General features: G+C 66.4%; 54 protein-coding genes (1 of these 54 running past the window's edge). 33 read left to right on the top strand and 21 right to left on the bottom strand.

What is annotated here, in order from left to right; translation table 11 throughout:
- The 6 genes in view from AC13GI_RS05825 to AC13GI_RS05800 are tightly spaced (at most 25 nt apart) and all read left to right on the top strand, a layout consistent with a single transcriptional unit that may run on beyond the window.
- A protein-coding gene (locus tag AC13GI_RS05825; RefSeq protein WP_482995772.1) for a glucoamylase family protein crosses the window boundary here: on the top strand, positions 1-717 show its 3' portion. 888 nt of this gene lie to the left of the window's left edge; 717 of the gene's 1605 nt are visible here — the last part of the coding sequence; its start codon lies beyond the left edge, outside the window; the stop codon is at positions 715-717.
- Positions 718-742: 25 nt separating this feature from the next.
- Complete coding sequence (locus tag AC13GI_RS05820) at positions 743-2062, top strand: sugar ABC transporter substrate-binding protein (RefSeq protein WP_482995810.1); 1320 nt, start codon at positions 743-745, stop codon at positions 2060-2062.
- A complete protein-coding gene (locus tag AC13GI_RS05815; RefSeq protein ID WP_099821168.1) occupies positions 2059-2940 on the top strand; it encodes a carbohydrate ABC transporter permease in 882 nt (293 codons plus the stop codon). The genes AC13GI_RS05820 and AC13GI_RS05815 overlap by 4 nt, the downstream gene beginning before the upstream one ends.
- On the top strand, positions 2937-3773 hold the full coding sequence (locus AC13GI_RS05810) for a carbohydrate ABC transporter permease (protein ID WP_099821167.1): 837 nt from the start codon (positions 2937-2939) through the stop codon (positions 3771-3773). The genes AC13GI_RS05815 and AC13GI_RS05810 overlap by 4 nt, the downstream gene beginning before the upstream one ends.
- Positions 3770-6937 (top strand): discoidin domain-containing protein, encoded by a 3168-nt coding sequence (locus AC13GI_RS05805; protein ID WP_482995771.1) that lies wholly within the window; start codon positions 3770-3772, stop codon positions 6935-6937. Before AC13GI_RS05810 ends, AC13GI_RS05805 begins: the two co-directional genes overlap by 4 nt.
- 2 nt (positions 6938-6939) lie before the next feature.
- On the top strand, positions 6940-7824 hold the full coding sequence (locus tag AC13GI_RS05800) for an endonuclease/exonuclease/phosphatase family protein (RefSeq protein ID WP_380656323.1): 885 nt from the start codon (positions 6940-6942) through the stop codon (positions 7822-7824).
- Positions 7825-8013: 189 nt separating this feature from the next.
- On the opposite strand, the gene AC13GI_RS05795 is transcribed toward AC13GI_RS05800, so the two are convergent.
- Entirely contained in the window at positions 8014-11262 is a 3249-nt protein-coding gene (locus tag AC13GI_RS05795; protein ID WP_482995770.1) for an Rne/Rng family ribonuclease, read from the bottom strand.
- Between the two features lie 406 nt (positions 11263-11668).
- Between AC13GI_RS05795 and AC13GI_RS05790 the strand changes: the two genes are divergently transcribed.
- On the top strand, positions 11669-12643 hold the full coding sequence (locus AC13GI_RS05790) for an RluA family pseudouridine synthase (protein WP_482995769.1): 975 nt from the start codon (positions 11669-11671) through the stop codon (positions 12641-12643).
- A gap of 494 nt (positions 12644-13137) precedes the next feature.
- Here AC13GI_RS05790 and zupT read toward each other — a convergent pair whose 3' ends face one another.
- From zupT to AC13GI_RS05775, 3 genes are all read right to left on the bottom strand, one after another.
- Positions 13138-13947 carry a zinc transporter ZupT gene (gene zupT, locus AC13GI_RS05785; RefSeq protein ID WP_099821162.1) on the bottom strand — a complete coding sequence of 270 codons (810 nt, stop codon included), beginning with the start codon at positions 13945-13947 and terminating at the stop codon, positions 13138-13140.
- 97 nt (positions 13948-14044) lie between these two features.
- Positions 14045-14461, bottom strand: coding sequence for an energy transducer TonB (locus AC13GI_RS05780; RefSeq protein WP_312787851.1), 417 nt, complete (start codon positions 14459-14461; stop codon positions 14045-14047).
- Entirely contained in the window at positions 14458-14808 is a 351-nt protein-coding gene (locus tag AC13GI_RS05775) for a 4a-hydroxytetrahydrobiopterin dehydratase (protein WP_025876725.1), read from the bottom strand. The genes AC13GI_RS05780 and AC13GI_RS05775 overlap by 4 nt, the downstream gene beginning before the upstream one ends.
- Positions 14809-14898: 90 nt before the next feature.
- Here AC13GI_RS05775 and AC13GI_RS05770 point away from each other — a divergent pair, with 90 nt between their 5' ends.
- Positions 14899-15498 carry an NfuA family Fe-S biogenesis protein gene (locus tag AC13GI_RS05770; protein ID WP_049466593.1) on the top strand — a complete coding sequence of 200 codons (600 nt, stop codon included), beginning with the start codon at positions 14899-14901 and terminating at the stop codon, positions 15496-15498.
- 10 nt (positions 15499-15508) lie between these two features.
- Positions 15509-17263: a hypothetical protein gene (locus tag AC13GI_RS05765; protein ID WP_482995768.1), complete on the top strand. Its 1755-nt coding sequence runs from the start codon at positions 15509-15511 to the stop codon at positions 17261-17263.
- Positions 17264-17382: 119 nt separating this feature from the next.
- Here the strand turns inward: AC13GI_RS05765 and AC13GI_RS05760 are convergent, their stop codons facing one another.
- Positions 17383-17796 (bottom strand): barstar family protein, encoded by a 414-nt coding sequence (locus AC13GI_RS05760; protein WP_099821159.1) that lies wholly within the window; start codon positions 17794-17796, stop codon positions 17383-17385.
- Positions 17793-18251, bottom strand: a complete 459-nt coding sequence (locus AC13GI_RS05755; RefSeq protein WP_482995767.1) for a guanyl-specific ribonuclease — start codon at positions 18249-18251, stop codon at positions 17793-17795. The genes AC13GI_RS05760 and AC13GI_RS05755 overlap by 4 nt, the downstream gene beginning before the upstream one ends.
- Positions 18252-18475: 224 nt before the next feature.
- On the opposite strand from AC13GI_RS05755, the gene AC13GI_RS05750 reads away from it, so the two are divergent.
- Positions 18476-19087, top strand: a complete 612-nt coding sequence (locus tag AC13GI_RS05750) for a superoxide dismutase (RefSeq protein WP_089236174.1) — start codon at positions 18476-18478, stop codon at positions 19085-19087.
- A 142-nt stretch (positions 19088-19229) separates the two neighbouring features.
- On the opposite strand, the gene AC13GI_RS05745 is transcribed toward AC13GI_RS05750, so the two are convergent.
- Positions 19230-20066 (bottom strand): endonuclease/exonuclease/phosphatase family protein, encoded by an 837-nt coding sequence (locus tag AC13GI_RS05745; protein WP_482995766.1) that lies wholly within the window; start codon positions 20064-20066, stop codon positions 19230-19232.
- A gap of 162 nt (positions 20067-20228) precedes the next feature.
- On the opposite strand from AC13GI_RS05745, the gene AC13GI_RS05740 reads away from it, so the two are divergent.
- Positions 20229-21794, top strand: coding sequence for a POT-type proton-dependent oligopeptide transporter (locus tag AC13GI_RS05740; protein WP_099821157.1), 1566 nt, complete (start codon positions 20229-20231; stop codon positions 21792-21794).
- A gap of 7 nt (positions 21795-21801) precedes the next feature.
- The gene (locus AC13GI_RS05735) at positions 21802-22428 is read left to right on the top strand and encodes a rhomboid family intramembrane serine protease (RefSeq protein ID WP_025876742.1); all 627 of its coding nucleotides are present in this window, start codon (positions 21802-21804) and stop codon (positions 22426-22428) included.
- 58 nt (positions 22429-22486) lie between these two features.
- Here the strand turns inward: AC13GI_RS05735 and AC13GI_RS05730 are convergent, their stop codons facing one another.
- Positions 22487-22648: a hypothetical protein gene (locus tag AC13GI_RS05730; RefSeq protein WP_165780990.1), complete on the bottom strand. Its 162-nt coding sequence runs from the start codon at positions 22646-22648 to the stop codon at positions 22487-22489.
- A gap of 208 nt (positions 22649-22856) precedes the next feature.
- Between AC13GI_RS05730 and AC13GI_RS05725 the strand changes: the two genes are divergently transcribed.
- The 3 genes from AC13GI_RS05725 to cfa are packed head-to-tail and all read left to right on the top strand — an operon-like array spanning position 22857 to position 25215.
- Complete coding sequence (locus AC13GI_RS05725) at positions 22857-23159, top strand: GNAT family N-acetyltransferase (protein WP_089236171.1); 303 nt, start codon at positions 22857-22859, stop codon at positions 23157-23159.
- Between the two features lie 36 nt (positions 23160-23195).
- A complete protein-coding gene (locus AC13GI_RS05720; protein ID WP_099821230.1) occupies positions 23196-24077 on the top strand; it encodes a DUF3298 and DUF4163 domain-containing protein in 882 nt (293 codons plus the stop codon).
- A 19-nt stretch (positions 24078-24096) separates the two neighbouring features.
- Entirely contained in the window at positions 24097-25215 is a 1119-nt protein-coding gene (gene cfa / locus AC13GI_RS05715; protein ID WP_482995765.1) for a cyclopropane fatty acyl phospholipid synthase, read from the top strand.
- Between the two features lie 138 nt (positions 25216-25353).
- Here cfa and AC13GI_RS05710 read toward each other — a convergent pair whose 3' ends face one another.
- The gene (locus AC13GI_RS05710; protein WP_099821155.1) at positions 25354-27519 is read right to left on the bottom strand and encodes a M3 family metallopeptidase; all 2166 of its coding nucleotides are present in this window, start codon (positions 27517-27519) and stop codon (positions 25354-25356) included.
- 162 nt (positions 27520-27681) lie between these two features.
- On the opposite strand from AC13GI_RS05710, the gene AC13GI_RS05705 reads away from it, so the two are divergent.
- Positions 27682-28161, top strand: a complete 480-nt coding sequence (locus AC13GI_RS05705) for a glutathione peroxidase (protein WP_099821154.1) — start codon at positions 27682-27684, stop codon at positions 28159-28161.
- A 111-nt stretch (positions 28162-28272) separates the two neighbouring features.
- Here the strand turns inward: AC13GI_RS05705 and AC13GI_RS05700 are convergent, their stop codons facing one another.
- The 4 genes from AC13GI_RS05700 to AC13GI_RS05685 form a co-directional block, all read right to left on the bottom strand.
- Complete coding sequence (locus AC13GI_RS05700; RefSeq protein ID WP_049466610.1) at positions 28273-29052, bottom strand: ferredoxin--NADP reductase; 780 nt, start codon at positions 29050-29052, stop codon at positions 28273-28275.
- Between the two features lie 79 nt (positions 29053-29131).
- Positions 29132-31003 (bottom strand): ABC transporter ATP-binding protein, encoded by a 1872-nt coding sequence (locus AC13GI_RS05695; protein WP_482995764.1) that lies wholly within the window; start codon positions 31001-31003, stop codon positions 29132-29134.
- 244 nt (positions 31004-31247) lie between these two features.
- Positions 31248-31697, bottom strand: coding sequence for a carboxymuconolactone decarboxylase family protein (locus tag AC13GI_RS05690; RefSeq protein WP_099821229.1), 450 nt, complete (start codon positions 31695-31697; stop codon positions 31248-31250).
- A 36-nt stretch (positions 31698-31733) separates the two neighbouring features.
- On the bottom strand, positions 31734-32630 hold the full coding sequence (locus tag AC13GI_RS05685; RefSeq protein WP_482995763.1) for an RNA polymerase sigma-70 factor: 897 nt from the start codon (positions 32628-32630) through the stop codon (positions 31734-31736).
- A 148-nt stretch (positions 32631-32778) separates the two neighbouring features.
- Between AC13GI_RS05685 and AC13GI_RS05680 the strand changes: the two genes are divergently transcribed.
- The 4 genes from AC13GI_RS05680 to AC13GI_RS05665 all read left to right on the top strand — a co-directional run bounded on the left by AC13GI_RS05680 (position 32779) and on the right by AC13GI_RS05665 (position 35870).
- Positions 32779-34296, top strand: a complete 1518-nt coding sequence (locus tag AC13GI_RS05680; protein ID WP_099821151.1) for a fumarate hydratase — start codon at positions 32779-32781, stop codon at positions 34294-34296.
- 109 nt (positions 34297-34405) lie between these two features.
- Positions 34406-34822 carry a hypothetical protein gene (locus tag AC13GI_RS05675; RefSeq protein ID WP_482995762.1) on the top strand — a complete coding sequence of 139 codons (417 nt, stop codon included), beginning with the start codon at positions 34406-34408 and terminating at the stop codon, positions 34820-34822.
- Positions 34823-34836: 14 nt separating this feature from the next.
- Complete coding sequence (locus tag AC13GI_RS05670; protein WP_482995761.1) at positions 34837-35181, top strand: hypothetical protein; 345 nt, start codon at positions 34837-34839, stop codon at positions 35179-35181.
- A gap of 53 nt (positions 35182-35234) precedes the next feature.
- Complete coding sequence (locus tag AC13GI_RS05665) at positions 35235-35870, top strand: glutathione S-transferase family protein (RefSeq protein ID WP_099821148.1); 636 nt, start codon at positions 35235-35237, stop codon at positions 35868-35870.
- A 49-nt stretch (positions 35871-35919) separates the two neighbouring features.
- Here AC13GI_RS05665 and arsC read toward each other — a convergent pair whose 3' ends face one another.
- The 3 genes from arsC to AC13GI_RS05650 form a co-directional block, all read right to left on the bottom strand.
- Positions 35920-36261 (bottom strand): arsenate reductase (glutaredoxin), encoded by a 342-nt coding sequence (arsC, locus tag AC13GI_RS05660; protein WP_482995760.1) that lies wholly within the window; start codon positions 36259-36261, stop codon positions 35920-35922.
- Positions 36261-37415 (bottom strand): phospholipase A, encoded by a 1155-nt coding sequence (locus AC13GI_RS05655; protein WP_482995759.1) that lies wholly within the window; start codon positions 37413-37415, stop codon positions 36261-36263. Before AC13GI_RS05655 ends, arsC begins: the two co-directional genes overlap by 1 nt.
- Before the next feature lie 122 nt (positions 37416-37537).
- Complete coding sequence (locus AC13GI_RS05650; RefSeq protein WP_482995758.1) at positions 37538-38023, bottom strand: DUF456 domain-containing protein; 486 nt, start codon at positions 38021-38023, stop codon at positions 37538-37540.
- A gap of 237 nt (positions 38024-38260) precedes the next feature.
- Between AC13GI_RS05650 and AC13GI_RS05645 the strand changes: the two genes are divergently transcribed.
- Entirely contained in the window at positions 38261-38470 is a 210-nt protein-coding gene (locus tag AC13GI_RS05645) for a cold-shock protein (RefSeq protein WP_025876765.1), read from the top strand.
- 88 nt (positions 38471-38558) lie between these two features.
- Here AC13GI_RS05645 and AC13GI_RS05640 read toward each other — a convergent pair whose 3' ends face one another.
- Positions 38559-39056, bottom strand: a complete 498-nt coding sequence (locus tag AC13GI_RS05640; RefSeq protein ID WP_099821144.1) for a glycine zipper 2TM domain-containing protein — start codon at positions 39054-39056, stop codon at positions 38559-38561.
- 130 nt (positions 39057-39186) lie between these two features.
- Entirely contained in the window at positions 39187-39621 is a 435-nt protein-coding gene (locus AC13GI_RS05635; RefSeq protein WP_099821143.1) for a cytochrome c, read from the bottom strand.
- 79 nt (positions 39622-39700) lie between these two features.
- On the opposite strand from AC13GI_RS05635, the gene AC13GI_RS05630 reads away from it, so the two are divergent.
- On the top strand, positions 39701-40528 hold the full coding sequence (locus tag AC13GI_RS05630; protein WP_089236156.1) for a tRNA threonylcarbamoyladenosine dehydratase: 828 nt from the start codon (positions 39701-39703) through the stop codon (positions 40526-40528).
- A gap of 79 nt (positions 40529-40607) precedes the next feature.
- On the opposite strand, the gene AC13GI_RS05625 is transcribed toward AC13GI_RS05630, so the two are convergent.
- Entirely contained in the window at positions 40608-41381 is a 774-nt protein-coding gene (locus AC13GI_RS05625; protein ID WP_482995757.1) for a TatD family hydrolase, read from the bottom strand.
- A complete protein-coding gene (locus tag AC13GI_RS05620; protein WP_380654734.1) occupies positions 41378-41593 on the bottom strand; it encodes a DUF6116 family protein in 216 nt (71 codons plus the stop codon). The genes AC13GI_RS05625 and AC13GI_RS05620 overlap by 4 nt, the downstream gene beginning before the upstream one ends.
- A 163-nt stretch (positions 41594-41756) precedes the next feature.
- Here AC13GI_RS05620 and AC13GI_RS05615 point away from each other — a divergent pair, with 163 nt between their 5' ends.
- From AC13GI_RS05615 to AC13GI_RS05565, 11 genes are all read left to right on the top strand, one after another.
- Positions 41757-42596, top strand: a complete 840-nt coding sequence (locus AC13GI_RS05615) for a glycine zipper 2TM domain-containing protein (RefSeq protein ID WP_099821140.1) — start codon at positions 41757-41759, stop codon at positions 42594-42596.
- 102 nt (positions 42597-42698) lie between these two features.
- Positions 42699-43247, top strand: coding sequence for a GNAT family N-acetyltransferase (locus AC13GI_RS05610; RefSeq protein WP_482995756.1), 549 nt, complete (start codon positions 42699-42701; stop codon positions 43245-43247).
- A gap of 164 nt (positions 43248-43411) precedes the next feature.
- Positions 43412-44071, top strand: a complete 660-nt coding sequence (locus AC13GI_RS05605) for a glutathione S-transferase family protein (protein ID WP_180166437.1) — start codon at positions 43412-43414, stop codon at positions 44069-44071.
- Positions 44072-44161: 90 nt separating this feature from the next.
- Complete coding sequence (locus AC13GI_RS05600) at positions 44162-46441, top strand: thiamine pyrophosphate-dependent enzyme (protein WP_482995755.1); 2280 nt, start codon at positions 44162-44164, stop codon at positions 46439-46441.
- A gap of 3 nt (positions 46442-46444) precedes the next feature.
- A complete protein-coding gene (gene asnB / locus AC13GI_RS05595; RefSeq protein WP_482995754.1) occupies positions 46445-48388 on the top strand; it encodes an asparagine synthase (glutamine-hydrolyzing) in 1944 nt (647 codons plus the stop codon).
- Positions 48389-48454: 66 nt separating this feature from the next.
- Positions 48455-49015, top strand: coding sequence for an NADPH-dependent FMN reductase (locus AC13GI_RS05590; RefSeq protein ID WP_380654724.1), 561 nt, complete (start codon positions 48455-48457; stop codon positions 49013-49015).
- A 334-nt stretch (positions 49016-49349) separates the two neighbouring features.
- A complete protein-coding gene (locus AC13GI_RS05585) occupies positions 49350-50780 on the top strand; it encodes a replicative DNA helicase (protein ID WP_099821134.1) in 1431 nt (476 codons plus the stop codon).
- Positions 50781-50981: 201 nt separating this feature from the next.
- Entirely contained in the window at positions 50982-53225 is a 2244-nt protein-coding gene (locus AC13GI_RS05580) for a TonB-dependent receptor (RefSeq protein WP_482995753.1), read from the top strand.
- Positions 53225-54985 (top strand): alkaline phosphatase D family protein, encoded by a 1761-nt coding sequence (locus AC13GI_RS05575; protein ID WP_482995752.1) that lies wholly within the window; start codon positions 53225-53227, stop codon positions 54983-54985. Before AC13GI_RS05580 ends, AC13GI_RS05575 begins: the two co-directional genes overlap by 1 nt.
- A gap of 35 nt (positions 54986-55020) precedes the next feature.
- Positions 55021-55239, top strand: a complete 219-nt coding sequence (locus tag AC13GI_RS05570) for a hypothetical protein (protein WP_099821131.1) — start codon at positions 55021-55023, stop codon at positions 55237-55239.
- Positions 55236-55496: a hypothetical protein gene (locus tag AC13GI_RS05565; RefSeq protein WP_099821130.1), complete on the top strand. Its 261-nt coding sequence runs from the start codon at positions 55236-55238 to the stop codon at positions 55494-55496. Before AC13GI_RS05570 ends, AC13GI_RS05565 begins: the two co-directional genes overlap by 4 nt.
- Before the next feature lie 62 nt (positions 55497-55558).
- Here AC13GI_RS05565 and AC13GI_RS05560 read toward each other — a convergent pair whose 3' ends face one another.
- A complete protein-coding gene (locus AC13GI_RS05560) occupies positions 55559-55795 on the bottom strand; it encodes a hypothetical protein (protein WP_099821129.1) in 237 nt (78 codons plus the stop codon).
- Positions 55796-56095 lie beyond the last annotated feature (300 nt).

Here is a 56095-nt window from a genome sequence, read left to right as displayed (position 1 = left end):
ATGCGCGAGCGTGGCAGCACCTACTTCCTCAACAGCCGTTCGGCCGCGCTGGCCCAGCGTGAGTACGCCATCGCCAATCCGATGAACTGGAAGGAGTACGGCGAGAACGTGTGGGGCCTGACCGCCAGTGACGGTCCGCAGAACACCACCCAGGAATACCGCGGCGAGCAGCGCCAGTTCCGCCATTACTCATCACGCGGCGCAGGCCTGCGCGAGAATTTCGATGACGGCACGATCGCGCCAACCGCGGCGATCTCCTCGGTCGTGTTCGCGCCTGAGGAAGTGATCCCGGCCACGCTGGAGATGCACAAGCGCTACGGCGACTACATCTACTCCAGCTATGGCTTCCTGGATTCGTTCAATCCCAGTTTCAACTACGACATCCCGATCAAGACCGGGCGCGTGGTGCCTGATCGCGGCTGGGTCGCCAGCGATTACATCGCCATCGACCAGGGCCCGATCCTGACCATGATCGCCAACTACCGCAACGACTTCGTCTGGGATGTGATGAAGAAGAACCCGTACATCCGCAAGGGCCTGGAACGGGCGGGCTTCAGTGGTGGCTGGCTGGCGCCGGAAGGTTCCTTCCAGCCGCTGGAGCTGCAGAAGGATGAGAAGGCCGCAGCAGCACGTGCGGTCGGTATCGCTGAATCACGTGCGGCCGCCGCGCAGGAACAGAAAAACAATGCCAACCGCAACACCGGCCAGGGGAAGTAACAAGGTGCACGACTGGAAACACCGCCTGCGACGCTGGGCATTGCCTGCACTGGCCGCGCTGGTCATCGCCGGCTGTGCCCGCCAGGAGCAGGGCACCACCACCGTGCGCTTCTGGGCGATGGGGCGCGAGGCCGAAGTGGTCAGCGAGCTGATCCACGAATTCGAAGCGGAGAACCCCGGCATCAAGGTCGATGTGCAGAACATCCCGTGGACGGCCGCGCACGAAAAGCTGCTGACCGCGTTCGCTGCCGATGGCCTGCCCGACGTGTGCCAGCTCGGCAACACCTGGGTGCCCGAATTCGCCGAACTCAACGCGCTGACGCCGCTGCAGCCGTTCGTGCGGCGCTCGACCGTGGTCGATCCGAAGGACTATTTCCAGGGCATCTGGGATACCAACGTGATCCACGACGAGCTGGTCGGCGTGCCGTGGTACGTCGATACCCGCCTGATCTACTACCGCAAGGACCTGTTGGCCAAGGCCGGCTTCGACCACCCGCCGCGCACCTGGGCGGAATGGAACGAGCAGATGGCCGCGATCAAGCGCATGCAGGGCCCGAACCGCTATGCGGTGCTGATGCCGATCAACGAGTTCGAGCAGCAGCTGTCGCTGGCGCTGCAGCAGCCGGACCCGCTGCTGCGTGATGACGACACCCGTGGCAATTTCTCCAGCCCTGGCTTCCGTCGCACGCTCGGTTTCTACGCCAACATGTTCGAGCAGGGCTGGGCGCCGAAGATGTCCGAGACGCAGATCTCCAACGTCTGGGATGAATTCTTCCGCGGCTTCAACGTGTTCTACATCTCCGGCCCCTGGAACATCCGCGAGTTCAAGAAGCTGCAGCCGAAGGAACTGGAAGGAAAGTGGGGCACCGCCGCATTGCCTGGCCCTGAGGGTCCGGGCGCGGGCATCGCCGGTGGCACCAGCCTGGTGATCTTCCGCAAGTCGCAGCAGAAGGAAGCCTCCTGGAAGCTGATCGAGTTCCTGTCGCGGCCGGCAATCCAGGCGCGCTTCCACGCGATCATCGGCGACCTGCCGCCGCGCCGCAGCACGTGGAACGCGCCGTCGCTGGCCAACGATCCGCTTGCCGCCGCGTTCCGCGATCAGCTGGAGCGGGTCAAGCCGACCCCGAAGGTGCTCGAATGGGAGCGTATCGTGCAGGAAATGCGCATCGTCACCGAACAGGTGGTGCGCGGTGGCCTGCCGCAGGACAAGGCCGTGGCCGAACTGGATCAGCGCGTGGACAAGGTGCTGGCCAAGCGTCGCTGGATGCATGAACAACAACGCCTGCAGCGCAGCGCACCCCCCTCGGGTTCGACCAGTGCAGTCGCGGCCGGGAGCCCGCAATGAAACGTTCTTCCCTTGCTGGCTGGATCTTCGCCGGCCCCTCGCTGATCGTGCTTGGTGTGTTCTTCGGCCTGCCGGTGGCCTCGGCGCTGGCGCTGAGCGTGACCGACTTCGACCTGTACGCGCTGGCCGACAGCAGCAACCTGCGCTTCGTGGGCCTCGGCAACTACATCGACCTGCTGCAGACGCCGATGTTCTGGAAGTCGCTGTGGAACACCACGTATTTCGTGGTGATCGGCGTGCCGCTGTCGATCGGTGTGTCGCTGGGCGCGGCGATGCTGCTCAATGCCCCGGCGGCGCGCTTCAAGGCGCTGTTCCGCACCGCGCTGTTCGCGCCGGTGGTGACCACGCTGGTGGCAGTGGCGGTGATCTGGCGCTACCTGTTCCACACCAGCTACGGCCTGGTGAATTACGGCCTCGGCCACCTGGGCGTCAGTCCGATCGACTGGCTGGGCGATCCCAACTGGGCGATGCCGACCATCATGCTGTTCGCGGTCTGGAAGAACTTCGGCTACAACATGGTGATCTTCCTGGCCGGCCTGCAGGCGATCCCGCATGACCTGTACGAGGCCGCGCGCATCGACGGCGCCTCGCGCTGGAAGCAGTTCCTGCACATCACCCTGCCGATGCTCGGCCCGGTACTGCTGGTGGTCGGGGTGATCACCGTGTCCGGTTACTTCCAGCTGTTTGCAGAACCTTACGTGATGACCCGCGGCGATCCACTGCAGAGCACCGTCAGCGTGCTGTATTTCATGTTCGAGGAAGGCTTCAAGTGGTGGAACCTGGGACGCGCCTCGGCTGTGGCGTTCCTGCTGTTCCTGATCATCCTGGCGGTGACCACCGTGATGCTGCGCTTTGGCCGCAAGAGGCAGTTGGTATGAGTCGTGAAATCGGCCAGTCACGCTGGCACCCGTGGATGATCAACGGCGCGCTGCTGGTGCTGGCCCTGGTCAGCCTGGCACCGTTGCTGTGGATGCTGTCGGTCTCCTTCATGCCGCAGGGCGAGGCCACGCATTTCCCGCCGCCGCTGCTGCCGTCCAGCATCACCACGCACAACTACACGGAGCTGTTCGCGCGTACCGGCATGGGCGGCAACTTCGCCAACAGCCTGCTGGTGTCGCTGGCGATCACCCTCGGTTCGCTGCTGCTCAACACGATGGCCGGCTACGCCTTCGCCAAGCTCAACTTCGCCGGCCGTGAGCGCCTGTTCCAGGTGCTGATGGCGGCGCTGGTGATCCCGGCGCAGGTGGCGATGCTGCCGCTGTTCCTGCTGATGAAGCAGCTGGGCCTGGTCAACAGCTTCGGCGGCGTGATCGTGCCGGCGCTGGCCAGCGTGTTCGGCATCTTCCTGGTGCGCCAGTACGCCCGCTCGATTCCCGATGAGCTGCTGGAAGCCGCACGCATCGACGGGGCAGGGGAGCTGCGGATCTTCTTCCAGATCGTGCTGCCGATGTTGAAGCCGGTGCTGGTGACGCTGGCGATCTTCACCTTCATGGGCGCCTGGAACGATTTCATGTGGCCGCTGATCGTGTTGACCGACCAGGAGCACTACACTTTGCCGGTGGCGCTGGCCACCCTCTCGCGCGAACACATCATGGACGTGGAAATGATGATGGCCGGCGCGGTGGTCACCGTGGTCCCGGTGCTGGCGCTGTTCCTGGTGCTGCAGCGGTACTACATCCAAGGATTGTTGCTGGGGAGCGTGAAGGGATGAAGCGTGCGATCGCCGTTGGACTGGGCCTGTTGTGGTCTTCCCTGGCGATCGCCGCACCACCGGCGCTGCCCGCGCCGAAGGTGCTGGATGATTTCGACGACATCGGCGCATGGAAGCTGGTGTTGTCCGACCAGGTCAGCGGCTCGCTGCGGCCGGTCAGTGGCGCCGGCGGTGGCCGCGCGCTGTGCCTGGATTACGACTTCCATGAGGTCTCCGGCTACGTCGGCATCCGTCGCCCGCTGAACATCGAGTACCCGGCCAACTACCGTTTCGGTTTCCAGCTGCGCGGTGATTCGCCGGCCAACGACCTGCAGTTCAAGCTGATCGACGCCAGCGGCGACAACGTGTGGTGGGTCAACCGCCCCGGCTACGCTTTCCCGAAGGCGTGGACGCCGGTGGAGTACCGCCGGCGGCAGATCGACAAGGCCTGGGGGCCATCGCCAGAGAAGGACATGGCGCGCAGCGCGTCGATGGAATTCACGATCTACAGCAAGGTCGGCGGGCGTGGCACGGTGTGCTTCGACAAGCTGACCCTGCAGGGCCTGCCCGCGCAGGATGATTCGGCGCTGCGGCCCTCGGTGATCGCCGATACCGCAACCGCGCTGCAGGACCGGATGATCGACGGCAAGTCCGATACTTTCTGGATCAGTGGCGGGGTCAAGCAGCAGACCATCAGCCTGGACCTGCACAAGAGCCGCGAGATCGGCGGTGCGGTGATCGACTGGCTGCCGGACCTGGAAGCGAACCGCTATACCGTGCGTACCTCCGAGGACGGTCGTGACTGGCGTACCGTGCGCGAAGTGACCGCCGGTGCCGGAGGCCGCGACTGGCTGGCACTGCCCGACACCGATGCGCGCTACGTCCGTTTCGATCTGCAGGGCGGACCGAACTGGCGCTACGGCATCCGTGACATCACCCTGAAGCCGCTGGCGTTCGCCGCGACCCCCAATGCCTTCCTGTCCTCGGTGGCGGCCGACCTGCCGCGTGGCACATTGCCGCGCGCCTACGTCGGCGAGCAGCCGTACTGGACCCTGTTGGGCCTGGACGGTGGCCAGGAACAGGCGTTGATCAGTGAGGACGGCGCACTGGAGCCGGCCAAGGGCAGCTTCAGCATCGAGCCGTTCATCCGCCTCGACGGCAAGCTGCTGGATTGGGCCGACGTTGCCATCACCCAGTCGCTGCAGGATCGCTACCTGCCGATCGCCACGGTCGACTGGGTGCATGAGAAGGCCGGCCTGTCGGTGACCAGCTTCGTGCAGGGCACGCCCGAACGCGCGCAGCTGATCGGGCGCTACCGCTTGAGCAACCCGGACAAGGTCGCGCACGAATACACCCTGGCACTGGCGATCCGCCCGTGGCAGGTCAATCCGCCCACCCAGTTCCTCAACACGGTGGGCGGCTTCAGCCGCATCGACAGCTTGGACGTGGGCGAGCAGCTGGTGCGCATCAATGGCGAACCGCGGCTGTATCCCCTGCAGGTGCCGGATGCGCGCTTTGCCAGCAGTTTCGACGGCAAGCTGGATGCGATGCACCTGGCCAGCGGCAAGCTGCCCGCCACCACCGCCGTGAAGGATCCGACCGGCATGGCGTCCGGCGCGCTGCTGTACACGATCAAGCTCGAACCCGGGCAGAGCCGCGAGGTGGCGATCGTGCTGCCGCAGACCGGCAGCTGGGCGCCGCAGGCGCTGGACGTGGCCAAGGCACAGCAGCAGGTTGCGGCAATGTGGCGCGACAAGCTGGGTGCTGTGACCCTGCAGGTGCCGGCTGCCGGCCAACCGCTGGTGGAAACCCTGCGCACCGCGGTGGCGCACATGCTGATCTCGCGGGTCGGCCCGCGCCTGCAGCCGGGTACGCGCTCGTACGCGCGCAGCTGGATCCGCGATGGCGCGATGATCTCCGAAGGCCTGCTGCGGATGGGCCGCAGCGATGCCGTGCGCGACTACGTGACCTGGTATGCGCCCTATCAGTTTGAGAATGGCAAGGTGCCGTGCTGCGTCGATGCGCGTGGCAGCGATCCGGTGCCGGAGAACGACAGCCACGGCGAGTTGATCTACAACATCGCCGAATACGGCCGTTACACCGGCGACAGCGCCTTCCTCGAGCAGATGTGGCCACATGTGCTGGGCGCCTACAGCTACATGGAACAACTGCGCGGCAGCGAGCGCACCGAGGAGAACCGTGCGCGCAATCCTGCCTTCTACGGGATGATGCCGGCCTCGATCAGCCACGAGGGCTATTCGGCCAAGCCGATGCATTCGTACTGGGACAACTTCTGGGCGCTGCGTGGCTACAAGGATGCCGCGCAGCTGGCGGCGCAGCTGGGCAAGGTCGAGGCGATGCAGATCAGCGAATCGCGCGATCAGTTCCGTGATGACCTGCAGGCCTCGCTGCTGGCGGCCATGCAGCAGCATCGCATCGACTACCTGCCGGGTTCGGCCGAGCTGGGTGACTTCGACGCCACCTCCACCACGATCGCGTTGGCACCGGGCGGCGAGCAGGGGCGGTTGCCGCAGGAGGCGCTGGACGCAACCTTCCAGCGCTACTGGAACGAATTCGTCGCGCGCCGCGATGGCAAGCGCGAATGGAAGGACTACACGCCGTACGAATGGCGCAACGTCGCCGCGTTCGTGCGCCTGGGCTGGCGTGATCGTGCCTGGCAGGCCACCGAGTTCTTCTTCAAGGATCGCGCGCCGCAGGCCTGGAACCAGTGGGCCGAGGTGGTCTCGCGTACGCCGCGCAAGCCGTTCTTCGTGGGTGATCTGCCGCATGCCTGGGTGGCATCGGACTTCGTCCGTTCGGCGCTGGACATGTTTGCCTACAACCGCGATGCGGATGAGGCGCTGGTGCTCGCTGCCGGTATCCCGGTGGCATGGCTGCAGGGCGAGGGCATCGCCGTGCAGGGCCTGCGCACGCCGCAGGGGCAGCTCAACTATCGCCTGCAGCGCAGCGACAAGCAGCTGGTGCTGGAAGTGCAGCCGGGCCTGGTGCCACCGGCCGGCGGCGTGGTGCTGCCATGGCCGTATGCAGGCGAACCCGGCCAGGCGACGGTCAATGGCGAGACGGTGGAATGGATCAACAACGAACTGCACGTGCACCAGTTGCCGGCACGGGTCGAGATCGATGTGCCGAGCGCGGTGCGCCGCGCCGAACGCAAGGAAAAGTAAGCATGCGAGGTCCGCTCGGAATCGGTCGCGGTTTCTGCGCGCTGGGGCTGGCGATCGCGCTGGCCTTGCCCGGATTGGCGGCAGCCGCCGTGCCGGCCAGCACCGCCGATGCGGCCACAGCGGTCGGCGAGCCCGGAATGAGCATGGTGACGTTCAACCTGCACCACGACCGCGAGGACTGGCCCAGCCGTCGCCGCACGATCGTGGCTGAGCTCAAGCGCCTGCAGCCCGATGCCATCGCGCTGCAGGAAGTGATCCAGAAGCGCAACGTGCGAAACCAGGCGCAGTGGCTGGCCAGCCAGCTCGGTTACCGCTACGTATTCGTGTCCACCGATCCGGTGGGAGCGCCCAAGCGCTACGGCAATGCGCTGCTGACCCGGCGCCCGATCCTGGCCCGTGGCGAGCACCTGCTGCTGCCGCTGGATGACTACCGCACCGTGGCCCATCTGCGCATCGACGTGGACGGCCAGCCGGTCAATGTCTATGCCACCCATCTCAACGAGCGCAGTGACGACGCCGGCCAGCGCATCCGCCGCAGCCAGGTCGAGGACCTGCTGCGTTTCATCGCCGGCAGCGCTGCGGGTGCGCCGGTGGTGATTGCCGGCGACTTCAATGCACTGGTCGATGCCGGCGATCTGAGCGAGCTGCGCAGCCACTACGGCGACAGCTACGGCAGCGTGCACGTCAACACCGACCTGGCCGGTGTCAGTACGCTCAACCGACACTACTACCAGGCACCGTCGCGCATCGACCACATCTTCTTCCAGCAGGACCAGATGGTCGCGCGCGAAGCAAAGATCCTGTTCGACCAGCCGGATGACGGCGGCCGTTGGGCCTCGGATCACTACGGGGTGTGGACCCGGCTGCAGTTCGCGCCAGCACACTGACGCACGCCTCGGTAAAGGCCAACCTTGGTTGGCACAGGCGTTCCCGCATGCATGAAACCCATGGCGCCAACCAAGGTTGGCCTCTACCAGGGCGTGCCCTCTTGATGGCAGGGGACGGTGGCCGCCAGACACAAAAAACGGCGGGGATCATCGATCCCCGCCGTTTCGTTGTTGCCGATCAACGATGGATCAGGCGGCAGGCGGCGTGCGCTTGCCAGCGTCCTCGTCTTCTTCCGAGGCCTGCGCGTCGGCGGCCTGTGCGGCAGCGTCGGCGTGGCCATCAGCGATCGGGTCGACCGCCGCCGGCACGACCGGATCGGCGACCGGTGCAGCGGTTTCCACCGGTGCGGCTTCGACAGCCACCGGGGTTGCCGGCTGCTCGACGACCGGGGCGACTTCAACCTCGGCCTTCGGTTCGACCACCGGAGCGGCTTCAACCACCGGCGCAACGTCAGCCACCACCGGCTTCGGCTCCGCCACCGGTGCGGCTTCGATCACCGCAGTCGGTTCAGCGACCGGAGCTGCTTCGATCGCAGCGGCAGCCTCGACCACCGGCGGCTTCACCTCGCTCACCGCCGCTGCTTCGGGCGCCGGCTGTACCGGCGTCGCTGCATCGATGGCATCCAGCATGCTGGTCTGCACCGGCGACGGGGTCGGTTCGACCTTGGCGACGGCTTCCAGCGGAGCCGGGGTCTGCACCGCGGCGGCGACCGGAGCGGCTGCTTCGACCACGGCGCTGCTCACGGCAGCGACCGGGGCAACCGCGGCGGCTACCGCAACCGGTGCACGTGCCGGCTTGCCGGCATCAGCGGCGGCCGGCTCGACTTCGTCATCGAAATCGAATTCCGGCTGCGAACGCAACGGCTGCACGGCGGCAACCGGGGTGTTCACCGAAGCCTGTGCAGCCTGCTCGGCGGAATCGCCGTCGTTGTCGTCGCCCTCGGCATCATCGCCGTCGTCCAGGTCATCACCCAGCGCGTCACCGCCTGCGGCGTTCTCGGCACCACCACGACGACGACGACGACCACCGCGACGGCCGCGACGACGGCGGGTTGCGCCTTCGCCGGTCTGATCGCCTGCTGCATCGGTCGTTGCGTCTTCGACAGCCCCGGTCACAACCACGACCTCGGCATCGGTCGACGCGACGGTATCCACGGCCGCGACAGTGCCGACCACGTTTTCAGTGGCAACGGCGGGTGCCAGTGCCTTCTCTTCCTGCGCGACGGCCGTGGCGGCAACTGCAGTCGTGGTGGCCACGGCAGCAGCTGCGGTCACCACATCAGCCGGGGCTTCGGCAGCGGCACGCTGCGGCTTCTCGGCCGGCTTGTCAGCGTCCTGCGGACGCGGCTGCTTCGGCTGCTTCAGCTTCGGCTGCTGCTGGCCCTGGCCCTGTTCGTTGCGCGGCTTGTTCTGCTGCTGCGGCTGGGCATCCTTCTGCTTGCCCTGCTGCTGCGGCTGCTGCTGGCCATTGCCATTGCCATTGCCATTGGCGGGGTTGCCGCCGTTGCCGCCCTGGCGGCCATCCTTGCGCTGCTCACCGCGGTCCTTGCGGTTGCCGCCGTCCTTCTGCTGCTGCGCATTGCCATTGCCGCCGTTGCCGCGGCTGTCTTCGCGGCGGTCCTTGCGGTCCTTGTTGCGATCCTTGTTGCGGTCACGGCGGCCGCCATCCTGCGGCTGGCGCGCGGCCGGAGCCGGGGCCGGGGCAGGAGCGGGCTCGCCGCCAAAGATGCGCTTCAGCCAACCCACCACGCCACCGCTGGCGGCAGCAGCCGGGGCCGCTGCGGCCACCGGTGCCGGTGCCGGGGCAGCGACCGGCTCCACTTCCTCGCGCACCGGGGCGGGCGAGTTGTGCTTGACCTGGGTCACCATCGGCGGCGGGATGTTCAGCTGGCCCTTGGTCAGCGCGTGCACCGGCAGCTTGCGCGGGGTGCCACGCTGGTAGCTCGGCTTGCCGCTTTCCTCACCCAGTTCGTTGTCGCGCAGGCGGGTGACCGTGTAATGCGGGGTGTGCAGCTGCTCGTCGGCGACGATCACGATCGGCGCCTCGTGGCGCTTCTCGATTTCGCCCAGCGCGCCGCGCTTCTCGTTCAGCAGGTAATTGGCGATCTCCACCGGGGCCTGTACCAGCACCTGCCCGGTGTTCTCCTTCATCGCATGCTCTTCAGCGACGCGGATGATCGACAGCGACAGCGACTCGACGCTGCGCATGCGGCCATGGCCGTCGCAACGCGGGCAGACGATCTGGCTGGACTCGCCCAGGCTCGGGCGCAGGCGCTGGCGGCTCATTTCCAGCAGGCCGAAGCGCGAGATGCGGCCGACCTGCACGCGTGCACGGTCGTACTTCAGCGCGTTCGCCAGGCGGTTCTCGACCTCGCGCTGGTGCTTGTTGGAGGCCATGTCGATGAAGTCGATCACCACCAGGCCGCCGAGATCGCGCAGGCGCAGCTGGCGGGCCACTTCCTCGGCCGCTTCCAGGTTGGTCTGGAACGCGGTGTCCTCGATGTCGCTGCCCTTGGTGGCGCGCGAGGAGTTGACGTCGACGGCCGTCAGCGCTTCGGTCTGGTCGACCACGATCGAGCCGCCCGACGGCAGGCGCACGTTGCGCTCGTAGGCACCTTCGATCTGCGATTCGATCTGGAAGCGGTTGAACAGCGGGATGTCGTCCTTGTAATGCTTGAGCTTGCGCAGGGTCTGCGGCATCACCTGCTGCATGAACTCCTTGGCGTGCTCGTACATCTCCTCGGTGTCCACCAGGATCTCGCCGATGTCGGCGCGCAGATAGTCACGCAGGGCGCGGACGATCAGGCGCGATTCCTGGTAGATCAGGAACGGGGCCGGCTTGCTCAGGGCGGCTTCGGCGATGGCGCGCCAGACGTTCAGCAGGTAATCCAGGTCCCACTGCAGCTCTTCCGCATCGCGGCCGACGCCGGCGGTACGGATGATGACGCCCATTTCGTCGGGAATGTTCAGCTTGTCCAGGGCGTCCTTCAGGGCAGCCCGGTCTTCACCCTCGATGCGACGGGAAACACCGCCGGCGCTGGGCGAATTCGGCATCAGCACCATGTAGCGGCCGGCCAAGGAGATGAACGTGGTCAGGGCAGCGCCCTTGTTGCCACGTTCTTCCTTGTCGACCTGGACGACGATTTCCTGGCCTTCCCGCAGCAGCTCGCGGATGCCGGCCTTGTTGTGGTCGACACCGGCCTGGAAGTAATCGCGGGAGATTTCCTTCAGCGGCAGGAAGCCATGGCGGCCGCCACCGTATTCAACGAAGGCCGCTTCCAGCGAGGGCTCGATGCGGAAGATCCGGCCCTTGTAGATGTTGGACTTCTTCTGTTCCTTGGACGGCTGCTCGATGTCGATGTCATACAACGACTGGCCATCCACGATGGCAACACGCAGCTCTTCAGCCTGTGTGGCGTTGATCAGCATTCGCTTCATTGTTGCGTTCCTCGCAAGCGGCTACCGCGCGGAACGCCATGGAGTTTCGCCTCTGGACACGGCTCGCCGCCCATTCGCGCAAGCGCGGGGAGGGCGGCTTGGGTTTCCAGCGCTACGACACCACGGCAGGCCGCGGGAGCGCTTCAATTTTCTGGTTTTGGGTGTTGCAGGGCCGGAGGCAGCTGTCAGCCAGGCTGGAGCGCCGCACGGGACATGTTCAGCGCGACTGCGTGTCAGGCAATCGGCGATGGCCGGGAACGCCGGTGAGCCGCTAACATGGCCGCCCCGCGGGCGGTGGTCGCGCACTGTGCCGGATTCGTCGGAAGCTGGGCTTCTGGCCCTGAGTAACTTCCAACGAAATCAATCCCTTATCTCGCCCCCCGAGTGTAACAGAATAAACAGGCTGATGACTGCACAAGACCCCACCAAGCCGGCCGGCGACAAGCCTTCCGTGCGCATGATCACCGTTCCGGCCGACCGCGCCGGCCAGCGCCTGGACAATTTCCTGCTCGGCCAGCTCAAGGGTGCCCCGCGCAGCCTGGTCTACAAGCTGGTCCGCAGCGGCCAGGTGCGCGTCAATGGCGGCCGCGCCAAGGCCGAGCGCAAGCTGGAGGCCGGCGACGAAGTGCGGATACCGCCGGTTCGTCTCACCGAAGAAGGCGACAAAGCCGGGCCGCCGGAGGCGTTCATGCGTCGGCTGGAGCAGGCCATCGTCTTCGAAGACGCCCGTCTGCTGGCGCTGAACAAGCCGACCGGCGTCGCCAGTCATGGCGGCAGCGGTATCAGCTTCGGCGCCATCGAGACCCTGCGTGCCCTGCGCCCCAGGCAGACCCTGGAGCTGGTCCACCGGCTGGACCGTGACACCTCGGGCCTGCTGATCGTGGCCAAGAAGCGTTCGGCGCTGAGCGAGCTGCAGGCGCTGCTGCGCGAAGACCACGGCGCCGGCATCCGCAAGCGCTATCTGACCCTGCTTGCCGGGCGCATGCCGGACGGTGTGATGACGGTCGATGCGCCGTTGCACGTGGGCCTGCGCCAGGGTGGCGAGCGCCATGTGCAGGTCAACGCGATCGGCAAGGAGTCCATCAGTCATTTCCGGGTGCTGGAGCGCAAGGGCGGTCATTCCTACTGCGAGGTGCGCATCGAAACCGGCCGCACCCACCAGATCCGCGTGCATGCCCAGCATCTGGGGCATCCGGTGGCCGGAGACGACAAATACGGCGATCCGGCAGTCAACAAGCGGCTTCGTGAGCAGATCGGGCTGAAGCGCCTGTTCCTGCATGCCGCGTCGTTGGAGTTCGCGCTGGACGACGGCAAGAGCCCGTATGTGCTGAGCGCGCCGCTGGCGGATGAGCTGGTCGAGGCGTTGGACAGACTCCGCTGACGGCAGTTCGGCGGCGCCGGGGGCTTGGTCGGTACCGTCGTTCCCCTGCGATGAGTGGGCTTGTCACTTTCTTTGCTCGTGCAAAGAAAGTAACCAAAGAAACACGCCGCCATCCGCGAGCCGGCGCCGCGCGCCGGTACCCTGTGCTCCTCGCTCCGCCGAGGGGCGGCGCGGAACTCGCTGCGCTCAGACACCCGCGCCTCTTTGCCCTCGCCGGACCTGCGGTGCTCGGCTCGCTACAAGGCGGACACGACAGCCGCAGCGTAGACCCATGGCTGCTCGCAGCCTTTGTAGAGTCGAGCAAGCCTCGACTCACGCGCGCAGCGCGGGCTTCGCTTTTCATTCTTTCATTGCGCGGCTGGCACGCACGTAGCCTGTCCGAGGCCGGGCGAGGTGGGTTTACGGCGTCCCCCGCAAACCCACCTCGCCCGGCCCAACCGCAGAATTTCGCTCCGTCAGCCGCGAGGGGGCTCAGCCCGTTGGCCGGACACCCTTCACCACTTGAACAGCACCAGGCTGATCGCCAGCGTGCCCATGCCCGCCACCAGGCCGTACACCGTCTCGTGCCCCTTGGCGTAGCGCTTGGCCGCCGGCAGCAGCTCGTCCAGCGCCAGGAACACCATCACACCGGCAATCAGGCCGAACACCCAGCCGAACGTGGCGTGGGACAGCGAGCCGGACAGCAGTACATAGCCGATCGCGGCGCCGACCGGCTCGGCCAGGCCTGACAGCAGGCTGGCGGCGAAGGCGTAGAACTTGTTCTGCGTGGCGAAGTACACCGGCACCGCAATGGCGATGCCCTCGGGAATGTTGTGGATGGCAATGGCGAAGGCCAGCGGCATGCCCACCGATGGGCTCTCCAGCGTCGCGAAGAACGTCGCCAGCCCCTCCGGGAAGTTGTGCGCGGTGATCGCCACCGAGGTCAGCAGGGCGACCCGTTTCAGGTAGTCGCGGCTGTTCTCGCGGAAGGCCGGGTCCTGCTTGTCCAGGCTGTCATGCGGGTTGGGAATGAAGTGGTCGATCAGCACGATCACCACCACACCCAGCAGGAAGGCGAGGGTGCCGTAGGTGAAGCCGGTGCGCTCACCATAGGCCAGCGCGAACGAGGCGATGGATTTGTTGAGGATCTCCGACAGCGAGACATACACCATCGCGCCGCCGGCAAAGGCCAGGCCGAACGCAAGCAGGCGCGGGTTGGGGCGGCGCGAGAACAGCACCAGCAGGCTGCCGATGGCGGTGGCAAGGCCAGCAGCGAGGGTGACCGCCAGGGCGATCCAGATGTTTTCGGGGGGAATCTGCAGCATGTACCGACGCGTTCCTTGTCATCAAGCAATCGCCCCGGCGCGGGCCGGGGCGGCAAAGGCGAGGCGGGCGTCGGCTGGCCTCGTCAGCGGCAGGCGATCAGCCGCCGCGGCGCAGGCTTTCTTCGATGGCGAAGCACTGGTCCGGCTTGGGCTGCGGCGGGTTGAAGCTGACCGGCACCTGGATCGTGGCCGGCACCGCCTCGCCATTGCGGGTGGCGGCCTTGAACTGCCAGCCCTGCACGGCGGTCTTGGCCAGATCGTCCAGCTGCGGGTTGCCCGCGCCGGTCAGCAGGGTGACCTCGCTGGGTTTGCCGTCGGTGCCGATCACCACCTTGAAGGTGCTGGTGCCGCCCACGCCGGTACAGGCCAGTTCCAGCGGGTACTGAGGCGGCGGGGTCTTCACCGCCGCCACTTCGGTGGGGGCCGCAGCCGGCGCTGCAGGCGGCTCGGAGCTGCCGCAGCCGGCCAGGCTGGTCACGGCAAGCAGGGACAGGCTCAGCAATCGCACGTTCATTTCAGTTGCTCCGTCAGGGCCGAAGTCTTCGCTGCGCAGATGAAGTCGTTCTCGCTCAGGCCGCCCACGTCGTGGGTGGAGTAGCGGACGACGGCACGGTCGTAGTGGACGCCGAGGTCCGGGTGATGGTCCTCGCCGTGGGCGATCCAGGCCAGCGCGTTCACGAAGGCCATGGTGGCGTAGTAATCCTTGAAGCGGAACGTGCGCACCAGCGCCTGGCCGGCCTCGGCCAGCTCCCAGCCGGGGACCTGCGGCAGCAGTTCGGCCAGGCGGGCCTCGCCCAGCTTGTGGTCGCTGCCCTTGCGCGGCACGCAACGGGCCTGTGCCAGCGGAATCAGGTCGGCCATGGGTTCCTCCACCTCGTGTTGACTGAACAATGCGCCGGCCGGTGTATAAAACGAATGAGCGGCTGACGCTTACTTGGCTAGAATAGCCTGATGATCCAGATCTCCGACACTGCCCAGACCCATTTCCGCAAGCTGATCGAACGCGAGGGCGTGCCCGGCATGGGCGTACGCCTGAGTGCGGTCGATCCCGGAACCCCGCGTGCCGACGCCCGGCTGGAGTTCGCCGAGCCGACCGACCTGCTTGGTGACGAGTGGGCGGTGGACTGCGATGGCTTCACTCTCTATGTCGACGCCACCAGCGTTGGCTGGCTCGACGGCGCCGAGATCGACATCGTGCCCGGTACGGCCGGCACCCAGCAGCTGACCATCAAGGCGCCGCGGATCAAGGGCGAAGCGCCCGGCGATGCCGCCTCGCTGGTGGAGCGCGTGCATTGGGTGGTGGAAAACGAAGTCAATCCACAACTTGCCTCGCATGGCGGCAAGGTGGCCGTGCAGGAAGTCTCGGCCGACGGCGTGGTGCTGCTGCGCTTCGGTGGTGGCTGCCAGGGCTGCGGCATGGCCGACGTCACCCTCAAGCAAGGCATCGAGAAGACCCTGATGGGCCGTGTGCCGGGAGTGACCGCGGTGCGTGACGCCACCGATCACGACAGCGGCCACGCCCCGTATATTCCGCGCGGCAACGCCGCCTGATCGCCAACGCGTGCCTCTGCCCAGAGCCGAGCAACTCATCGACCTGCTGCTGGCGCGCCAGCAGCGACCGCCCATCCTCGAGAAGAACACCGGCCTGCCGTACGGCTGGGCGATCTGGCTGCGGGCGCTGACGCCGCTGCCACGTCCGTTGCACGCGCGCGAAGTGATCGCGGTGCTGCTGCCGCGGCCGCTGCCCGGGCCTCCGGGACGATTGCCGGCATTGGGACTTTGGGCGTCCCTGCGCCGCCTGTTCTGGCAGGACTGGGATCCGGCGCCGCGCGACCAGCGTTGGATGCGCTGGACCTCGGCGCTGCTCAGCGCGCTGCTGCATCTGTTGTTCTTCCTGTTGCTGCTGTGGGTGGCGGTGATCCGCACGTCTTCGCCGGACGAGCAGGGCAGCGAGGGTGAGCGCGTACAGATTGAGTTCGTCGGCCGTGCTGCACAGGAAGGCGGCGGCGACCAGGCCGGAGCCGAGGCGGCTGCTGCTGCAGCAGCCGGTGCCGTAGCCGCAGGCCAGGAAGCGGGGGGCGCAACTGCACCTCGCCCGCAACCGGCGTCGCCTGCGCCGTCTTCCGCTGCCGCTGCCACGGCACCGACTGCCAGCGTGCCGCCGCCGCCCGAGGTTGAGCCGGCGCCGGTGGCCGCACCACCGCCCTCACCGGTGCAGGCCACCGAAGTGGCGCAGGCGACCACCGATTTCGTGGTGCCGCCGATGGCGCCGCCGCGGACCGAGGTCAGCATCGTCCCGCGCGATACCGTCCCGACCGTGCGCGAGCGCAGCGTGCAGCCGGTGCAGGCTGCGCCGACGCCAACGCCAGTGCGCACGCCCGACGTGGCGGTGCAGGCGCCGCGCGTGCGTGACGTGCAGGTGCAGGAGCGAGAAATCAGCACGGTTGAAGCGCCGGTGGCGCCGCAGCCGATGCGCACCACCGACATCCAGGTGCGCGTGCCGCAGCGTGAGGTGCAGGTGCGCGAACGCGAAGTACAGGCCATGACCGATCCGCAGGTGCGCATGGCCGCCGTCGCAGGGCGCGAACCCACCGTGCGTGCGCCTGCCGGGCGCGAGGTGCAGGTGCGCGAACGGGAGGTTGCAGCCGCGCCGCTACCGGCAGCCTCGACCTCGGCCGGCAGTGCGACCACGCCTACGCCGGCACCCGCAGGCAGCGCAGCCCAGAACAGCGCCAGCGCGGCGCGTCCTGCGGCGACCAGTACTGCCCCCGCGCAGGCGGGCGCACGCCCGGCGCCGACCCCGGGCAACTGGGCGACACCTGCACGCGGTGACGACTGGGGTGCCTCCAGCCGCAATCGCGAAGGCGCCAATCAGGGCGCCGCGCAGGCCAGCGCCGGCAAGGGGGAAGGTCTGTTCAACGCTGACGGCAGCGTGCGCGTGGCCGGCCAGGACGGCGCCGGCAAGGCCGAGCGTGGCGCACCTGGTGGAGCCAACGACGGCTGGAGCAAGGAACGCATCGCCGAGTCCGGCAAATGGCTGAAGCGGCCGCCGTACGACTACACGCCCACCTCGTTCGACAAATACTGGGTGCCGCAGGAATCGCTGCTGGCCGAATGGGTGCGCAAGGGCGTCAAGGCGATGGAGATTCCGTTGCCGGGCACCAGCACGAAGATTTCCTGCGTGATCTCGATCCTGCAGGCCGGTGGCGGCTGCGGCCTCACCGATCCGAACATGCAGGACCAGCCGGCGGTGGCGCGTCCGCCGCCGGATATCCCGTTCAAGAAAGAGCTGCAGGAAGATAACGGCAGCCGGTAGGGTGCCGCATCCACGCATGGCGTGGATCTACCCGGCGCGGATGCACAGTAGATCCACGCCATGCGTGGATGATCCATGCGCGTACACGTGCATGCCGACCAAGGTCGGCCTCTACCAGGTCACGCGCTCTGCGACAGGAACACCCAGAACGGGACGTCGCGGCCCACCCAGTCACGGCTGGCTTCATCAAGGATGTCCAGCAGCGTGTCGAATTCCTTGCCTGCACCGGCGCGCAGGGCATCGACATCGGCCAGGAACAGCGCATAGCCATTGGCCGGCAACCATTGCAGGTCGCGCAGATTGTCGGCCAGCGCATCCCAGTTGCCACCGAAGCCGGCAGGGAAATCAAGCTGGGCGGCCAGCCGTGCCAGCAGGGTGCGCTTGTCGCTCACCCCATCCAGGTCGATCCGGATCACCTTCAGGTCGGCATCACGCATCGCCGCAGACAGTGCGCTGATATCCGAGGTGTCGATCGCGTAGACGCCGGCATTGTTGATGTCATGCAGGCCGAGGCCGAAATCATCGTGGCTCATGGGCGCTCTCCAGAGGCCGGGACGGTGAAGCTGCGGAACGACGCGTAGTGGTCATCGGTGTAGTACCAGGCATCGGGCGGGTTGCCACCGGTGACGATGCGACGCGCACCGCGGTTGCCTGCGCCGGGCGTGTCGACGGTGTACTCGCGGTAGTAGCCGCGCGGACGCTGTGGCAGTTGCTGTTCGCGGTTGCCGAAGGTGCTGCCGTCCTGGCGATGCGGGAACGGGCCGCCGCGCTGGATCAACGCGATGGTCTGGCGGGCTTCGGCCGGCAGGAACGTGGGCAGGCCGTCACTGTCACTGCCGCCGCTGCGCACCGTCGGTGCACTGGCGGCCGGCGTGTTCTGCAGGTCGGGCGCGAACTGCGGCGGCGGCGGCCGCTGCATGAAATGATTGACGACCAGGCCGAGCAGCAGCAGGGCGATGGCGGTGATCAACAGCCGGGGGTTGCGCATGGGGCAGGAACGGGCGAGGGTGGTGCGTCCACTGTAGCGCCTGCGCGCTGCACCCTGCATGAGGGCGCGCGCTGCGTCACCGCCGGGTAACAATTGCCGGCATGCTCACCTGCAGGACGCAATTTCCTTTACATCCCCCTTGGTAATCTTGCGGTCTGTCCCCATCATTCACCGCGCACCGCCCGACGATGCCGTCGGGTGCCCTCGCTATCAGGAGATGCATCATGGCTTACACCCTGCCCAAGCTGCCCTACGCCTACGACGCGCTGGAACCGCATATCGATGCGGCGACGATGGAAATCCATCACACCAAGCATCACCAGACCTACATCAACAACGTCAACGCTGCGCTGGAAGGCACCGAGTACGCCGACCTGCCGGTCGAAGAGCTGGTGAAGAAGCTGAAGTCGCTGCCGGAGAACCTGCAGGGCCCGGTGCGCAACAACGGTGGCGGCCACGCCAACCACTCGCTGTTCTGGACCGTGATGGCCCCGAACGCCGGCGGCAACCCGGTCGGTGATGTGGCCAAGGCGATCGACAAGGACCTGGGCGGTTTCGACAAGTTCAAGGATGCCTTCACCAAGGCCGCGCTGACCCGTTTCGGCAGTGGCTGGGCGTGGCTGAGCGTGACCCCGGACAAGAAGGTCGTGGTCGAAAGCAGCGGCAACCAGGACAGCCCGCTGATGGAAGGCAACACCCCCATCCTCGGCCTGGACGTGTGGGAACACGCGTACTACCTGAAGTATCAGAACCGCCGTCCGGAATACATCGGCGCGTTCTTCAACGTCATCGACTGGAACGAAGTCGAGCGTCGTTACCAGGAAGCGATCGCCTGATCGCAGTGCCTGCGTGAACGCAGAAAGGCCGGGGGAGACCCCGGCCTTTCTGTTTGTCTGTGACCGCACCCGCCGGGCATGGCCCGGCGCTACCGGAAACGGGGGGAGCGCCGGGCCGTGCCCGGCGAGCGCAGCGGCGCGTTCATTCGGTGGCGGCGGGTACGTCCTGCAGCCGCAGCGTCGCCATCACGCCCAGGCGCAGGCCGGGCAGGTCGCCATCGGCGGGCAGCAGGATCGCCTGTTGGCGGATGCCGCCGAAGTGCTTGACCTGGAACAGGACATCCAGCCCATGGCCACTGGCGCCGCCGCCGCTGGCCGCCGGTGCGCCAGGATTGCGCCGGGCCGGCTGGAAGCCGGGCGTGCTGCGCACCAGCTCGACGGTACTGGCGGAGAAATCTCCGGCGATCAGGCTCGGCATGCCCTCGGCCGTGGCGCCGATCCAGGTCATCAGGTCGCTGGTCTGGTGTTGCCGGGCATTGGCTTCGTCGGGTTCAGGCCGCAGGCGCGCGACGTAGACGTTGACGTCGTTGTCGCCCAGGCGCAGGCGCATCATGCCGGCGGCACTGAAGGTGCCCGGTGGATGCAGCAGGGTGACCCCGTCCTCGCTGACCGGCAGCCGGCTGAGCATCGCGTTGCCGTGCCGGACCGGCTGGCTCGGCGGGTCGGCGGTGACGAAATCGCAGCTGTAGCGCAACCGGCTGGCCAACCAGCAGGCCGGGTTGCGCCCCTGCTGCTGCAGTACCTGCTGCACCGAAATCACATCCGGCTGCAGATCGGTCAGCAGCTGCAGCACCTGTTCGCGGCGCTGCTTCCATTGGCCTTCGTCACGGCTGGGCAGTTCCAGCGCGGCGACGGTCAATTGCCGCACCTCCGCGCCGAGGCCTGCGGCCGGCGGCGCCTGCGGCCGGGCCAGCGCAGGCACGGCCAGCATCAGGGCAAGGCAGCTGGGCAGGATGCGGGCAAAGGGCAGGGGGCGCATAACGATAAGTTTACGCTTTTGCCGTGCAGGTTCCGTGACTTCCGGCAGGGCTGCATGCGCCTGCCATGCTTTGGCGTGGCTGTCATGCAGCCCTGCAGCGTGCTTCGCACGCACAGGTTCCGGTACTCTTGCGCCTTTCGTTTTGCAGGAATGCCTTACAGGATGAGCCACGACGCAGTCGCCCCCATCGCCGGCCAGGGAAAGATGCCGCGCCAGATCCCGTACATCATCGGCAATGAGGCCTGCGAGCGGTTCAGTTTCTACGGGATGCGCAACATCCTGGTGCAGTTCCTGATCACCTCGCTGCTGCTGCAGGAAATCACTGCCGAAGGCCGTGCCGGTGAAGCCAAGGACATCATGCACAGCTTCATGATCGGCGTGTATTTCTTCCCGCTGCTCGGCGGCTGGCTGGCCGACAAGTTCTTCGGCAAGTACCACACCATCCTGTGGTTCAGCCTGGTCTACTGCATGGGCCACCTGTGCCTGGCGTTGTTCGAAGGCAGCCGTGAGGGCTTCTTCCTCGGCCTGGGCCTGATCGCACTCGGCGCCGGTGGCATCAAGCCGCTGGTGGCCTCGTTCATGGGTGACCAGTTCGACCAGAGCAACAAGCACCTGGCCAAGATCGTCTTCGACGCGTTCTACTGGATCATCAACTTCGGCTCGCTGTTCGCCTCGCTGCTGATCCCGCTGGTGCTGAAGAACTGGGGCCCGCAGTGGGCCTTCGGCATTCCGGGCATTCTGATGTTCATCGCCACCTTCGTGTTCTGGCTGGGCCGCAAGCGCTACGTGCTGGTGCCGCTGCCGCCGAAGGACCCGCATTCGTTCGCCAACGTGGTGCGTACTGCGCTGACCGCGCGCGTTGCCGGCCAGGGCCGTCCGGGCCTGGTCATGGCCGTGGTCGGGCTGGTGCTGGCGGTCGCCTCGTTCGGCCTGGTCGGCTCGCTTGGCATCGTGATCTGCCTGTGCCTGGCGCTGGTGTCGATCCTGGCGGGCATCGGTGGTGGTACCTGGCTGCAGCTGGACCGCGCCCGCGGCCAGCACCCGGCCGAAGCCGTGGAGGGCGTGCGCTCGGTGCTGCGGGTGCTGGTGATCTTCGCGCTGACCACCCCGTTCTTCTCGCTGTTCGACCAGAAGGCCTCGACCTGGGTGCTGCAGGGCCAGCAGATGCAGATGCCGAGCTGGTTCACCGCCTCGCAGATGCAGGCGCTGAATCCGCTGCTGGTGATGATCCTCATCCCGTTCAACAACCTGGTGCTGTACCCGGCCCTGCGCCGCTTCGGCTTCGAGCCGACCGCGCTGCGGCGGATGACCGCCGGCATCGCCTTCAGCGGCCTGGCCTGGATCGTGGTCGGTGGCATCCAGGTGGTGATGGATGGTGGCAACGCGATGTCGATCTTCTGGCAGATGCTGCCGTACGCGCTGCTGACCTTCGGTGAAGTGCTGGTCTCGGCCACCGGCCTGGAGTTTGCCTACAGCCAGGCACCGCAGGCCATGAAGGGCGTGGTGATGAGCTTCTGGAACCTGACCACCACCATCGGCAACCTGTGGGTGCTGCTGTCCAATGCCGCCGTGCGCAATGACACGGTCACCCACAAGATCGCCAGTACGGGCCTGAGCGAGGCGGCATTCCTGATGTTCTTCTTCGCCGGTTTTGCTTTCGTCGCGGCGTTGGCCTTCGGTTGGTATGCGAAACGCTATCGTATGGTCGACAACTACCGCACCGCCTGAGCCTGACATGACCCCCGTCAATCTGCTGTTGATCGCCATCACCGCCATCCTGTCGTGGATGGCGTTCAACAACCGCAAGCTGGCTGACCGCCTGATCCTGTGGCCGCCGGCGGTGGATCGCCACCGCCAGTACGACCGCCTGATCACCTACGGCTTCATCCACGCCGACTGGTCGCACCTGATATTCAACATGATCACCCTGTTCTTCTTCGGGGGATTCATCGAGAGCGTGATGGTGCAGCTGACCGGCAGCTACCTGGTCTATCCGGCGTTCTACGTCGGTGCGCTGCTGGTCTCGATCCTGCCCAGCTACCTGAAGAACCAGAAGAACCCGAACTACCTCAGCCTCGGTGCGTCCGGGGCGGTGTCGGCGGTGCTGTTCGCCTTCATCCTGATCAAGCCGTGGTCGATCATCCTGGTGTTCTTCATCCCGGCGCCGGCGATCGTCTATGCCGCGTTCTACGTCGGCTACAGCATCTGGATGGACAAGCGCGGTGGTGATCGCATCAACCACAGCGCGCACCTGGCCGGTGCGGCGTTCGGCGTGATCTTCATGCTGGCCATGCAGCCGAGCATCTTCAGTCACTTCCTGCGCGAGCTGTCCAACCCGACCTTCCGCCTCGGCGGCGGTTGAGGGTGGTTGGGGTCGGATCCGCTGGATCCGACCCCCGGGGCTGCGGCCCCGCTCCGGGTCAGGCCCGGGTTTCCTGACCGTAGGTATCGAGCAGGCGGGAGAACACTTCCTCGCCGATGCTCTGGAACGCCTGGTCTTCGGTCTGTCCCTCCACGGCCAGTTGCAGCAGGCCCTCCAGCAGGGCGTGATCGGTATCGGAATGGGAATCGCTGGGGTGCATCGCGGGCCTCCACGGCAGATCGCTTGGTCGACTGTCGCAAGGGGCATGCCAAGCTGGCGCACCCCTGCAGAGGGGTTAGCGGCCGGCTGGACTGCAGCTTGAGGGCAACATCTGACGCAGCGGGCGCAGACTTGTCCCTGTTCAGGCTTCACGCGATCATGGCGCCCGCGTGCGCACCATCCACGCAGTCGCCGCAGGAGACAGTCCCATGGCTTCGGTCACGCCCCCCGGTCTGGCTTACGAGGTCGAACACGATCAGGTCAACCACCGGTTCACGGCCCGCGTGCGCGGGCAGGTGGCACTGTTGGATTACCAGATCAAGCGCAGGCGGATGGTCATCACCCATACCGAAGTGCCCGAGCCGATCGCTGGCCGTGGCATTGCCGGTGAGCTGACCCGGGTCGCACTGCGTTTCGCCCGGGAGCAGAAGTACAAGGTGGTGCCGGCATGTGCCTATGCCGAGGCCTTCCTGCAGCGGCACGAGGAGTATCACGATCTGCTTGTGGGCTGAATCCAGCGGGCCACGCTTCAGCCAGGGCAGGCGATGATGTATGAACATGAACAGGGGATCCCGATGAAGATTGGAAACAACCGGCCACTGCACGCCAGCGTGCTGGCCGGCGCTATGGGCGTGCTGTTGCTGGCCGGTTGCCAGCGCGAGAACGAGGCGGCACCGGCCACCGACGCCGCACCTGCGGCCGAAGCCACTGGCACCGCCGAGGCCCCCGCAGCGGAAGCGCCGTTGGATCTGCGCGATGTGATCGAGAACAACGAACGTGAAGTGGTCGGCATCAGTTACCCGGCGGGCATCGATCGTTATCCGGGCCTGGCGCGCGCGCTGCAGGCCTATGCCACCTCCGCCCGCAGCGATCTGCAGCAGGCGCTGGACGGGCTGGGCAACGACAAGCCGACCATGCCCTATGAGCTGTCGCTGAGCTTCGAGAAGCTGCTGGAGACGCCGCAGCTGGTGGTAGTCAGTGCCGACGGCAGCCGCTACACCGGTGGCGCCCACGGCGAACCGCTGGTGGCACGTTTCGTGTGGCTGCCGGCGCAGCAGCAGATGCTGAGCGCCGACAAGCTGGTGACTGACGCCAAGGGTTGGAAAGCGATCAGCGATTTTGTCGCCGACCAGCTGCGCGAGCGCGTGGCCACCCGCCTCAGCGGCGAGGACATGGACCCGTCGCAGCTGCAGGAATCGCTGCGCAATGCCTCGCGGATGATCGCTGACGGCACCGGTCCGCAGGCCGACAATTTCAGCCAGTTCCAGCCGCTGACCGACGACAAGGGTCAGATCACCGCGCTGCGCTTCGTGTTCCCGCCCTACCAGGTGGGTCCATACTCGGATGGCACCCAGACCGCCGATGTACCGGCCTCGGTGGTGTTGCCGCACGTGGCCAAGGACTACGTGGAGCTGTTCGCGCGCGGGTAACCGCAGACGAGGAGGTGTCGTGGATACAGGGTTGCAGGAGCGGGTCACCGGCCTGCTCCACGAGGCCGGGGTCCAGATCGATGGAACCCGGCCGCAGGATATCCAGGTGCATGACCCGCGCTTTTTCGCGCGGGTCATGGCGCACGGCTCACTCGGCCTGGGCGAGAGCTACATGGACGGCTGGTGGGATGCCAACGTCCTTGATGAGTTTCTGTACCACCTGATGCAGGCGCACCTGGACGAACGGGTGCACGGCTGGCGCGAGGTGGCCGACGCCTTGAAGGCACGCCTGTTCAACCTGCAGGCCGGGCAGCGCAGCTATGAAGTCGGCCGTCGCCACTATGACCTCGGCAATGATCTGTACCAGGCGATGCTTGGCCAGCGCCTGGTCTACAGCTGCGGGTATTGGCGCAACGCCAACGATCTGGATGCGGCGCAGGAAGCCAAGCTCGATCTGGTGTGCCGCAAGCTCGGGCTGCGCCCCGGGCAACGCGTGCTGGATATCGGCTGCGGTTGGGGCGAGGCGCTGAAGTTCGCTGCAGAGCGTTATGGCGTCAGTGGCGTGGGCGTCACCATTTCGCAGGAGCAGGCTGACTACGCGCGTGAGTTGTGCGCGGGCCTGCCGATCGAGATCCGGCTGCAGGACTATCGCGAACTGGACGAGCCGTTTGATGCGATCTTCTCGATCGGCATGTTCGAGCACGTCGGCGACAAGAACTACCGCAGTTTCTTCGACGTGGCGCGGCGCTGCCTGTCGCCGCGCGGGTTGCTGCTGTTGCACACCATTGGCAGCAACGTCTCGCGCCATCGCACTGATCCGTGGATCGCGCGCTACATCTTCCCCAACTCGATGCTGCCGTCGGCGGCGCAGATCAGCCGCGCATTTGAAGGGCGCTTCGTGCTGGAGGACTGGCACAACTTCGGTACCGACTATGACCTGACGCTGCAGGCGTGGCGACGCAATGTGGAAGCGGCGTGGCCGACACTGGATGCCCAGCGCTATGACGAGAGGTTCCGTCGCCTGTGGCGGTTCTACCTGGCCGGATCGATGGCGACGTTCCGCAGCCGGCATGCGCAGCTGTGGCAGCTGGTGCTGTCGCCGCAGGGCGTGCCGGGGGGATACGTGGCACCGCGGTGATCGCCGGGAACATCCACGCATGGCGTGGATCTACTGGGATCACGCAACCCTGCGGTAGATCCACGCCATGCGTGGATGACGCAAAAAAAACCGCCCGGTCTCCCGGGCGGTTTTCATTTCACGCTGTGGTGCCGGCGATCAGTTGCCGGTGCCGGTCAGGCCACGCTTTTCCAGCAGCGGTTCGATCTGCGGCTCGTGGCCGGCGAAATCGCGGAACAGCTGCATCGCATCCACGCTGCCACCCTTGGACAGCAGGGTCGCGCGGAAATGGTCGCCGTTCTTGCGGCTAAGGCCGCCGTTGTCGCGGAACCATTTCTGGGTGTTGGCGTCCAGCACTTCCGACCAGATGTAGGCGTAGTAGCCGGCCGAGTAGCCGCCCATGATGTGGCTGAAGTACGGGGTCTTGTAGCGCGGCGGAACCGGCGCGTAGTAGATGCCGTCCTTCTCCAGCGCGGCGCGCTCGAAGGCCATCACGTCCTTGGCGGCCGGCACCTGGTCCGGGCCGATCTGGTGCCAGCGCTGGTCGAGCATGGCGGCGCCCAGGTACTCGGTGGTGGCAAAGCCCTGGTTGAACTTGGCCGCGGCCAGCACCTTGTCCAGCAGTGCCTGCGGCATTACCGAACCGTTCTGGTAGTGCTTGGCGTAGTTCTTCAGGATGGCCGGGTTGTCGGCCCACATTTCGTTGACCTGCGAGGGGAACTCGACGAAGTCGCGCGGCACCGCGGTGCCCGAGAAGTACGGATACTTCACGTTCGAGAACATGCCGTGCAGGGCGTGGCCGAACTCGTGGAAGGTGGTGCTCACTTCATCCCAGGTCAGCAGGGTCGGCTGGCCGGCCGGCGGCTTCGGGATGTTCAGGTGGTTGGCCACCACTGGCTTGAAGCCGGTCAGCTTGGACTGCGAGACGTACGAGTTCATCCATGCACCACCGCGCTTGGACGCACGTGCGTACGGGTCGAAGATGAAGATCGCCAGCTGGCTGCCGTCGGCATCGAACACGTCATAGACGGTGACGTCGTCGTGGTAGACCGGCAGGTCGGTGCGCTGCTTGAAGGTCAGGCCGAATTCCTGGTTGGCGGCGAAGAACACGCCGTTTTCCAGCACGTTCTTGATCTCGAAGTACGGCTTCAGCTGCGATTCGTCGAAGTTGTACTTGGCCTGGCGCACCTTCTCGCTGTAGAACGCCCAGTCCCACGGCTCCAGCTTGAAGGTCGGCTTGCCCGCCGCCTTCTGTTCCTGGTCGATCATCGCCTGCAGGTCGGCGGCTTCGCGCTTGGCGTTGGCCACCGCGGCCGGGGCCAGCTTGCCCAGCATCGCATTGACCGCTTCGGGGGTCTTGGCGGTCTGGTTGGTCAGGTTGTAGGCGGCGAAGTTCGGGAAGCCCATCAGCTTGGCCTTGTCGGCACGCAGCTGCATGATGCGCGCGACCAGCGCGGTGTTGTCGAACTCACCGCCGCGGCTGCCGCGGGTGGTGGAGGCTTCGTAGATCTTCTGGCGCAGGGCGCGGTTGGCCAGGTTGGTCAGCGGCGGCTGGCCGGTGGTGTTGAGCAGGGTGATCACATACTTGCCGTCCAGGCCACGGGCCTTGGCGGCTTCGGCGGCGGCGGCGATCTGTTCCTTGGACAGGCCGTCCAGTTCCTTGACGTCGTTGACGGTGATCGCCGAAGCGTTCACTTCCGACTGCACGTTCTGGCTGAACTTGGTGCCCAGGTTGGCCAGCTCGGCGTTCATTTCCTTCAGCTTGGTCTTGTCGGCCTCGGACAGCTTGGCCCCAGCGCGCACGTAGTTGTCGTAGTACTTCTCGACCAGGCGTACGCCTTCAGCGTCCAGGCCCAGGGTGGTGCGGCTGTCATACAGCGCCTGGATGCGTGCAAACAGCTTGCCGTTCAGCGCGATTGCGTCGCTGTGCGCGGCGAACTTCGCCGAATAGTCGGCCTGCAGCTTCTTGCGGGTGTCGTTGGTATCGGCGCCGACCAGGCTGAAGAACACGGTGGTCGCGCGGTCCAGGGTGTCACCGCTCTTTTCCAGGGCGATGATGGTGTTGTCGAAGGTCGGCTTGGCCTTGGTGTTGGCGATCGCTTCCACTTCCTTCAGCTGCTGCGCCATGCCGGCGTCGAAGGCCGGGGCGAAGTCGCTGTCCTTGATCTTGTCGAACTGCGGGAAATGCAGCGGCAGCGGGCTGTCGGCGAAGAACGGATTGGCCTGCTGGGCGTTGGCAGCGGCCGGGGTGGCGGCGCTGGCCGAATAGGCGGGCAGGGCAAGGCCGAGGGTCATGGCCACGGCAAGGGCAAGGCGGGTGGTCAAGGTCGATACTCCGGTAAGGCAAACAAGGGCCCGAGGGTAACCCGGCCCGGCGCGCCCGCACTTGTGTCAAAAGGCATGCTGGCAACGCCGCCCTGCTGCACAGCCACTCCATGGCTGGCTGCCCCGGGTACCATGGAGAACACCGCCCCCAGGCCCGTTGCCATGACCACCGCCTACGATTTCAGCTTCCGTGACCTCGACGGCCAGCCGCAGGCGCTGGCGCAGTACCAGGGACGTCCTCTGCTGTTGGTCAACGTGGCCAGCCGCTGTGGCTTCACCCCGCAGTACACCGGGCTGGAACAGCTGTGGCAGGACTATCGTGATCGCGGCCTGGTGGTGATCGGCTTTCCCTGCAACCAGTTCGGCGCGCAGGAGCCGGGCGATGCCGCGCAGATCCGCCAGTTCTGTTCGATCGATTATCCGGTCAGCTTCCCGCTGTCGCAGAAGATCGAGGTCAACGGCGAGGGGGCCGACCCGCTGTGGGCATGGCTGTCGCACGAAAAGCGCGGATTGCTGGGCATCGCCCGCATCAAGTGGAACTTCAGCAAGTTCCTGGTTGATCGCAAGGGGCAGGTGGTGGATCGCTATGCACCGACCACCAAGCCGGAGCAGCTGCGCGGCGGCATCGAAGCGCTGCTGTAGCCGCTCTCTGTAGAGCCGAGCCCAGGCTCGGCTTGCGCGCGCAGCGTGCATGCAAGCCATGGTCGGCCGGCAGAGCAGCCGAGCGTGGGCTCGGCTCTACAACAGCCCTGCTTATTTCTCGACGAACGCGCGCTCGAACACGTAGTGGCCGGGCGTACCGATGCGCGGTGAGGTCTGGAAGCCGCGGCTGTCCAGCACGGTGCGCAGGTCGGCCAGCATCTGCGGGCTGCCGCAGATCATCGCGCGGTCGTTTTCCGGGCTCAGCTCGGGCAGGCCGAGGGTGCGCTGCATCTCGCCGCTTTCCATCAGCGAGGTCAGGCGGCCCTGGTTCGGGAACGGTTCGCGGGTCACCGCCGGGTAATACAGCAGCTTGTCGCCGACCATTTCGCCGAGGAACTCATGCTCGCGCAGTTCCTTCTCGAAATAATCGCGATAGGCCAGGTCCTTTTCGTAGCGCACGCCGTGGCACAGGATCACCTTGTCGAAGCGCTCGTAGGTCTCCGGGTCCTTGATCACCGACAGCCACGGCGCCAGGCCGGTGCCGGTGCCCAGCAGATACAGGTGCTTGCCGGGGTGCAGGTCGCTGATCAGCAGGGTGCCGGTGGGCTTCTTGCCGACCAGGACCTTGTCGCCGGGCTTGATGTGCTGCAGGCGCGAGGTCAGCGGGCCGTCCTGCACCTTGATGCTGAAGAACTCCAGCTGTTCTTCCCAGTTCGCGCTGGCGATGGAGTACGCGCGCAGCAGCGGCCGCGCATCGGTCTCCAGGCCGATCATCACGAACTGGCCGTTCTCGAAGCGGAAACCGCTGTCACGGGTGAGGGTGAAGCTGAAGTAGGCGTCGGTCCAGTGGCGGACCTCAAGCACCGTTTCGGCGCCGAAAGCGGAGGACATGGGCGTATCTATCGGAAGTCGTCGGGACAATTCTATCTCAAATGAGACAGGTTCTCATTAGGCGGAACGAGAGGCGTTCTCAGCGGTAACCTGCCGCCTGCAGTTCGAACAGCTCGGCATAGCGGCCGCCCTGTGCCATCAGCTCCTGGTGGGTGCCGCTGGCCTCGATCCGGCCATCGGCCAGTACCAGGATGCGGTCGGCCATGCGCACGGAGGAGAAGCGGTGGGAAATCAGCACTGCGGTGCGATTATCCGCCAACTCTCTGAACCGCTGGAACACCTCGAACTCGGCGCGGGCATCCAGCGCCGCGGTGGGCTCATCCAGGATCATCACCTGTGCATCGCGCATCCACGCGCGAGCGATGGCGATTTTCTGCCACTGGCCCCCGGACAGGTCCACGCCCTGCTTGAAGCGGCGGCCGATCTGCTGGTCGTAGCCGCCGGGCAGGGCAGCGATCACTTCCTCGGCCATGCCGCGGCGGGCGGCATCGGTGATCCGCGCACGGTCGTCCATCGCTTCGACCTGGCCGACGCCGATGTTCTCGCCGGCACTGAGGTTGTAGCGCACGAAGTCCTGGAAGATCACCCCGAGGTTGGCGCGCAGGTCGTCCAGGTCGTAGTCGCGCAGGTCGCGGCCATCGAGCAGGATGCGGCCTTCGTCCGGCTCGTACAGGCGTGCCAGCAGCTTGACCAGGGTGGTCTTGCCCGCACCGTTCTCACCGACCAGTGCCAGCACTTCGCCCGCGTGCAGCTGGAAATCGAGGTGACGCACGGCCCAGTGCTCGGCATCGGGATAGCGGAAGCCCACGTCTTCGAACACGAAGCCTTCGCGGATCGGCTGCGGCACGCGCACCGCGTCCTTGCGCGAGTGGATTTCCGGTTCAATCTGGAAGAACGAATACAGATCGTCCAGATACAACGCCTGGCTGGCCACCTGCGAGAAGCCGATCAGCAGGCCTTCCAGCAACTGGCGCAGGCGCAGGAAGCTGCCGGCGAGGAAGGTCAGGTCACCGATCGAAAAATCGCCGCGCACCGTGCGCCAGGCGATATAGGCATACGCGGTGTAGTAGCCCAGCGTGCCCAGCGCGGCCAGCAGCGTGCCCCAGAACGCACGCCGCCGGGCGAGCGCGCGGTTGGCCAGGAACAGTGCCGCCGACAAGCTGCGGTAGCGGTCGACCAGGAACCGGTGCAGGTTGAAGATCTTCACTTCCTTGGCCGTTTCCACACTGGCGCCGAGCTGGCGCAGGTAGTCCAGCTGGCGGCGTTCCGGCGTCCACAGGAAGTTGAGGCTGTAACCGGCGGCATTGAAGTGCGATTCGCCGATGAAGGCCGGCACCAGTGCCAGCGCCAGCAGCAGGATCAGCCACGGCGCGTAGACCAGCAGGCCGACGGCCAGGCTGGCGACGGTGATCGCATCCTGCACCTGGCCGAACAGCTGGCTCATCAGGTTCATCCGGCCCATGGTCTGGCGCCGCGCACGGTCCAGCTTGTCCTGCAGGTCCGGGTCCTCGAAGTCCTCCAGGTCCAGGGTCGCCGCATGTTCCATCAGGCGCACGCTGGTGGCGTTGGCGAACAGTTCCGAGAGCAGCGCATCGGCGTAGCTGACCAGCCGACCGAGCAGGTCCGAGGCGATCGCCAGGCCCAGTTCCAGCGCCAGCAGGCCGAGCAGCGGATTGAGCAGCCCACTGGACAGGGCCTCTCCCAGCGGTGGGAAGCCGGCATCGTGCTGGCTGAGGTGCAGCGCGGTATCGATGATCAGCTTGCCGACGTACAGCATCGCCACCGGCAGCAGCGCACGGATCAGGCGCAGGCCAAGGCTGGCGATGGTCAGGGCGCGGCTGGTCTGCCACACCTGGCGCAGGAATGGCGGCAGGTTGCGCATCGCCTTGAAGCGTTGACGCAGGCTGGGTTTCTTGGCGCCGGCAGCGCCGGCGGTGTGGGAAGCGGGCATGCCGCCATTGTGCGCGCCTGATACGTGCAGATGGGGTCAGGGCAGCCGTGTGGCCGACACCGGGGTCAGATCCCTTTGCGCGGCAAAGGGCTCTGACCCCAGCGACCCACATCGGGTCAGAGCCCTTCGCAGTGCGAAGGGATCCGACCCATCTCCATCCACGCATGGCGTGGATCTACCGTGTCGACCAAGGTCGACACCTACCGACAGCTGCAGGAACCTGACCCACCCGGCTGGCCCCCTCTTACGGCAGCGGCGGCAGCAATCCGGCCCCCAGTCGGTTCCAGGCATTGATCACCGCAATGCCCATGCTCAGGTCGCTGATGCCCTTCTCATCGAAGTGCGGCGCCAGCGCATCGAACGCCGCCTGCGACGGCGCACCATCGGTCAACCGGGTCAGCGCCTCGGCCCAGCCCAGCGCCGCGCGTTCGCGTTCGTCGAAGAAGCGGCTTTCGTGCCAGGCCGGCAACGTATCCAGCTTGCGCGGCTCGATGCCGCCCTTGCGCAGCGTGGTGGCATGCATGTCCATGCAGTAGCCGCAGCCGTTGAGCTGCGAGACGCGCAGGAACACCAGTTCCATCAGGGTCGGATCGACCGAACTGTCGTGCACCGCCTTGCTGGTGGCCAGCAGGCCCTTGAACGCTTCGGCGGCGAGGCGGGTGTAAGGAACGCGGGGAGAGGCAGGGTTGGACATCTTCAGCTCCACGGCGACCAGGATGGCCGCCTTTCGTTACAAGGACGCCGCAGTGTCGGCGCGCGTGACAACCGCAGGCAGCTTTTCCGGATTGAGCACGCTGTACACATTGGCGATGCGGCCATCGACCACTTCGATGGTGGTCACCGAATGCAGGCGGTCGCCATGGAAACGCAGGATCGCCGGTTCGCCGTTGACGTAGCCGAGCTGCGCCGGATGCGCTGCGCCGCGGCGGGCGATGGCCCAGAACAGACGGCCGATGCGCTCGGCGCCCAGCAGCGGACGCACCGCCGCAGTAACCACGCCACCGCCATCGGAGACCAGCAGCGCGTTGGCATGCAGCAGCGCCTGGATCGCCTCGCTGTCGCCGCGCTGGGAGGCGTCCATGAAACGCGCCAGCAGTTGCCGGTGCTGGCTGGCGTCGGCGTTGAAGCGTGGCCGCCCCGCCTGCAGGCGCTGCCGGGCACGGTGCACCAGCTGCCGGCAGTTGGCCTCGCTGTGGCCGATCAGATCGGCGATCTCGCGGTAGTCGTGGTCGAAGGCTTCCTTCAGCAGGAAGGCGGCGCGCTCCTCCGGGCCGAGCTGTTCGAGCAGGGTCAGAAAGGCCACCGATACATCATCGGCCAGCGCGTGCAGCTGGGCCGGGTCGGGCGCCGGATCAGGTTCGAGGGTGATCGCCAACGGTTCGGCCAGCCACGGGCCCACGTAGTGCGCGCGCTCACGCTTGGCCGCGCGCAGCCGGTCCAGGCCCAGGCGGGTGGTGGTGGTGACCAGCCAGGCTTCCGGGTCGACGATGGCCGCGGTATCGGCGCCGGACCAGCGCAGCCAGGCGTCCTGCACCACGTCTTCGGCGTCGGTGCGGCTGCCCAGCAGGCGGTAGGCCAGCGCCATCAGGCGCGGGCGGTGGGTATGGAAGGCGGTTTCGGCGTTCATGTGGGCAAGGACGCCGGGGCAGGCGCGGGCGTGACAGAGGGCAGGGTTCAGATCTTGCCGGCCGGCGGCCGGCACTGCCACCCCGCGGCCGAGGGAGGGGGTAAAATGGGCGGATTACCCCCGCCAGCCTTCAGCAAGCGAGCAATCCGTGACATCGATCAAGCAGGAAGACCTCATCCAGTCCGTCGCCGACGCGCTGCAGTACATCTCGTACTACCACCCGGTCGACTACATCAAGAACCTTGCCGCCGCCTACGAGCGCGAGGAGTCGCCGGCAGCGAAGGAGGCGATCGCGCAGATCCTGATCAACTCGCGGATGTGCGCCGAGGGCCACCGGCCGATCTGCCAGGACACCGGCATCGTCACCGTGTTCCTGGAAATCGGCATGGACGTGCGCTGGGATGACGCCACCATGGGCGTGGAAGACATGGCCAACGAGGGCATCCGTCGCGCCTACCTGTACCCGGACAACAAGCTGCGCGCCTCGGTGCTGGCCGATCCGGCCGGCAAGCGCATCAACACCAAGGACAACACCCCGGGTGTGGTCAACGTCAAGGTGGTGCCGGGCAACACCGTCGAGGTGATCGTCGCCGCCAAGGGCGGTGGTTCGGAAGCCAAGACCAAGTTCGCCATGCTCAACCCGTCCGATTCGATCGTCGACTGGGTGCTGAAGACCGTGCCGACCATGGGCGCGGGCTGGTGCCCGCCGGGCATGCTCGGCATCGGCATCGGTGGCACCGCCGAAAAGGCGATGCTGCTGGCCAAGGAAGCGCTGATGGAGCCGATCGACATCACCGAACTGCAGGCCCGCGGTGCGTCCAACCGCATTGAAGAGCTGCGCCTGGAGCTGTACGAGAAGGTCAACGCGCTGGGCATTGGTGCGCAGGGCCTGGGTGGCCTGACCACGGTGCTCGACATCAAGATCAACGACTACCCGACCCACGCGGCCAACCTGCCGGTGGCGATGATTCCGAACTGCGCCGCCACCCGCCACGCGCACTTCACCCTGGACGGCAGCGGCCCGGTGATGCTGGATCCGCCGTCGCTGGAAGACTGGCCGAAGCTGACGTACGACGCTTCCAAGGGCACCCGCGTGGACCTGGACACGATCACGCCGGAAGACGTGGCCAGCTGGAAGCCGGGCCAGACCCTGCTGCTCAACGGCAAGCTGCTGACCGGCCGCGACGCCGCGCACAAGCGCATGGTCGACATGCTCAACAAGGGCGAGCAGCTGCCGGTCGATCTCAAGGGTCGCTTCATCTACTACGTCGGTCCGGTCGATCCGGTGCGCGATGAAGTGGTGGGCCCGGCCGGTCCGACCACCGCCACCCGCATGGACAAGTTCACCGAACAGGTGCTGAGCGAAACCGGCCTGCTGGGCATGGTCGGCAAGGCCGAGCGGGGCCCGGCCGCGATCGAAGCGATCAAGAAGCACAAGTCGGCCTACCTGATGGCCGTCGGTGGTTCGGCCTACCTGGTGTCCAAAGCGATCAAGGCGGCCAAGGTCGTCGGCTTCGCCGACCTGGGCATGGAAGCGATCTACGAGTTCACCGTGGAAGACATGCCGGTGACCGTGGCCGTCGATTCCACCGGCGAGTCGGTGCACAAGACCGGCCCGCGCGAATGGCAGGCCCGCATCGGCAAGATTCCTGTCGTGGTGGAGTGATCGGCGCGGCGTCGTCCATGCCTGTCCGATCGCAGAACGGCGCCCTGGTGGCGCCGTTCGTCGTTTAACGTTTGAACTCGCGCGGCTTTGCTAGGGTGAGCGCGTTGCCATGGAAGGGAAGCCGCTTGTGCGTCAAGCAATACGGATCGTTTTCGCTGCAGTCGCCATTGCGTTGATGGCAGGCTGCGCGCCGCAGTATTACGTGGCGCAACCCACCAGTGAGGCCGGCCGCGTGTGTGCGGCGGGGTGTGCACAGCGGCATCTGCAATGTGCGGGTCAGGCGCGTTCGATGGCCGAAACGGCGCAGCAGAGCTGTCAGGCGGACAAAGCGCGCGTGATCGATACGTGCAGCGATATCGCTGACGAGAAGATGCGGCATCGCTGCGAGGGCGCACGTGGCGCCGGCGCATACTGCGCGACCGCAGCCAACACGCGCGCCTGCGATGCGACCCGGGCCCAGTGTGTACTCGACTGCGGCGGATCGGTGAGCGAAATCCGTTCTTCCGGCAGTCTTCCGGTCTATTGAACAAGGAGTGTCCTGTGAACCTGTTGCGCAGTCTCCCGTTTGTCACTCTGCTGGCTCTTGCCGGATGCAGTACATCGTCCTCGTCGTATGACGGTGGGGGTGGCTTCAGCGCCGGTGCCCAGTGCCAGATGCAATGCCAGGCCAGCTACCGCAGCTGCATGGCCGAAGGCGCGGAGATCGGCAGCCGCCAGTCCAGCTGCGAGCAGCAGGTGGCGCCGACGCCGGACAAACGCTGCAAGGACATCGAGCATCCGGAACTGCGTCGTTCCTGCGAATTGAAGGCGCACGACTGCACGCTGCGGGCGCCGATGATGGGCTGCGGTGAGCGTCGTGATACCTGCATGAGCAGCTGCGGCTGACCACGCCGGCGACAGCGCGCATAATCATCCGTTCCCCGCACAGGACCGGTCATATGCGCACCACCTTGTATGGTTCCACCAGCACCGCCTCGCTGGTGGTGCACTGGCTGCTGATCGAGCTGGGCATCGAGCACGAACTGGTGCTGCTCGATTTCGACACGCGCGAGCACAAATCAGCTGACTATCTGGCGCTCAATCCGGCAGGCAGAGTGCCGACTCTGCTGATCGACGGCCAGGTACTGACCGAGGCGGCCGCGATTGCGCTGTATCTGGCAGATCGTCATCCGCAGGCAGGGTTGTTGCCTGCCGTCGGTGCGCCCGCACGCGGTGAGGCCTATCGTTGGATGTTCTGGTGTGCCAACACCGTGCAGCCGGCGTACCGCGCCTGGTTCTACGCGCATGAAGCGGCGGGTGGCGAGTGCATCGACGGCGTGCGTGCGATGGCGCGCCAGCAGCTGGAAGCGGCGTGGCAGCACGTTGCCACGCACCTGCAGAGCGGCGGCCCCTACCTGCTTGGCGATGCGCCGAGCGTTGTCGATTTCATGCTGGTGATGTTGATGCGCTGGTCGCGCAACATGCCCACGCCCAGCGACCACTGGCCGGTGTTGAAGGCGTATGCGGACCGCCTGAAGGCGCGCCCGGCGTTCGCCGAGGTCTATCGCCGCGAAGGCATCACCGACTGGCGGTAACCCGTTCTGTAGAGCCGAGCCATGCTCGGCTCTACCAAAGCGGGGCGGGTTACAGGATTTCCAGCACCGTTTCCGGTGGCCGGCACAGGCGGGTGCCCTTTGCGCTGCGTACCACCGGGCGGTTGATCAGCCGTGGGTGGGTGGCCATCGCGGCCAGCAGGGCATCGTCGTCGCTTCCCTGCAGGCCCAGCGCGGCGAACTCGGGTTCCTTGCTGCGCACCAGTTCGGTGGCTGCCAGGCCGGATTCGGCCAGCACCTGGCGCAGCGTGGCTACGTCGGGTGGGCTGCCCAGATACTCGATCACCACCGGCTCGAAACCGGCGTCGCAGATCAGCTTGAGCGCCCCGCGCGAGTTGCTGCACGCGGGGTTGTGCCAGATCGTCACCTCCATCAGAACCACTCCAGCAGGGACACGCCCACGCCGACATAGGTTGCCTTGTGGTTGTAGTCGATCAGGCTCTCGCCATAGCCGTCGAAGATCTGCACATGACCGCGCAGCAGGTTGCTGATCGGGAAGCCGTAGTCCAGCTGCAGGGCGCCGTGCGAGCGGTCACCGGTGCGCAGCGAATGACGCGCCATCAACGAGACCTCGTGACCCTTGTGGTTCCAGGTCAGGGTCGCGTCGCCGCGGCCCATGTAGTCCTCGATGTCCGGGTTGTTGTCGTCGCTGCGGGTCTCGGGAATGCGGTACCAGGGACGCAGCACCAGTGCCCAGTTCTCGCGGTCCAGGCCGACATTGAGCATCACCCGGTTCCAGCTGCGCGACAGCGGATCGGCACGACCGTTGGACTGGTGGTTGAGGCTGATGCCGGTCATCCGCCCACGCCAGCCACCGATCGAGTAGCCGTTGCGGAACACCATCATCACTTCCGGCTCGTAGTTGGTCTCGCGGAACGGGCGCGAGTCCTCGCCGTTGTAGGCCTGCCAGCGCGAACTCTGGGTGTAGCCTGCCCAGATGTCGCCGTTGTCGCCGAACAGGTTCTCGACGATCTTGGTCTTGAAGCTGATCTGGAACTTCAGCTCGGCGCTGTCCAGCACCTGCGGGGTGGTCACGCTGTTGGCCGGGTTCGGCGAGTGCGGCATGGTGTTGCGGTCGCTGGTCCAGAAGGCCGGCAGCAGGTACACGGGCTTGTACGCACGCAGCTGGAACGGGCCCAGCTTGGAGTCCTCGGCCAGTTCCCAGCGGCTGTCCAGCAACGAACCGCGGCCGGCATTGGCAAGGGCGCTGTCGGGGGCATCGGAACGGAACAGATCGCCGACGCGTTCGCGCAGTTTTTCCTCGCCCTGGCTTACCCGCGTGGTGTTGCGCTGCTCGCGGCGTGCCTGTGCGGCGGCTTCGGCGGCCGCATCAGCTTCGGCGGTGGCCTGCGGCGTGCGCCCGAACTGGCGGTCGTAGCAGGCCAGGCGTGCGGCATCGGTGGTGATGGCCGCGCAGGCGGCCGGCGAGGCCTCGGCACTGGGCGCGAATTCCTGGGCGGCCAGTGGCGCGCTTGCGAGGGCCAGCGCCAGCGGTGCAAGGCGGGGGAACAACGGAGAGAGGGTCATTGCAGCAGGCCCTTCGGAATGAATGCGGAAAGAGGGACAGTGTGGCGGCTGCATCCGGTAACGGCCAGCCCCACGGGTTTATGCCCGGCGTATGCGTGCGCGCTGCGTGAAGGCCGCCTGCCTCACAGGAACCAGGCGAAGGCGAACAGGCCCAGCATCGCGATCACCAGCGCCAGCTTCAATGCCAGGCCAAGCAGGATGCCAAGCCACGTGGCCAGCCCGACCTTGGTCGAGCGGCCGAGCTCGCGGGTATGCCAGTACTCGCCCAGCAGCGCGCCGAGCAGGGGCCCGGCGAACAGGCCGATCGGCATGAAGAACAGGCCGACGACGCTGCCGATGAACGTGCCCCAGAGCGCTTTGCGGCTGGCGCCCACGCGCTTGGCGCCGACTACGGTCGCCAGCACGTCGACCAGCAGCGACAGCGCGGTCAGTACGCCAAGGATCAGCAGGGTGGGCCAGCCGACATGGACGAAGCCATCTGCCCACGCAGCCAGCACCAGTCCGACGAACACGAGCGGGATGCCCGGCAGGGCTGGCAGGACGATGCCTGCGATGCCGATCAGGACAAAAATGACCGCTAGCAGATACAAGATGAATGAGAGGTCCATGCTGTCCAGTATGGTTGGCTTTTTGGGGTTGACAGTGAAAGGTTTTTACCAGTTGCTTTTTCGTTTTGGTCGGGTTAAGTTGCAGTCGCTGAGCTTGGCAAGGTCACCGTGGATCGTGGCCTGATGAAGCAAGATCGTTCCGATCCGCTGCATCGATGCACCTCGCTTCCCCCTTGCTTGTCAGCCGCCCAACAGGCGTATCCAACAACAAGTAGAGAGTCAAAGGGAGTTAGTGAGATGGCTGATCGCGAGAACGGTACCGTGAAGTGGTTCAATGATGCCAAGGGCTTCGGCTTCATCAGCCGGCAGAATGGCGAGGACGTGTTCGTGCACTTCCGCGCCATCGAGACCCAGGGCTTCAAGAGCCTCAAGGAAGGCCAGGCTGTGAGCTTTGAAGTGGTGCAGGGCCAGAAGGGCCTGCAGGCTGACAAGGTCCAGCCGGCGTAATTCCTGCCGCTTGCCGGCATGAAAAAGGCCCGCGCAAGCGGGCCTTTTTTTGTTGCTCCGGTTCTGATCGGCCGGGGCCCGCTGCGGTTCAGCGCAGGATGACCTTGCCGTTGACCACGCGGACATAGGTGTTTTCGCGGATGCCGCCGAGGTCGCGCTGGTTGACCACGATGGTGCGGCCGTCATCCATGCGCACGCTGATGTCATAGGTATCGCTGGTGACGTTCTTCTGGATCTGGTTGCCCGCCAGTGCGCCACCCACGGCGCCGGCGGCGGCGGCGATGTTCTTGTTGCCGCGGCTGCCGCCGGTGTGGTCGGAGATCTCATGGCCGGCAACCGCGCCGACGATGCCGCCGAGGATCGCGCCGGTGGCGGAAGGCGCGGTACGGCCAGACTGCACGGCATTGATGCGGGTGACGATGCCGCAGTCGGCGCAGCGGCCCTGGTTGTAACCGGAATTGTTGCCGTAGCCGCCGTTGTTGTAGCCGCTGTTGTTGTAACCACCACCGCCATAGCCCGGCGAGGTGGCACAGCCGGCCAGGGCGAGGGTTGCGATGACACTGGCGGCGATGAGCTGGATCTTCATGGGGCGTCTCCTGGCCGTGAAGGCGGGTGCGTTGGGTGGTACTGCGTCATGCAGCAGGGTGAGCGAATCCTCCTCTTTCCAACGTGAACAAGGCGCCAACCACACTGGCCTTCGCCCTCTCGAAGATGAATCAGCGGAAATCCTGGTGACAAGCCTGGCAATCGTTCTGCAGTGCCTGCAGCTGCTGCGCCAACGCGGTGCAGTCGGTGGGAGGGCTGGCCAATGCCGCATTGAGATCGGCCCGGTACTGGCTGGCGTGCTGCTGGAACTGCCGGCTGTCCTTCAGCCCGGGAAAGGCCAGGTCCAGGTCGTTGGACAGCAGGCGCAGCACCTGCAGGCGCGGGACGCTGTCGGCCAGGCTGCAGCGGTTCTGCTGCTGCGCCTGCTGCAGCAGATCCGCCTGTCGCTGCATCACCTGCATCAGGCTGTCCGGGAATGGATCGCGGCGCGCCTGCAGGGCACGGCCGACCATCACCGTGGCAATCAGGCCGATCAGCAGGCCCAGGCCGAGTACGAACAGATAGCGGTAGGCGGCGGATGGGCGGCGGGGTGGGCTGGCACTCATGGCGGGCGCTCCGGGCGTGCAACGGTGGGTTCGGTGTCGGCGAGCAGTCGTCAGGGCATCTGCAGGCTAAAATAGCCTGATGAACGAACAGGTCAAACAACGCTTCGCCGGCATCGAACGGCTGTATGGCGTCGGCGCGCTCGAGCGCCTGCAGGGCAGCCGTGTCGCCGTGGTCGGCATGGGCGGTGTCGGCTCGTGGGTGGTGGAGGCGCTGGCGCGCTCCGCGGTTGGCCATCTGGCCCTGATCGATGCCGATGACATCTGCGTATCCAACACCAACCGGCAGCTGCCGGCGCTGGAGGGCAATTACGGGCGCAACAAGGCCGAGGCGATGGCCGAGCGCTGCCGGGCGATCAATCCGCAGATCGAGGTCGACGCCGTGCAGGCATTCCTGACCCCGGCCAACATGGCCGAACTGCTGGACCGCGGTTTCGACCTGGTGATCGATGCCTGTGACAGCTTCCGGGTGAAGGTGGAAACCATCGCCTGGTGCCGCCGCCGCAAGTTGCCGTTGTTGACCGTCGGCGCGGCCGGCGGCCGTACCGATCCGACGTTGGTGCGCATCCGCGATGTCTCGCGCACCGAGCATGACGCGATGCTGGCGCTGATCCGCAAGAAGCTGCGCAGCGAATTCAACTTCCCGAAGAATGCCAAGCGCTATTTCGGCGTGCCGGCGGTGTATTCGCTGGAGAACGTGAAGTATCCGCAAGCCGACGGCAGCGTCTGTGGCCTGCGGCCGAACCTGGGCGCGGATGCGGCCCTGAAGCTGGATTGCGGCGCCGGACTGGGCGCAGCCACGCACATCACCGGCGCGTTCGCATTTGCCGCGGTGGGCAAGGCGCTGGAAATGCTGCTGGAGCCGAAGAAGGTGAAAGCCGAAGCGGTTGAGGCAGAGGCCGGGGTGTGATCGGGTAGTGCCGGCCGCTGGCCGGTATCTGCGCTGATTCAAACGGTCCGGGGGGCCCGGCCAGCGGCCGGCACTACCGTTACGGTGCCGGCAGGCTGAACAGCCGCCGCGCGTTGTCCGTGGTGGCCCGCGCCACGTCTTCCATGTCCATTCCGCGCAGCGCGGCGATGTGGCGGGCGATGACCGCCAGCCGCGCCGGCTCGTTGCGCTGGCCACGGATACCTGCGTCGGGCTGGTCCGGTGCATCGGTCTCCAGCAGCAACTGCTGCAGTGGCATCTCGCGGACAAGCCGCTGCAGGCGCTGCGCGCGCTCGTAGGTCAGTGGTCCGCCCAGGCCGAGCAGGAATCCCAGTTTGTGCAGCTGTGCGGCCTGTTCCGGGCTGCCGGAAAAGCTGTGCACCACCCCGCGCAGGCCACCGATGCGGCGGATCGCGGCGATCACCGCATCCACTGCACGGCGGGCATGCACGATCACCGGCAGATCGAACTCGCGTGCCAACTTCAGCTGGCCGAGGAAATAGTCCTGCTGGGCCTCGGCGTCCAGGCCCTCGACGAAGAAATCCAGTCCGCATTCGCCGATCGCGCAGGGTCGCTCCTGGTCGATCCATTCACGCAGTTGCGGCAGGTGTTCAGGCCGGTGCTGGTCCAGGAACATCGGGTGCAGGCCATAGGCGGGGTAGAGGCCCGTCGCCCGCTTGCAGACCGCGCGCAGCTTTGGCCAGCTGGCCGCAGTGACGGCCGGCACCACCTGCCACTGCACGCCGGCAGCGCGTGCGCGGTAGATGACCGCCTCGCGGTCGCCGTCGAATTCGCTGGCATCCAGATGGCAGTGGCTGTCGACCAGCAGGTTCAACGCTGCTCCAGCGGCGGTGGCGTGGCTGCGCTGCGGCTCTTCCAGTTGGCCAGCAGCAGGGTGCCCAGGCCCAGCATCAGTTCGTCGACGAACGGAATCGGGTCGGGAATGAGCAGGGTCAGCGCGAACAGACCGGCGGTCAGCTTGAACAGGGTGGGGTAGCGCAGCCGGCGCGCCCATTGCAGGACCGGCAGCAGCATCGGGTTGGCCATCACAGGGTCCTCCTGGGGGAATGTGCAAACGCTACCACGGGCCCAGCATTTCCCGATGCTGAATGGGTTACGGCGGTGAGCAGGAAATGTGGAGATTCCGTTCAGGCACCGCATGCTGCAATCTGGCCTGAGAACGTTGCGGACGGTCCGCAAGGAGCAGGTCATGAAAAGCACAACTACAACTGTCCTGGTCGCAGCGGGCGCGCTGCTGGTCGGTGGTATCGCAACCGCCGCCTTCATGAAGAGTGGCGACAAGTCGCCTGAGCAGCTCAGCGCCGGAAACCCGAGTGAATCGCGCCTGGTCGATGGCAATGCCACCGACGACGGCGCACGTGGCGACGCAGTGGATGCCAGTGCGCCGCGTGGCCTGGAATACGCCGATGTGCTGAAGGTCGATCCGATCACCGAGAAGCAGAAGGCCTATGCCACCGTGATCGGCACCGATCCGGTACGCGAGACGTCCACTACCCAGACCCCGCATGAGGTCTGTCAGGACGTGGTGGTGCAGGAGCGCCTGCCCGAGCGTGATGGCAACGTCGGCGGCACCGTGGTTGGTGCCGTGGTCGGTGGCCTGCTGGGCAACCAGGTGGGCGGCGGCAATGGCAAGAAGGCGGCAACTGCCGCCGGTGCCGTGGCCGGTGGCTTCATCGGCAACCAGGTCGACAAGCGCCATGTGGGTGGCCGCGTGGTCAACCGCACCGAGCGTCAGTGCCACACCGAAACGGCGACTTCCGAGTCGAGCCGTGTCACCGGCTACAACGTCACCTATCGCAATGAAGACGGCACCACCGGCACCATGCGCATGGGCAGCAAGCCGGGCAACCGCATCGCCATGGGTACCAGCGATGTGGTCAAGGGCTACAACGTGACCTATCGCTACGACGGCACCGAGAAGACCGTGCGCATGGACAACAAGCCGGCCAGCGATCGCCTGCCGGTGGTGGATGGGCAGCTGGTCACCCAGACCGCCGCCGCTGCGGATTCGACGGCCAACCGCCAGTAATCCCCAGCTACGACGCAGCATCGAACAGGCCGGCGTTTGCCGGCCTGTTTTTTTTGCATGGGTGGGGTGCATCCACGGGTGGCGTGGATCTACCATGGCCCCATGAGCATCTTCGACCTGCGCATCGAAACCGAACGCCTGATCCTGCGCCCGCCACAGCGGCAGGACTACGCACCCTATCTGGCGTTCTGTGCCGATGAAGAGGTGATGCGCACGCTGGGCGGCGTGCAGTCACCTTCGGTGGCATGGCGTGGCTTCTGCAGCCTGGCCGGGGCGTGGCAGCTGTTCGGCTTCTCGATGTTCAGCGTGATCGAGAAATCGAGCGGCGAATGGATCGGTCGCATGGGACCGTGGCAGCCGCAGGACTGGCCCGGTACCGAGGTCGGCTGGAGCATCCGCCGTGCCAGCTGGGGCAGGGGCTACGCACCGGAGGCGGCGATCGCAGCCATCGATTGGGCGTTCGATACGCTGGGCTGGGACGAGGTGATCCACACCATCGCCGAAGACAACGAGAACTCGAAAGTGGTTGCGCGCAAGCTCGGCAGTACGCTGCTGCGCATGGGGCAGTTGCCACCGCCCTATGAAGGCAAGCCGCTGGAAATCTGGGGGCAATCGCGCGAGCAATGGCAACAGCGCCGTTCGCCGTTGTAGAGCCGAGCCGATGCTCGGCTGCATTTGTCGAGCAGCAGCCGAGCATCGGCTCGGCATCTACAGGATGCATCGCCCGCCATGCTGCACCCGCGCTTGGCAATCGCCTGGCTGCTTGCCAGACTGCGGGCAGCCGGCTGCAGGCCGGGACCTCCCTGGAGCAGGCAATGGTGGAAGAGCGCATTCCGTTGACGGTGCATGGCATGTCGGTCTCGGGCAACTGCCACAAGGTGCGCCTGCTGCTGGAACAGCTGGGCAGCCGCTACCGCTGGGTGGAGGTGGACAGTGCCCACGGCCAGACCCATAGCGCGGAATTTCTCGCTCTCAACCCCAATGCCAAGGTGCCGTTGATCGTGCGCGACGACGGCCGCGTGCTGACCGAATCCAATGCGATCCTGTTCTGGCTGGCCGAGGGCACGCCGTATCTTCCGGCCGACGGTTGGCAGCGTGCGCAGGCATTGAGCTGGATGTTCTTCGAGCAGTACACGCATGAACCCTGCGTGGCGGTGGCACGCTTCATCCGCGGTTGGACACCGGCCGACTCGCCACGCCGTGCTGAACTGCCGCGCCTGCAGGAGCGCGCTGCCAGCGCGCTGGCGGTGATGGAACAGCATCTGCGGCAGGCGCAGTGGTTCACCGGCGATGACTACGGTATCGCCGATATCGCCCTGTTCGCCTATTCCGATGTCGCTGCCGACGGTGGCATCGCGCTGGATGCATTCCCGCAGGTGCGGGCCTGGTTGCAGCGGGTGCGCGCGCAGCCTCGCTTCGTGCCCATGCCCGCGGTGACCGCCGAGGTGCGCGCGCGGTTCAACGCACCGGATTGATTCCCCTGCAGCGCCGGGCGTGCTCGACCCGTGCAGAGGGTCGCGCAGGCCCGGCGCCACGGTTCGCAACAACGGCACGGAGGGTGTTCGATGTTCGCTGTGGTTCCAGATCCCATTCCCGCACGCATGCGCGGTCTCAACCGCGCCGAAGTCTGTGACGTCAATTTCCTTGAGGCCGTACGCGCCTGGCGCGGCATGCCGCGACCGCGTCCGGCGCCGGATGCGCCGATCCTGCCCGGCAGCACCCTGACGGCCGCCGCGTTCGGCGAACTGTTTGAATCGCAGCTGCTCAGCCGCCAGCTGGACCTGATGGCGCGCGTACTGCGCGTGCAGAACAAGGTCTTCTACACCATCGGCTCGTCCGGTCATGAGGGCAACGCGCTGCTTGCGCGCGCCTGCCGCCACACCGATCCCGCCTTCCTGCATTATCGTTCCGGCGCGTTCATGGCCGAACGCGCCCGGCTGGTGCCAGGCATGGACCCCGTGCGCGACGCCGCGCTGTCTTTCGCCGCCAGTGCCGACGATCCGGCCAGTGGCGGCCGTCACAAAGTGTGGGGCAGCAAGCCGCTGTGGGTGCTGCCGCAGACCTCGACCATCGCATCGCACCTGCCCAAGGCGCTCGGTACCGCGCTGGCGATCGAAAGTGGCAGGCGCCTGAGCCAGCCGCTGCCGATTCCGGCTGACAGCATCGTGATGTGCTCCTTCGGCGATGCCTCGGCCAACCATGCCACCGCGCAGACTGCGTTCAATACCGCGATGTGGTCGGCGTATCAGAAGCTGCCGGTGCCGATCCTGTTCGTGTGCGAGGACAACGGCCTCGGCATTTCGGTGAAGACGCCCGAGGGTTGGATCGCCGAGCGCTTCAGCCGGCAACCGGGCCTGGACTATTTCTTCGCCGATGGCCTGGACCTGGCGGCCGGACACGCACAGGTGCAGGCGGCGGTCGAACATTGCCGGCGCATGCGTCGGCCCACTTTCCTGCACCTGCGCACCACGCGGTTGATGGGCCACGCCGGTACCGACTTCGAAGTGGAATGGCGTGCATTGGCCGAGCTGTGCGCGGCCGAGGCGCAGGACCCGCTGCTGCGCTCGGCGCAGATCGCACTGGAATCGGGCTGGATGGATGCGGCAGGCGTCGAGGCCGCCTATGAAACCCTGCGCGCGCGCTGCATGGCCGCTGCCATCGATGCCGATACGCGTCCGAAGCTGCAGACATTGCAGGAAGTGATCACGCCGTTGGCGCCCTATACGCCGGCAGCGGTACAGGCCGAGGCCGAGCGCGTGGCGCCCGTCGAGGCCCGGCAGGTGCTGTACGGCGGCGCCGACGCGCTGCCCGAACGGCAACCGCCGCGGCACCTGGCGATCCAGATCAACCACGGGCTGCAGGAACTGCTGGGCAAGTATCCGCAGGCGCTGCTGTTTGGCGAGGACGTCGCGCAGAAAGGCGGCGTCTACACGGTGACGCGCGACCTGCTGCGCCGCTTCGGCCCGCGCCGGGTGTTCAACACGCTGCTGGACGAGACCATGATCCTGGGCATGGCCCAGGGTCTGGCCAACATGGGCATGTTGCCGATTCCGGAAATCCAGTACCTGGCCTACCTGCACAACGCCATCGACCAGCTGCGCGGCGAGGCCTGCTCGCTTCAGTTCTTCTCCAACGACCAGTTCCGCAACCCGATGCTGGTGCGGGTGGCCGGGCTGGGCTACCAGAAGGGGTTCGGCGGCCATTTCCACAACGACAATTCGATCACGGCGCTGCGTGACATTCCGGGGCTGGTGGTGGGCTGCCCGTCGCGTGGCGATGATGCGGTGATGATGCTGCGTACATTGGCGGCATTGGCCCGCGTGGATGGCCGGGTAGCGGTATTCCTGGAACCGATCGCCCTGTACATGACCAAGGATCTGCACGCGGCCGGCGATGGCCAGTGGTTGTTCGACTACCCCGCACCCGGGCAGGCATTGGTGCTGGGCGAGGGCAGGGTGTACGCGCCGGATGCCAGCGATCTGGTGGTCTTCACCTACGGCAACGGGGTGCCGATGGCGCTGCGCGCAGCGACTGCAATCGAGCAGCAGCTGGGCTGGCAGGTGCGGGTGGTCGACCTGCGCTGGCTGGTGCCGTTGAATGCCGCCTTCATCGGCGCCCAGGCCGCCACCGCGCAACGGGTGCTGGTGCTGGACGAGGGGCGGCAGAGCGGGGGCGTCGGCGAGGGCGTGATCACCGCGCTGGTCGAGGCCGGCCATGGCCACCTGCCGGTGCGCCGGGTCTGCGGTGCCGATACCTATACGCCGCTGGCGGGGGCAGCAATGTTCGGGCTTCCAAGCGACAATGCGGTGATTGGCGCCGCCCTCGACCTGGCGCAGGAACCCTGATGCATGTGTGGATTGGCGGGTATGTTGTTGCCGGCGGCACAGACGCCGGCCGAGGTCCTGCAGGCGCAGGCGCTGGCCATGGGCCAGGCGCTGCACCATCGCGGGCCGGATGACGGCGGTACCTGGGTCGATGCCGCCGCCGGCATCGCCCTGGCCCACCGGCGCCTGAGCATCCTTGATCTTTCACCGCTGGGCCACCAGCCGATGGCCTCGGCCGACGGCCGCTATGTGATGGCCTACAACGGCGAGGTCTACAACTTCGCCGCCCTGCGCGCCGAACTGGAACCGCTGGGCCATGCGTTCCGCGGCCATTCCGATACCGAGGTGCTGCTGGCCGCGATCCTGCAGTGGGGCGTCGAGGACACCCTGCAGCGTGCCAACGGCATGTTCGCCATCGCCCTGTGGGACCGCCAGGAACAGTGCCTGTGGCTGGCCCGCGACCGGGTCGGCAAGAAGCCGCTGTACTACGGCTGGGCCGGTGATGCGCTGGTGTTCGGTTCCGAGCTGAAGGCGCTGTGGCAGCATCCGGATTTCGACAACGATATCGACCGCGATGCGCTGACGCTGCTGCTGCGGCTGGACTACATCCCCGCGCCGCACAGCATCCACCAGCGCTGCTACAAGCTGATGCCCGGCCGCGTGCTGCGGCTGGACGCGGCGGCGGTGGCGGCAGGGGCCAGCGCACATCGCCCAGAGCAGGCACAGCGTCCGTACTGGGACGCGCGCGCGCGCATGCAGGCTGCACTGGCCGCACCGTTCCAGGGCCGCATCGAGGAGGCCGAGGAGCAGCTGGATGGCCTGCTGCGCGATGCGGTGGCGCTGCGCATGGTGGCCGATGTGCCGGTGGGCGTGTTCCTGTCCGGCGGCACCGATTCGTCACTGGTGGCGGCGCTGATGCAGGCGCAGAGCGGGCAGCCGGTGCACAGCTTCAGCATCGGCTTCAGCGGCTCCCACCACGACGAGGCACCGTTGGCCAGGGAACTGGCCACCCACCTGGGCTGCGATCACACCGAACTGTATGTCAGCGGCGCTGACGCGCTGGCAGTGGTGCCGCAGCTGCCAGCGATGTTCGATGAACCTTTTGCCGATGCCTCGCAGGTGCCGACCGCGCTGGTCGCCCGCCTCGCCCGGCAGGGTGTGACCGTTGCGTTGTCTGGTGATGGTGGCGATGAACTGTTTTTCGGCTACACCCGCTATGTACGCGCGCTGCGCAACTGGCAGATGCTGGGACGGGTGCCCGCGCCGCTGCGGCGCTGGATGGGCGCGCGTGCGCACCAGCAGGGCGAGGCATCGCGCACCGGCGGGTTGGCCGCGTTGCTGGCCGAAACCGGCGCACGTGGTATCGGCGATGTATATCGCAACCGCATCTCGCGATGGCGTGATCCGGCGGCGGCGGTGATCGGTGCACGCGAGGCGGGCAGCTTCTACGATCTGGCCGATCCGCTGCATGGTGCCGGCACGCCGGCCGACGCGATGATGCTGGCCGACTTCGTCAGCTATCTGCCCGACGACCTGCTGTGCAAGGTCGACCGCACCTCGATGGCGGTCAGCCTTGAGGCGCGCGCGCCCTTGCTGGACTGGCGCGTGGCCGAGTTCGCGTGGTCGCTGCCGCTGGGCTTCAAGCGCAGTGAATCGACCAGCAAGGTGCTGCTCAAGCGCGTGTTGGGGCGGTATGTGCCGCAGTCGATGGTGCACCGGCCCAAGCGTGGCTTCGGCGCGCCGGTCAGTGATTGGCTGAAGGGCGATCTGAAACCCTGGGCGGACGAACTGCTGCAGCCGGCGCGGCTGGAACGTGAAGGGGTGTTGTCGGCCGCGGCCGTGCAGCCGCTGTGGCAGCAGTTCCTGGGTGGCCAGCGCAAGTGGCACACGCACCTGTGGAACGTGCTGATGTTCCAGGCCTGGCAGGACCATTGGCGGCAGGTGCGCGCAGGCGTCCGGCGCGGCTGATCTTCACCGGTGGGGAAGGGCGCGGCCGCTAGGCTGGCTCTTCCCCACCGTGAGGAGTATGTCCTGATGTCCGTCCCCACCATTGCTGTTTTCGTCGGCAGCCTGCGCAAGGACTCGTGCAACCGCAAGCTGGCGCACGCGCTGGAGAAGCTGGCCGGCGACAAGGCGCGCTTCCAGTATGTGCAGATCGGCGACCTGCCGCTGTACGACCAGGATTTCGACGCCAGCTACCCGGCGCAGGGCACGCGCCTGAAAGACCAGGTGCGCGCCGCCGACGCCGTGCTGTTCGTTACCCCCGAGTACAACCGTTCCGTGCCCGGCGTGCTGAAGAATGCGATCGACATCGGCTCGCGCCCCTACGGCGACAGCGCCTTCGCCGGCAAGCCAGCGGCGGTGATCGGCGCCTCCATCGGCCAGATCGGCACGGCGGTGGCCCAGCAGCACCTGCGCAACAGCCTGGCCTTCCTGGACATGCACGTGCTTGGCCAGCCCGAGGCGTTCATCCACTTCAAGGATGGCCTGATCGATGCCGACGGCACGATCCACAATGAAGGCACGCAGACCTTCCTGCAGGGCTACGTGGACCGGTTCCTGGCGCTGATCGCGGTGCATGCCAAGGGCGATTGAGACCTCCGGGATCGGAGCTCTCAGCGCCGCAGAGGGATCCGACCCCAGCCACGCCCTGGATCGGATCCCGGCGCGCAGCGACGGGCTCTGACCACACTTCCAGCTGAGTGGGCAGGCAGGAACTCCGACCCTGGCTGACTGATCTGCGATAATGATCCACTCGGGCGTCGCAACGACGCCCGTCGCAGGCAATGCGACGCCCCCCGCGCCAGTCTGGACAGGCTCAGGCGGATATCCCCCGTTCTTCCACGGCTTATCCACAGATTTGTCCATGGCCGCCGGGGTCGGCGCATGCCTACACTGGTCTGGCCCCTTTTGCAGGAAACACCGCAGCATGTCCGCCCGTTCCGGCTTCCGTTCCAACCGCAGAGAGCGCGGCGATGGCTTCGATCGCGATCGCGATGAATCGCGTATCGACCAGTTGCGCGTGCCGCCGCACTCGGTGGAGGCCGAACAGGCGGTGCTGGGCGGCCTGATGCTGGCACCGGACGCCTACGACCGGGTCAACGACCAGCTGACCGAGGGTGACTTCTACCGCCGCGACCACCAGATGATCTATCGGGCGATCCGCGAGCTGTCCGAGCGCGAACGCCCCTTCGATGCGGTGACCCTGGGCGAGTGGTTCGAATCGCAGGGCAAGATGGAGCTGGTGGGCGATGGCGCCTATCTGATCGAACTGGCCAGCACCACGCCGTCGGCGGCCAACATCGTGGCCTATGCCGAGATCGTGCGCGACAAGGCGGTGCTGCGGCAGCTGATCCAGGTCGGCACCGACATCGTCAACGATGGTTTCCAGCCCGAGGGCCGCGACAGCAGCGAGCTGCTGTCCGCTGCGGAAAAGAGCGTGTTCGCCATCGCCGAACAGGGCGCGCGCGGTCGTACCGACTTCGTGGCCATGCCCGGTGCGTTGAAGGACGCGTTCGAAGAGCTGCGCAACCGCTTCGAGAATGGCGGCAACATCACCGGCCTGCCGACCGGCTACACCGATTTCGATGCGATGACCGCCGGCCTGCAGCCGACCGACCTGATCATCCTTGCTGCGCGTCCTGCGATGGGCAAGACCACCTTCGCCCTGAACATCGCCGAGTACGCGGCGATCAAGTCGAAGAAGGGCGTGGCGGTGTTCTCGATGGAAATGTCCGCATCGCAGCTGGCGATGCGCCTGATCTCCTCCAACGGCCGCATCAACGCGCAGCGCCTGCGTACCGGCCAGCTGGAGGACGAGGACTGGAGCCGGGTGACCGGTGCGATCAAGATGCTGAAGGAAACCAAGATCTTCATCGACGATACGCCGGGCGTGTCGCCGGAGATCCTGCGTTCCAAGTGCCGCCGCCTCAAGCGCGAGCACGACCTGGGCCTGATCGTGATCGACTACCTGCAGCTGATGAGCGTGCCGGGCAACAGCGAAAACCGCGCGACCGAAATCTCCGAGATCTCGCGTTCGCTGAAGGGCCTGGCCAAGGAACTGCACGTGCCGGTCATCGCACTGTCCCAGCTCAACCGCTCGCTGGAAACACGTACCGACAAGCGCCCGGTGATGGCCGACCTTCGCGAATCGGGCGCAATCGAGCAGGATGCGGACATGATCGTCTTCATCTACCGCGACGATTACTACAACAAGGAAAATTCGCCGGACAAGGGCCTGGCCGAGATCATCATCGGCAAGCACCGTGGTGGCCCCACCGGCTCGTGCAAGCTGAAGTTCTTCGGCGAATACACCCGTTTCGACAACCTGGCCCACGACTCGGTCGGTTCGTTCGAATAGCGGATGATTCCGGCGCGCCCTGTAGAGCCAAGCCCACGCTCGGCTCTTTTCGTTCGGGCGCGCAACCTCATATTCTCCGTCCGGATCGCCAAAAATCCGTACGTGGCGTGTAAATGACATGTAACGCAACGCTTCTACGATTCCGCCGCTGCTGCTCTTTTGACGCCGCCCTTCGGCGTCCAGCGCGCCCAAGGAATCCCCATGTCTTGCCATGCTCCGCTTCGCCGCAATCTGCTGGCCCTGCTGGTCTGTGCTTCGCTGCCTTCGATGGCCGCCGCTGAAACCGCTCCTGCCGTCGACGCACAGTCGGCCACTACCCTGGATTCGGTCTCGGTGATCGGCCGGGGCGAGGCGCGCCAGGTCCAGCGCGTGACCGCCGAAGACATGAAGGTGCTGCCACCCGGCGCCAACCCGCTGAAGCTGCTGGCCAGCAAGCCGGGCGTGCATTTCGAATCAGCCGATGCCACCGGTGCCTACGAGTGGTCCACCAGCATCAGCCTGCGCGGCTTCAACCAGAACCGTCTGGGCTACACGCTCGATGGCATCCCGCTGGGCAACATGAGCTATGGCAACAGCAACGGCCTGCATATCAGCCGCTCGGTGATCAGCGAGAACCTGGGCGGTGCCGAGGTCTCCACCGGCATCGGCGCGCTGGGCACGCCGTCGACCAGCAACCTGGGCGGCGTGTTCCAGTTCTATTCGATCGATCCCTCCACCGAATACGGTGTAGTGCTGGCGCAGAGCCTGGGCAGTGACAGCGCACGCCGCAGCTATGCCCGCCTGGAGACCGGCGAACACCAGGGCTTCGCCGCCTACCTGTCCGGTGCGTATTCGGAGAGCGACAAGTGGAAGGGCAAGGGCTCGCACGAACTCAAGCAGTTCAACGGCAAGGCGACCTACAACTTCGGCGTCGACAGCCGCATCACCGCGCTGTTCAACGCCTCGCGCCGGGTTGAAGCCGATTACCAGGACCTGTCGCTGGAGATGATTGATCGCCTGGGCTGGAACTGGGACAACTACGCGCCGGACTGGAACCGTGCCCTGGCCGCTGCGCGAGGCCAGTACAGCGGTGGCGTCAACAGCCCGTGGGATGCGTACTACTCGGGTCACGGCCTGCGCAACGATGATGTCTCCAGCATCGCCGGTGACTTCGGCCTAAACGAGACGATGCGCCTGAAGGTCAATGTCTACAACCACAGCAACCGCGGCCAGGGCCACTGGTTCAGCCCGTCCAATCCGTCCAACCCGGGCACCAGCCGCGAGATTCCGATCTCGATCCGCACCACCGAATATGCGATCGACCGCACCGGCGTGACCTCGGCATTCACCTGGAACGTGGCGGGCCATGAGCTGGAAGCAGGTCTCTGGTACGAAGACAACGGCCACAGCGTGCAGCGCAACTTCTACTACATCGATGGGCCGATCACCGACGACTTCTTCCTGCGCAATCCGGACCAGCGCGTGTGGCACCAGCGCTACACCACCATCACCCGTCAGTTCTACCTGCAGGACCGCTTCCGCCTGTTCGATGACCGCCTGACCATCGACATCGGCGCCAAGTCGCCCAACACCCGCACCAGCGTGCGCACGCCGCTGGGCAGCTATGCCAGCAACAGCAGCCTGACCGCGAAGAAGGGGCTGCTGCCACAGGCCGGCTTCAACTTCAAGCTGGACGAGCGCAATGAGATCTTCGGTTCCTATGCGAAGAACATCGCGGCCTATGCACTGGGCGTGGGCAGCCCGTTCAACGTACCGCAGGCCGCATTCGATGCCAGTGCGAAGGACCTGAAGCCGGAACAGTCGCGCACCATCGAACTGGGCTGGCGCGGCTACGGCCAGGGCTATGAAGCCTCGGTCGCGGTGTACGACGTCAAGTTCGACAACCGCCTGCTGGCCATCGCCCAGTGCGTCGGCATCCTGGGTTGCCCGGCGCTGTATTCCAACGTGGGTTCGGTGACCAGCCGCGGTGCCGAGGCGACCCTGCAGCTGAAGCCGATGCGCGACCTGAGCTGGTCCAACGCGCTGTCGTGGAATGACAGCACCTACGACAACGACTACGTCAACAACGGCGTGGTGCCGACCCGCGGCAAGAAGACGGTCGACACGCCGGAATGGATGTTCGCCAGCACCCTGGCGTGGACGCCGGGCCCGTGGGACCTGCGCCTGGCCGCCAACCACGTCGGCAAGCGCTACGTGACCTACACCAATGACGTCTCGGTGCCGAGCTACTGGCTGATCAATGCGTCGGTGGCCTATGACATGGGCAAGCTCGGCCCGGCGCAGAACCTGACCCTGGCGCTGAACCTGACCAACCTGGCCGACAAGCAGTACCTGGCGACCATCAACACCAACGGCACCTACGCCGCTGATCCGACCCGCAGCCTGGCGACCATGCAGGTCGGTGCGCCGCGGCAGGTGATGGCCACTGCGACCGTGCGCTTCTGATGAAGCGCATCGCCGATCCGGAAACCCGCCGTCGTCTGCTGCGCCTGGCCTGGCAGGGGACCGGAGCGGCGATCGCACTGGCGGCCATGCCCGGCGTCGCCGCCACCGGTCCGCGGCCGCGACTGGGGCGCGATCCGTTCACCCTCGGCATCGCCGCAGGTGATCCGGATCCGCAGGGCGCGGTGCTGTGGACGCGTCTTGCACCGGATCCCCTCAACGGCGGTGGCATGCCGTCGCGCGCGATCCCGGTGCGCTGGTTCGTTGCCGAAGATCCGGCGATGCGGCGGCTGGTGCAGCGTGGCGTGGCGGCGGCCGTAACGGAGCTGGCCCATTCGGTGCACGTGGAAGTGACCGGCCTGCGTCCAGGCCGCGATTACTACTATCGATTCGCCTGCGACGGCGGCGAGGAGAGTCCGGTCGGGCATTTCCGCACCGCGCCGCTGCCGGACGCGCAGCTGCAGCAGCTGCGGCTGGCGCTGTGCACCTGCCAGGCCTGGAACAGCGGCTACTACCCGGTACTGGCGGATATCGCCCGCAGCGATGTCGATCTGGTGCTGCATGCCGGTGACTACCTGTACGAATACAGCCCGCTGCAGAACGCGCGTGGCAGCACCCTGGATGCTCAGCGCTTCAGCGGTGAAACGCTCAGCCTGGAGCGTTATCGCGACCAGTACGCGCTGTACAAGCTCGATCCGGACCTGCAGGCCGCGCACGCCGCGCACGCCTTCGCGGTGATCTGGGACGACCACGAAGTGCAGAACGACTATTCCGGCATCCATCCGGAAAAGAGCGACGTACCGACCGAGGACTTCATCGTCCGTCGCGCCGCGGCGTATCGCGCGTTCTACGAACACCTGCCGATGCGCAGCACGCCGGCCGGCAACGGTGGCCTGCGCGTGCACCGCCGCCTGCGCTACGGCGACCTGGCCCAGCTGACGTTGCTGGACTGCCGTCAGTTCCGTCCGGCCAATCCCTGTGGCGTCGGCGAATCGGCGCGCTGCGAGGCGGCGCTGGACCCGCGCATGAGCATGCTCGGGGTGGGGCAGGAGGCCTGGTTCGCGCAGTCGATGGCGGCTGCGGCGGGAACGCGCTGGAACGTGGTGGTGCAGCAGCTGCTGATGGCGCAGTTGCGGTTGGAGCAGGGCACGCCGCGCGAACGTTTCTGGAACGACGCCTGGGATGGCTACCCGGCCGCCCGCAAGCGCCTGCTGCAGGCGATGCAGGCCGGTGGGCAGGGCAACGCCATCGTACTGGGCGGCGACTGGCACTCCACGTTCGTCAATGACCTGAAGCTGGATTTCGATGCCGCAGACGCGCCGGTGATCGCCACCGAGTTCATCGCCCCGGCGATCAGCAGCGGTGGCGATGACACCCCGTATGGCCCGTATTACGGCCCGTCGATCCCCCAGAATCCGCACATCCGGTACTTCGATGGCGACCGGCGTGGCTGGTGGAAGCTGCAGTTGAACCGGCAGACCGTGGATGCGGAACTGCGCTTCACCGACAGCGTGCTGCGGCGCGATGCGGACGTTCGCACGGCCGCCCGGTTCCAGGTGAGCCACGGCCGTCCGGCGGCCAGGGCGTGGGCTTCGCGCCGAGCCCACGCTCGGCTGCTCTTCGTGGCGATCGCAGAAAACCCGCGCTGCGCGCGACAGCCGAGCAGGGGCTCGGCGCTACAACGGCGCTGGATCGGTTTCATCGCCTCCAGCCGGGTTTCATCGCAAACCGTTTGCCCGGGCCGGGGCAGGGCGCCAAGGTGATGGCAGGCGGCGGGGTGCCGCCGAGGGAGCCTGTGATGAAGACCTTGTTCGCGCTCGGTGTGTGGTGCCTGTTGTTCGTGCTGTGCTGGCCGTTGGCGATCCTCGCCTTGATCGCCTGGCCGTTCGTATGGCTGCTGAGCCTGCCGTTCCGGTTGGTCGGCATCACGTTCTCGGCGCTGTTCGCCTTCCTGCGCGCGCTGTTCATGCTGCCCGCACGCCTGCTCGGCGGTGGCCGCGGCGCGGTGACGGCATGAGGCCGCTGCCCATCGCGATGCTGGCGCTGCTGATGGCGGCGCCGGCCTGGGCCAGGCAACCGCCGTCGGCCTACCTTGAGCGTCAGCACCCTGCCGGCAAGACGGAAGCCAAGGCGACCGACAAGGACGCCGGCAAGGAGAGCTGCCGGGTGGTGAAGGAATGGAAGGTGGGTGAGGTGATCGCTCAGCACCGTATCTGTGACGATCCGCCGAAGCCGGACACTACGGACCGGGAAACTGCACCGCCGCAGCGTTGATGCGCGACCTGCGATGGGTGCAGGCAGTCCCGGCACGCGACAGGACCCGGACGACGCACGACTCAGCCCGAGGGCGGTCGGCTAACAGCCAGCGACCGGACCAGCTCTTCGCCGGTCGCGGCGATTTCGAAATCCACGCCGTCGAAGGTTACGGAATTGCCGTTTGCCAGCGCGTATCTCGGCAGGCCTTCGGCCAGGCGTGCGCCGGGAAGAATCGTCGCGTCGAACTGCGGCCAGAACTTGAACACCAACACCCTGCGGCCATCTTCGCCGCGGGTCTCGATTCGTTCGTTTTCCATGGATATCTCCACTGTCTGAGCAGCCCCACGAGCAGGTGCGGGAGCACCACCTGTCGCGCATCCGTGGCTTGGCGATGCAACGCGACCTCAGCGGTGAGCCTACCGCACTGGAGGTCGACGCCCGTGTGAGGGCGGTGGACGCTCGCCTGCCGCGCGCCGAGTGCCAAGGGTCTCCCACCCTTGTTCTGCAGTCACCGAGAAACAAAAAACCCCGCCGAGGCGGGGTTTCCAGTATCCGGGGGTGGGGGGCCGTGGGGCGCCCCAACCCCAGGGGCCGCTGGCGCGGGGGTGAGCGCGCGG

This window comes from Stenotrophomonas sp. 82F1, from assembly GCF_056861525.1.
The sequence above is the reverse complement of the archived record's forward strand: the minus strand, read 5'-3'. Positions and strand labels throughout refer to the sequence as shown.

Excerpts from the sequence above, each read along its gene's own strand:
- AC13GI_RS05590 (WP_380654724.1), top strand. The coding sequence starts at position 48,455 with ATGTCCGTCCCCACCATTGCTGTTTTCGTCGGCAGCCTGCGCAAGGAC.
- AC13GI_RS05690 (WP_099821229.1), bottom strand. The coding sequence starts at position 31,697 with ATGTCCAACCCTGCCTCTCCCCGCGTTCCTTACACCCGCCTCGCCGCC.
- AC13GI_RS05685 (WP_482995763.1), bottom strand. The coding sequence starts at position 32,630 with ATGAACGCCGAAACCGCCTTCCATACCCACCGCCCGCGCCTGATGGCG.
- AC13GI_RS05570 (WP_099821131.1), top strand. The coding sequence starts at position 55,021 with ATGAAGACCTTGTTCGCGCTCGGTGTGTGGTGCCTGTTGTTCGTGCTG.
- AC13GI_RS05725 (WP_089236171.1), top strand. The coding sequence starts at position 22,857 with ATGGCTTCGGTCACGCCCCCCGGTCTGGCTTACGAGGTCGAACACGAT.
- AC13GI_RS05630 (WP_089236156.1), top strand. The coding sequence starts at position 39,701 with ATGAACGAACAGGTCAAACAACGCTTCGCCGGCATCGAACGGCTGTAT.
- arsC (WP_482995760.1), bottom strand. The coding sequence starts at position 36,261 with ATGGAGGTGACGATCTGGCACAACCCCGCGTGCAGCAACTCGCGCGGG.
- AC13GI_RS05815 (WP_099821168.1), top strand. The coding sequence starts at position 2,059 with ATGAAACGTTCTTCCCTTGCTGGCTGGATCTTCGCCGGCCCCTCGCTG.
- AC13GI_RS05805 (WP_482995771.1), top strand. The coding sequence starts at position 3,770 with ATGAAGCGTGCGATCGCCGTTGGACTGGGCCTGTTGTGGTCTTCCCTG.
- AC13GI_RS05745 (WP_482995766.1), bottom strand. The coding sequence starts at position 20,066 with ATGCGCCCCCTGCCCTTTGCCCGCATCCTGCCCAGCTGCCTTGCCCTG.
- AC13GI_RS05645 (WP_025876765.1), top strand. The coding sequence starts at position 38,261 with ATGGCTGATCGCGAGAACGGTACCGTGAAGTGGTTCAATGATGCCAAG.
- AC13GI_RS05790 (WP_482995769.1), top strand. The coding sequence starts at position 11,669 with ATGACTGCACAAGACCCCACCAAGCCGGCCGGCGACAAGCCTTCCGTG.
- AC13GI_RS05740 (WP_099821157.1), top strand. The coding sequence starts at position 20,229 with ATGAGCCACGACGCAGTCGCCCCCATCGCCGGCCAGGGAAAGATGCCG.
- AC13GI_RS05615 (WP_099821140.1), top strand. The coding sequence starts at position 41,757 with ATGAAAAGCACAACTACAACTGTCCTGGTCGCAGCGGGCGCGCTGCTG.
- AC13GI_RS05720 (WP_099821230.1), top strand. The coding sequence starts at position 23,196 with ATGTATGAACATGAACAGGGGATCCCGATGAAGATTGGAAACAACCGG.
- AC13GI_RS05565 (WP_099821130.1), top strand. The coding sequence starts at position 55,236 with ATGAGGCCGCTGCCCATCGCGATGCTGGCGCTGCTGATGGCGGCGCCG.
- AC13GI_RS05760 (WP_099821159.1), bottom strand. The coding sequence starts at position 17,796 with ATGAGCCACGATGATTTCGGCCTCGGCCTGCATGACATCAACAATGCC.
- AC13GI_RS05770 (WP_049466593.1), top strand. The coding sequence starts at position 14,899 with ATGATCCAGATCTCCGACACTGCCCAGACCCATTTCCGCAAGCTGATC.
- AC13GI_RS05560 (WP_099821129.1), bottom strand. The coding sequence starts at position 55,795 with ATGGAAAACGAACGAATCGAGACCCGCGGCGAAGATGGCCGCAGGGTG.
- AC13GI_RS05620 (WP_380654734.1), bottom strand. The coding sequence starts at position 41,593 with ATGGCCAACCCGATGCTGCTGCCGGTCCTGCAATGGGCGCGCCGGCTG.
- AC13GI_RS05635 (WP_099821143.1), bottom strand. The coding sequence starts at position 39,621 with ATGAGTGCCAGCCCACCCCGCCGCCCATCCGCCGCCTACCGCTATCTG.
- AC13GI_RS05605 (WP_180166437.1), top strand. The coding sequence starts at position 43,412 with ATGGTGGAAGAGCGCATTCCGTTGACGGTGCATGGCATGTCGGTCTCG.
- AC13GI_RS05735 (WP_025876742.1), top strand. The coding sequence starts at position 21,802 with ATGACCCCCGTCAATCTGCTGTTGATCGCCATCACCGCCATCCTGTCG.
- zupT (WP_099821162.1), bottom strand. The coding sequence starts at position 13,947 with ATGCTGCAGATTCCCCCCGAAAACATCTGGATCGCCCTGGCGGTCACC.
- AC13GI_RS05750 (WP_089236174.1), top strand. The coding sequence starts at position 18,476 with ATGGCTTACACCCTGCCCAAGCTGCCCTACGCCTACGACGCGCTGGAA.
- AC13GI_RS05655 (WP_482995759.1), bottom strand. The coding sequence starts at position 37,415 with ATGACCCTCTCTCCGTTGTTCCCCCGCCTTGCACCGCTGGCGCTGGCC.
- AC13GI_RS05695 (WP_482995764.1), bottom strand. The coding sequence starts at position 31,003 with ATGCCCGCTTCCCACACCGCCGGCGCTGCCGGCGCCAAGAAACCCAGC.
- AC13GI_RS05675 (WP_482995762.1), top strand. The coding sequence starts at position 34,406 with ATGGAAGGGAAGCCGCTTGTGCGTCAAGCAATACGGATCGTTTTCGCT.
- AC13GI_RS05575 (WP_482995752.1), top strand. The coding sequence starts at position 53,225 with ATGAAGCGCATCGCCGATCCGGAAACCCGCCGTCGTCTGCTGCGCCTG.
- AC13GI_RS05810 (WP_099821167.1), top strand. The coding sequence starts at position 2,937 with ATGAGTCGTGAAATCGGCCAGTCACGCTGGCACCCGTGGATGATCAAC.
- AC13GI_RS05800 (WP_380656323.1), top strand. The coding sequence starts at position 6,940 with ATGCGAGGTCCGCTCGGAATCGGTCGCGGTTTCTGCGCGCTGGGGCTG.
- AC13GI_RS05705 (WP_099821154.1), top strand. The coding sequence starts at position 27,682 with ATGACCACCGCCTACGATTTCAGCTTCCGTGACCTCGACGGCCAGCCG.
- AC13GI_RS05610 (WP_482995756.1), top strand. The coding sequence starts at position 42,699 with ATGAGCATCTTCGACCTGCGCATCGAAACCGAACGCCTGATCCTGCGC.
- AC13GI_RS05585 (WP_099821134.1), top strand. The coding sequence starts at position 49,350 with ATGTCCGCCCGTTCCGGCTTCCGTTCCAACCGCAGAGAGCGCGGCGAT.
- AC13GI_RS05640 (WP_099821144.1), bottom strand. The coding sequence starts at position 39,056 with ATGAAGATCCAGCTCATCGCCGCCAGTGTCATCGCAACCCTCGCCCTG.
- AC13GI_RS05780 (WP_312787851.1), bottom strand. The coding sequence starts at position 14,461 with ATGAACGTGCGATTGCTGAGCCTGTCCCTGCTTGCCGTGACCAGCCTG.
- asnB (WP_482995754.1), top strand. The coding sequence starts at position 46,445 with ATGTGTGGATTGGCGGGTATGTTGTTGCCGGCGGCACAGACGCCGGCC.
- AC13GI_RS05755 (WP_482995767.1), bottom strand. The coding sequence starts at position 18,251 with ATGCGCAACCCCCGGCTGTTGATCACCGCCATCGCCCTGCTGCTGCTC.
- AC13GI_RS05730 (WP_165780990.1), bottom strand. The coding sequence starts at position 22,648 with ATGCACCCCAGCGATTCCCATTCCGATACCGATCACGCCCTGCTGGAG.
- AC13GI_RS05795 (WP_482995770.1), bottom strand. The coding sequence starts at position 11,262 with ATGAAGCGAATGCTGATCAACGCCACACAGGCTGAAGAGCTGCGTGTT.
- AC13GI_RS05600 (WP_482995755.1), top strand. The coding sequence starts at position 44,162 with ATGTTCGCTGTGGTTCCAGATCCCATTCCCGCACGCATGCGCGGTCTC.
- AC13GI_RS05650 (WP_482995758.1), bottom strand. The coding sequence starts at position 38,023 with ATGGACCTCTCATTCATCTTGTATCTGCTAGCGGTCATTTTTGTCCTG.
- AC13GI_RS05665 (WP_099821148.1), top strand. The coding sequence starts at position 35,235 with ATGCGCACCACCTTGTATGGTTCCACCAGCACCGCCTCGCTGGTGGTG.
- AC13GI_RS05580 (WP_482995753.1), top strand. The coding sequence starts at position 50,982 with ATGTCTTGCCATGCTCCGCTTCGCCGCAATCTGCTGGCCCTGCTGGTC.
- AC13GI_RS05700 (WP_049466610.1), bottom strand. The coding sequence starts at position 29,052 with ATGTCCTCCGCTTTCGGCGCCGAAACGGTGCTTGAGGTCCGCCACTGG.
- AC13GI_RS05775 (WP_025876725.1), bottom strand. The coding sequence starts at position 14,808 with ATGGCCGACCTGATTCCGCTGGCACAGGCCCGTTGCGTGCCGCGCAAG.